Consider the following 55,515-nt stretch of genomic DNA (forward strand, 5'->3'; position numbering starts at 1 on the left):
CTGATCGGTGAAACACTGCTGTATCAGGAAGCGGTATCCAGCAACAGGTATTGGGCGGCCACCTTTTGATGCAGTTCCTGTAGCTGCTGTCCGCTGAAAACCACTGTGTACCGGTCATTGGTGAAGAGGCACTGGAATGATGCGGTCTGCTCGCTGTGCTCGGCGCAATGCGCCATCGGCATCCCGGGCGGTGATTCCACGACGCGGTACTCCGGGTCGAGCGAGGATACGAAATGGGCCTGTAGTCGTTGCGCCGCCGCGGCGTCCTCGGCCCGGTATATCCAGGGTTCGGCTCGGACGACCAGATCCACTCCGGCATCGTCGAATGCCGGGCCGGTGCGGTCCGTTCTGCCGACGAGCTGGCGTGCCATCGCCGAGGTGATGACGGCTTCGGCTGTGCCCTCGTCGGTGGGTGGCAGGGTGCGGGCCAGCATACCGTCGACATCTACCGGTAGTTCGGCCAGCTCGGACAGGGGAGTGGGCGTGTAGCCGCGCAGGTTCCCGAGTTGGGCGTCCAGCAGCCGTGTGGTCAACTCGGCCAGCGGACGCTGATCGGGGGGTATATCCACCCCCATTCCCACATAGGTGTAGATCAGGTACTCGGCGTGCGGCGTCCAAGCCATCACGCTGTCGTATTCGGTGACATGGCCTCGGGCCTCGGGATGCCCCGGTATCTCGATGGCACGGACGAGTTCGTTCCGCGGATTCGTCGACAGGACCTGTGCGGCGTGTTGCGCTCGCGCCGCATCGGTGAACCGCAGCAGGGTGATCGACGCGTTCCGGCCGAGGGAGGGTTGCTCCCGGCGCTGCCCGTTGACCGACCATCCGGCCACCAGGCCGGGAACCACCGTCGAGAAATTCGCGATACCCACACCCTCGTGGTATTCCGTAGGCGGGTGCTCCGCGGTGTAGTAGCCGCCCGCGTATGTGTGATGGACGAAAACCAGTCGAGGGTCGACCTCCGAGACCGCCGGCATGGTCCGGCCGAGCCGGACGGCCTCGAGTATCGCGATATTGAGGGGGGTGCGAACTTCCTCGGTGCTGCGGGGGACGGTCCGGTAATTACCGGGCTGTAGCGCGGAGGTGTCGACCTCCGGAGTTTCCGTATCGCCGGTGCCGCAACTCGCCGCGATGAATACCGTGGCCAGAAGGCCTGCGGTGCGCAGAAATCGTCTCGAGTACCACATTCGCATCCCCGCCGTTCAGCTCAGCACTGTCGCGATCTCCGGGACCATCCTCTCCACCAGCGCCTTCGGAGAGTGCTCGGTCCATGTCCGGAAGGCCTGTACCGCGGCGATATCGTCGATGACGACGATCGGTGCTGTGGATCTGAGGAATGTACGGGGCAGCCCGCCCAGCCCGCCGTTTCCCGCCGCGCTGTCCGAGCGCAGCACGATGAGAACGTCGAACTGGCCGTGCAGTTGGAAAGTCTCGGGTGAAAGCTCCCGCGGCGATATCTCGTCACGATTCCGGGGCACATACTGTTCGCTGTAGCGGAATCCGATATCTCGGAGGAAATCGGCCTGGGAGGAACCGTCCAGTGCCACCGTGAGCAGCGAATCCGTGTAGTCGAACGCGGCCACTGTTCTACCCCCGAATTCGGGATGCTCCGCGCGTACCCGGGCCAGATCCGGCCCGGTGGAGGGATCGGATCCGCTGTTTCTCACCGTGAAGAGCGCGGTGGCGACCGCGATGACGATCACAGCCACCGCGGCTGTGATCGCGAATGCGCGCCGGGCTCTTGCCGGACCGGCCGGATTCGTCCGGACGGTGGAGACATGGGGTTGCGTGAGGACGGACCCCGGCCAGTGTCCGTCGCCGGTGGGCCCCGTGTCCGGCGTGCCCGTGGTGGGCACCGTGCCCGTCGGGTGCTGCGGGAAGCCGGTGTTCGTGGCCGGGGCGGCGGGTGCGGGCCAAACGAGCCGTCCTTGCAGCGCTGCCTCCGCGTCGGCGACGAATTCGCGGCAGCTGCCGTATCGGTCCTGTGGATCCTTGGCCAGGACCTTGGCGAAGACGCGGTCGAGGGCCATCGGCAGGTCCGGCCGGATACTGGAGACGTTCGGTGGCGGTTCCTGCAGATGACCCATCATCACCACGGCCGGCACCGTCGACGGATAGGGATTCTGACCGGTGAGCAAACGGTACGCCGAGCAGCCCAGACTGTAGATATCGGACCGGTGGTCGAGCCGGTGGCCCAGGAGCTGTTCGGGGGACGCGTACGCCACGGTCGCCACGAATTTCCCGGTGGCCGTGAGGTCCTGTTTGTCCTCCACCGATTTGGCCACCCCGAAATCGGTGAGCAGGACTCGTTCTCCGTCGCCGTCGGGGGAGTCGGACAGCAGGAAGTTGGCGGGTTTGATATCACGATGCAGGAGCCGGCACCGGTGTGCGTAATCGAGACCCTTGCCGACTTCGGAGATGATGTGCATCACCCGTCTCGGGTTCATGGCCGCGGGATTCCGCTTCGCTTCTTCCGCGGCATCGGTTCCCGGTACGTATTGCATCGCGATCCAGAGCCGCCCGTCCTCCTCGCCCCGGTTGTGGACGGCGACGATATTCGGGTGATCCAGACTCGCGGCGAGACTGCCTTCGCGCTGGAACCGAGCACGGAACTCCGGGTCGCCCGACAGCTGTTCGTTGAGAATCTTGAGGGCGTCTCGGCGGGGGAGGCTGGGATGCCGAGCGAGATACACCGCTCCCATACCGCCGCTACCGAGCACTCGTATGATCCGGTAACCGCCGATCACGGCGCCGGTGGGTAACGCCATTCCTTCTCCTCTTCCGCGGTTACCGGTTGTTGGCCAGGATGGCGTATTGGGCCGAAGTGCGCTGGTAGAGCTCCGGATCGGCCAGTTCGCCCACCCCACTCCCGTTGACCACCGCGACATATCGGTCGTAGACGATCACGCAGTAGTGACTTCCGAACAATGCCGGCGCGGTATCGCGAACCACACAGCGGGAGTCCGTTATCCCCGGTGGGCCGGCGATCTCCTCGTCGTAGTCGCCGAGCCGGGAGAGCGCGGTCTGTAACGCGAACGACTGCTCCGGCCCGCCCGTGCGGTAGACGACGGCATCGTTTCTGGCGACGACGTCCACGGCGTAGCGGTCGTAATCCGGCAGGTTCTCGGCGTCGTATTCGAAGTGCAAATGCCCGGCGGGTGGATAGGACCCGATCGGGCCCCCGAAAGCCGTGGAGGTGGGGTACTCCCCGGGCAGCGTTATCCGCAGCATGCCTTCGGGGTCGAGGGGCAGGTCGAGAATACTGTCCGGTGGTGTCGGAGTGAGCTCGGCCAGCGCCGCGAACTGGAGATCGAGCAGTTCTCCGATCCAGTCGCCCATTCTCGGGGCCTGGTCGGCGGGAGCCGCGAGGAGACCGACGATCACGTAGGGCCCACTCACCGCGAAGACTTGTGCGCGATCCCGGCTGGCGGTGAGCGCGGCGAGCGCGCTGTCGTGGCCGGCGATCGCCAGTTTCTCGCGGCCCGGGGATATCCGGTCGGCCGCCGTGGCGAAGCCCTGCGCCGCGGCTCGCGCGTGATCCTCGGTGCCGAAACGCATCAGCGCGATGATCATATGTTTGCCCGCGCGGACATTGTTGTTGCCGCGTGCTGTGATCGCACCCGACACCAGGTAGTTCTCGGTCGAGATCTGCTCGAACTCATCGGGGAGCAGGGTGCCGAAGACCCCTCCCCCGTCCACGATGATCATCGTATTGTCGAGGTATTCGAGGTCCGGATCCACCTGGTGCGGGGAGACGAGATACTCGAACATCCGGCGCGATTCCAAGGCGTAGACATCCTGCGGTGTCTGAACCGTCAGCTCGAAATCCGCCGGTTCGGTGGGGAAGAGTCCGGTTTCGAGCTCCTCGATCGCCGCGGGGGTCGTTCCCGGGCCTGCTCGCCCGGCGATCGCGTTCCCGCATGCTGTGCTCCCGGCCGCGAGTGCCACGGCGGTGAGGAGCGCCAGCAGCGGGCGGGTGGGAAGCATATTTCCGGTGCGGGTGCTCCTGTGCGCCATGGGCTCAACTCCCGGCGAGCAGGGCGTACTGGGCGGATGTCTTCTGGTGCAGTTCTTGCACCTGTATCCCCTCGATGAGCGCGAAGTACCTCCCGGTCCGGAGCATGCAGAAATTGGACTGCATCGAGCTCGCCGCGACCTTCCTGGAGAAGCATTCCACGTCGTCGTCGATGCCGCGAGGCGCGTCGATGATGCGGCCCTCTTCGGGCCGGTCGGCGGGTGGCCGGAACCGGGCCCAGAGGGCCTTGGCGCCCGCCACCGACTCGCTCTCCATCACCACGGTATCGGCCAGTGCTATGCCGGTGACCCGGCCCACCGCCAAGAACTCCAGGTCGGCGATTCCGCTCAGCGCGTGCAGCGCGCCGCGGCCACGGAATACGCCGGACGGGCCGCTGACGGCGACCATTCGTTCGGTCTTCGGATAGGCCAGTCTCAGCAGGCCGTCCGGATCGAGCGGGATATCGCCGAGGCGATCGGCCGGTGTGGGCTCGAACTCGTCGAGCAGGGGCAGCTGTACCTCGAGAAGGGTTTCCGTGTGCCGAACCATGGCGGGTAGGTCGGCTTTGTTCGTGAAGTCGGTGTATTTGACGAAAACGACATAGCGGTCGTGACCTGTCCAGCTGACGAGAGACGCCGTGCCCGGCTGCCAATGCGCCTTCGATGAAGGGGATTTCGTCAGCCGCACCGGCCGATTGTCGGTGTTGTAGGTGAAATCGTCGTGTTCGAGATCCGCGGCCACACGCTGCGCTGTCGTCGCGTCCGGGAACAGCAGGACCGCGACGCTCATCTCCTGCCGATCCGGGAATTCGCCCGCCGTGGCCCAGGTGTGTACCCAGCCGGTGACCAATTCCGCGGCCACTTCGTCGAAAGTGTCGTTGATCACCAGGGATGCCATGGCCCGGCGATCGAGTACCACGGATCGTTGCCGCCCCACATGCTCGGTGAACGCGGGATCCACCTCGAAGGGGAGTACGACATGGTCGCCCAAGCGATGCCCCTCGCGGATGCGGGCTGTTTTCTCGCCATCCGCCGTTCCGTATTCGGTCGGCTCGGTCCGATAGTTCCCCACCTCGAGTACCGAGAGATCGGCCGGGGTACGGACGGCTTCGCCCGGAACGACTGTCGCGCATCCCGCCGTGGTGAGCAGCAGCGTCGCGGCCAGCAGCGCGATGCGCGACCCGTATGTGCCGGGGCGGCGTAAGTTCACAGGAACCTCCCCGATTGCGATCTTGCGAAATGGTACTGCACGAGCGTCTGCGGCGAGCGGTGAGCTCGGGTCGACGGCCGGCGTCGAATTGTGAACGGCGACGGGACCATCGGGTTGCGCAGCGATGCCGTGTTCCGTCCGGCGCGGCCGGAAACGAGTAGCGGACAAAATGGACGAACACGTCGATCTGGATGATGGATGGTGTGCGTTCCCGCAGGTACGGCGTTATCGCCGCTTCGATAGTCGCGTTGCTGCTCACCGGATGTGGGGTGGGCGAGGAGATGGTGCCCATCCCCGAGGGCATTCCGCCCGGGCCCGGTGCTCCGACACCGGTCATCGATATCGACGCGCCCGGCCGGAGCGCGGTGCAGCTGCACGGCTGGGCCGCCGATCATGCCGGTGCACTGGAGATACCGGTGACCGCCCTGGAGGCATACGGATACGCGGCGGCGGTGATGGCCCGCTCGCGGCCGGATTGCGGGATCGGCTGGACCACACTGGCCGGTATCGGCAGTGTGGAGAGCGACCACGGCCGCCATCGCGGCGCGCGGGTCCACGAGGACGGCCGGGTGGCGCCGTCCATCATCGGGATCCCGCTGGACGGGGCGCCGGGAGTCGCGGAGATACGGGATACCGACGCCGGCCGGCTCGACGGCGATACGGTGTTCGACCGGGCGGTGGGCCCGATGCAGTTCATCCCGGAGACCTGGGACAAGTGGGGGTCGGATGCCAACGGGGACGGGATCGCGGATCCGCACAGCATCGACGATGCCGCGCTCACCGCTGCCCTCTACCTGTGTGTCAGCGGAGGAACGCTACGGACCGCCGAGGGGTGGAGCCGGGCGCTGTACACCTACAACAGGTCGGAGACCTATATGAAGACGGTCCGCAACCGCGCCGCGGCCTACAGCGTGGGCCGCCGGGTGTAGGTCCACGGAACCACCGGCCCTGCTGCGGGGCGGCGGATGGACTGTCCGCAACCGGGCCTATTAGGCTCGCAGACGCACGGCTCTTCCCTGATCACTACCGTGCCAGCAGCCGAAGGAGTGTTGTTTTCGTGGCCATCATCGAACAGGTCGGAGCTCGCGAGATCCTGGATTCCCGCGGTAACCCCACCGTCGAGGTCGAGATCGCCCTCGACGACGGCACCGTGACCCGCGCGGCGGTGCCGTCCGGTGCTTCCACCGGCGAGCACGAGGCCGTGGAACTACGCGACGGCGGGGAGCGCTACAACGGCAAGGGGGTGCAGAAGGCGGTCGAGGGTGTGCTCGACGAGATCGCGCCGGCCGTTATCGGGCTGGACGCGGTCGAACAGCGCACCGTCGATCAGGCGCTGCTCGACCTGGACGGCACCCCGGACAAATCCCGGCTCGGCGCCAACGCGCTGCTGGGTGTCTCGCTCGCGGTGGCGCGGGCGGCGGCGGAATCGTCGGGGCTGGAACTGTTCCGCTACCTCGGTGGCCCGAACGCCCATGTACTGCCGGTGCCGATGATGAACATCCTCAACGGCGGTGCGCACGCCGACACCGGGGTGGATGTCCAGGAGTTCATGGTCGCGCCGATCGGGGCGCCGACCTTCAAGGAGTCGCTGCGCTGGGGTGCGGAGGTGTACCACGCGCTCAAATCGGTGCTGAAGGAGAAGGGTCTGGCCACCGGCCTGGGTGACGAGGGCGGGTTCGCCCCCGACGTGGCCGGAACCCGGGAGGCGCTGGACCTGATCAGCGTGGCGATCGGCAAGACCGGCCTGAAGCTGGGCCGGGATGTGGCGCTGGCGCTGGATGTGGCCGCCACCGAGTTCTATCGGGACGGGGCCTACCAGTTCGAGGGGTCCGCGCGGTCCGCCGCCGAGATGGCGAAGTTCTACACCGAACTGCGGGCGGCGTATCCGCTGGTGTCCATCGAGGATCCGCTGTCGGAGGACGATTGGGACGGCTGGGTCGCCCTCACCGACGAGATCGGTGACAAGGTGCAGCTGGTCGGCGACGATCTGTTCGTCACCAACCCGGAGCGTCTGGAGGACGGGATCGCCAAGGGCGCGGCGAACGCGCTGCTGGTGAAGGTGAACCAGATCGGCACACTCACCGAAACCCTGGACGCCGTGGAACTGGCGCACCGCAACGGGTACAAGACCATGATGTCGCACCGGTCGGGTGAAACCGAGGACACCACCATCGCCGATCTGGCGGTCGCCGTGGGCAGCGGACAGATCAAGACCGGCGCCCCGGCGCGCAGTGAGCGAGTGGCGAAGTACAACCAGCTGCTGCGGATCGAGGACGCGCTCGGCGATTCGGCCCGCTACGCCGGTGACGTCGCTTTCCCGCGGTTCACCTTCGAGGACTGAGTAGATGTCGGAGCGGCGTGCGCGCGGTACCAGCCCGGCGGGGCGAGGCGACCGCCGCACGTCGCGCGCCCCGTCGCGCCGCCCGGCCGCCGAGGTACACGGCGGGGCGGAGCGGGTGCGCCGCACCACCCGCCGGGCCCGCACCGGGCAGGCGGGGCCCCGGGACTGGTCCGAACGGACCTTCCTCGGGCTCTCGGCGGGTAAGGCGATCATTCTGGCGATGGTGATCTGCGCGCTGGCGATGACCTTGGCCGTGCCGATGCGTACCTATTTCACCCAGCGCGCCGAAGCCGACCAGCTGGCGGCCGAACGCAAGATCCTCGAGGCCGATATCGACCGTTTGAAGGACCGGCGTGCGCAACAGGAGGACCCGGCCTATATCCGGTCCGAGGCCCGCGACCGGTTACGCCTGGTGATGCCGGGCGAAACGCCCTATATCGTGCAGGTACCGGGGATGGAGGTGCCCGCCATCCCCGATCCGGAGGCACCGCGGCACGAGCCCGATCCGTGGTACACGGATCTGTGGCGGAGTATCTCCGAGCCGCCTCCGAACCCCGAACCACCCGCGCCACAGCCGGAAGGACCCAGGTGAGCACACCCGACGACCGAGATCTACAGATCGTCGCCGAACAGTTGGGCCGCGCCCCGCGCGGGGTACTCGCCATCGCCTACCGGAGTCCGGACGGTGTGCCCGGAGTGGTGAAGACCGCGCCGAAACTTCCGGACGGTACTCCCTTCCCGACCCTCTACTACCTCACGGATCCGCGGCTCACCGCCGAGGCCAGCCGATTGGAATCGGCGGGGGTCATGAAGGGGATGACCGAACGGCTCGGCCGCGATGCCGCCTTGGCCGCCGCCTACCGTGCCGCCCATGAGAGCTATCTGGCCGAACGCGACGAAATCGAGCCGCTGGGCACCGATTTCAGCGGCGGCGGGATGCCGGACCGGGTGAAATGCCTGCATGTGCTGATCGCGCACGCGCTGGCCAAGGGCCCGGGCGTGAATCCGCTCGGCGACGAGGCGGTGGCGCTGGCGGCCGAGAGCGGACTGCGTGGAACCGCGATTCCGGCGGACTGGCCGGAATACGCACCGGCTGCGGAGGAGGCTCCATGATGCGGTGCCCTCGCCTTCGCTGCGGTCCCCGTGAACCACGTCGACCTGCCCGGAGGAGGCTTCATGAGTGACAGGGTGGCCGCTGTGGACTGCGGCACCAATTCGATCCGCCTGCTGATCGCCGATATCGGTGCGGACGGGAAACTGCACGATGTGCATCGGGAGATGCGTATCGTGCGGCTCGGTAAAGGAGTGGACGCGAGCGGGCGGCTGAATCCGGAGGCCATCGAACGCACCCGGGTGGCACTCGCCGACTATGTGGACCTCATGCGCGCGCACGACGTGCGGCGCGTGCGGATGGTGGCCACTTCCGCGACACGGGACGCGGCGAACCGGGCCGATTTCTTCGCCATGACCCGTGCCGAACTGGGCCGGGCGGTGCCCGGAGCCGAAGCCGAAGTGATCACCGGAGACGAGGAAGCGCGCCTGTCGTTCGCCGGCGCGGTGGGTGAGCTGGCCGCCGCGGACGGACCGTTCGTCGTGGTCGATCTGGGCGGTGGTTCCACCGAACTGGTGGTCGGTGACGCCGCCGGGGTGCGGGCCGCGTTCTCGGCCGATATCGGATGTGTGCGGATCACCGAGCGGTGCCTGCGCGGTAACCCGCCGGACGCCGACCAGGTGGCGGCCGCCCGCGAATTCGCGACCGAACGGCTCACCGAAGCCTTCACCCATGTACCGGTGGAGGGCGTGCACACCTGGGTCGGGGTGGCGGGAACCATGACCACGCTCGCCGCGGTGGCGCTGGATCTGCCCGAATACGATTCGGCGAAAACGCATCTGGCGCGGATCGAGCTGCCGCGGCTGAACGAGGTCTGCGATCGGCTGATCGGGATGGATCATGACGAACGGGCCGCGCTCGGACCCATGCACCCCGGACGGGTCGATGTCATCGGCGGTGGTGCGGTGATCACCGAGGTACTGGCAGCCGAGCTGGCGGACCGGGCGGGTATCACCGAGCTGGTGGTCAGCGAACACGACATTCTGGACGGGATCGCCCTGTCGATCGCCTGACCCGCGGCCCGGCGCCCGTTACCGGGCGGCTGCCGCGCGTGAACGTGCGGTATCGATCTGTGCGGGATGCCACGCGCCCACCCCCGCGCGTGGGAGAGTCGGAACATGTCCGCAGCGCCCTCCACAGCCGGTACCGGCCGGACTTTCTTCGGTCACCCGATCGGGCTGGTCAACCTGTTCGGTGTCGAACTGTGGGAGCGGTTCTCGTTCTACGGGATGCTCACGATTCTGGGGTACTACCTGTACTACGAATCGACCCGTGGCGGGCTCGGGCTCGACCAGGACACCGCCCTCGGCCTGGTCGGCGCCTACGGCGGTCTCGTCTACCTGTGCACCGTGCTCGGCGGGTGGGTCTCCGATCGGTTGATCGGGATGGAACGAACCGTTTTCTACGGCGGGGTCGTGGTGATGACCGGGCATATCGCGCTGGCGGTGCTCCCGGGTCTCATCGGGGTGGGCACCGGGCTGGTTCTGGTGGCACTGGGCAGTGGGGCGCTCAAATCGAACGCCTCCGCGCTCCTGGGCACCCTGTACCCGCAGGGCGACCCGCGGGTCGACGGTGGATTCACGCTGTTCTACCTGGGGATCAATCTGGGCGCTTTCACCGGCCCGCTCCTCACCGGGTTGCTACAGCAGGAGTGGGGATTCCACGCCGGGTTCGGGGCGGCCGCGGTGGGTATGGCGCTCGGATTGATCCAGTACGTGGCGTTCCGGCGCAATCTCGGCGCCGCCGGCCGTGAGGTGCCCGATCCGCTGCCGCGCCGGATGTTCGGACCGCTGGCCGGGGTGCTGCTCGCCGCACTCCTGCTGATCGCGCTGGTACTGACGGCCGGCCTGGTCACCGTCGGCAATCTGCCCGATGTGACCACCGTGCTGATCGTGACGACGGCGGTCGCCTACTTCGCTGTCCTGCTCACCCACCGGCGCGTCACCGGGACCGAGCGCAGCCGGGTGCGGGCATTCATTCCGCTGTTCCTGGCCAATGTGGTGTTCTGGGCGCTGTTCCAGCAGATCTTCACCGTGCTCGCCGTGTACTCCGATGAACGGATGAACTGGAACATCTTCGGATGGACCGCGCCGTCGAACTGGATCGGTTCGGTGGAGCCGGTGTGGATCATCGCGTTGTCACCGCTGTTCGCGCTGCTGTGGACCCGGCTGGGCAACCGGGCACCCAGTACACCCCGCAAATTCGCGCTTGCGGTGATCGGTATGGGAGTGGCGTTCCTGCTGTTCGTGCCGCTGGCCGGGATCAGCGGCGTGCCGGCCCTGGCGGTGCTGTTCATCATGGCGGTATTCGCGGTATCGGAGTTGTTGCTCTCCCCGATCGGGCTGGCGGTCACCACCCAGCTGTCGCCCGAGCATTTCCGGGCCCAGATGATGGCGCTCTATTTCCTCTCGGTGGCCCTGGGTACCACGCTGTCCGGGGTACTGGCCCGGTTCTATTCCCACGAGGCCGAATTCGCTTATTTCTGCATCACCGGTTCGGTGGCCGTTGTGGCCGGTGTGGTGATTGCTGCTGCCTCGCCGTGGATAACCAGATATATGGCGGGAGTGCATTAGCGTTCCAGTACTCGCGCCGGAACGACAAGGAGGCCGTTATGGCGACGCCGACCAGTCGCAATTCGCTGTTCCGCACCAAATCGGTGGAGCAGTCGATCCGCGACACCGACGAACCCGGTGCGAAACTCCGCAAAGACCTCACGGCGTGGGATCTGGCCATCTTCGGCGTCGCCGTAGTGATCGGCGCCGGTATCTTCACCCTCACCGCCCGCACCGCCGGTAATGTCGCCGGACCCTCGGTTTCGCTGGCCTTCGTCTTCGCGGCCATCGCCTGTGGGCTCACCGCGCTGTGCTACGCGGAGTTCGCCTCCACCGTGCCCGTCGCCGGTAGCGCCTACACATTCTCCTACGCGACCTTCGGTGAGCTCGCCGCCTGGATCATCGGCTGGGATCTGCTGCTGGAGTTCGCGCTCGCCGCCTCCGTGGTGTCCAAGGGCTGGTCGCAGTATCTCGGCCAGGTATTCGACCGCGGCGCCGCGGTGGTGGAGATCGGCGGGGTCAGCTTCGACTGGGGTGCGGTCCTGCTCATCGCGGTGCTCACCACTCTGCTGGCGCTGGGTACGAAACTGTCCTCCCGTGTCTCGGCGGTGGCCGTGGCGATCAAAGTGGGGGTGATCCTGCTGGTGGTCGTCGTGGGGCTCACCTTCTTCGACTCCGCGAACCTGACCCCGTTCATCCCGGAATCGGTGCCCAGCGAGGGGAACCAGGGGCTGACGCAATCGCTGTTCTCCTGGGTGACCGGCGGGGGTAACAGCAACTTCGGCCTGTACGGCCTGCTCGCGGCGGCCAGCCTGGTGTTCTTCGCGTTCATCGGGTTCGATGTGGTCGCCACGGCGGCCGAGGAGACCAAGAACCCGCAGCGGGACCTGCCGCGCGGCATCCTGGGCTCGCTGATCGTGGTCACCGTCCTCTACGTCACGGTAGCCATCGTGCTCACCGGTATGGTGCCCTACACAGAGCTCGCCGGCGGTGACGCCACCCTGGCCACCGCCTTCGCGCTCAACGGCGCCACCTGGGCGAAGAACATCATTTCCATCGGTGCTCTGGCCGGCCTCACCACGGTCGTCATGGTGATGCTGCTCGGCCAGACCCGCGTACTGTTCGCGATGTCCCGCGACGGACTCACCCCGCGCCGGCTCGCCCAGACCGGTGACCGTGGCACGCCGGTGCGGATCACCGTCATCGTCGGTGTGGTCTGCGCGATCCTGGCCGGATTCGTGGAGTTCGGAACACTCGAGGAAATGGTGAACATCGGCACGCTGTTCGCGTTCCTGCTGGTCTCCATCGGTGTGGTGGTACTGCGCCGTACCCGCCCCGACCTGCCGCGTGGGTTCCGGGTACCCCTCGTGCCTCTTGTTCCGATCCTGGCGGTGCTGGCCTGCCTGTGGCTGATGGTGAATCTTTCGGTGGAAACCTGGCTGCGTTTCGTAGTGTGGATGGCGCTCGGTTTGGTGATGTACTTCGCATATGGCCGACGGCACTCGCTGCTCGGCAGGTCCGTTTCCGAACAGGAGTGATCGCGATGCGTCTACCGTGGCGGTGGTTCCCACGCCGGGAGGAACGGTTTCCCCACGAGCCGCGACCATCGGATGCCTCCGGCACCGATGTGGTGGTCCGGTGGATCGATGCGGTGACCACCGGTCTGGCCACCGCCCCACCCGGCCCGCCCGAGGCGGCGCCCGCACGGGTGTGCGACGGGATGTTCACCGCGGCCACCATCGTCGCGGTGCTCATCGACAAGATCGCCGACCGCACGGAGTACCGGGTCGCGAACAACCGCTGCATGGCCGCCGCGGTGGATTTCATGAAAGTCCTCGGTGAGGACACGCTGCGCCGCTACCGTATAGCCGGCGTGCAGCCTGTGGGGTGGGAGAACATGGACGAGGAAATGGACGAGCTGGTGATCGCCCGCCGGCTCGCCCGGCTGGGGGAAGCGCTCCAGCTGGCTCTGCTGGCGGTGACCACCGACTACGAGCTGTCCGACGAGGTACGCGAGGCGGCCGAGGAATCCGGTCTGCTGGCGGCGGACGTACTGGTGGAGGCCTGCCAAGCCATACAGACAGACCCCACGGTGTGACTCCCACTCACGGGTATTCCGGTACGGATGTACGAGTCGGTAGTGTGTGGTCCGCACGCCCCCATAGCCCAATTGGCAGAGGCAGCGGACTTAAAATCCGCCAAGTGTGGGTTCGAGTCCCACTGGGGGCACTGCTGTGCCGCAGGTAGACCGCCGTTTTGCTCGTCCTATGCAACCTCCGGCCCCTCTTCGGTCCGCAGGGAGTCCGCAGCAGCCAGCGCGCCCCGATGCATCGAGTCCGCCACGGGGTCCAAATCGTCGTCGAACAGATGCCCATACAGGTCGAGGGTCAGCGTCGCTGTCTTGTGCCCGAGCATCTTCTGAACCACCTTGATGTTCGCGCCGGAACTGATAGCCAACGACGCCGCCGTGTGCCGTAGACCGTGCGGCACCATGCCGGTCAGGCCGGTAGCCTCCACGGCGCGATCGAAGGCCCAGCGGAACTCCCCGAGGGGGAGCGTGCCACCATTGCGGCTCTCGAACACAGGTGCGTCTGCCTCGCGACCCTCGAGCACATGAGCCAGCTGCTCGGCGAGGAACTGAGGAACGGGCACCGACCGCGAACTGTGGTTCTTGGTGCCTGTCTCCACGATCCCCAGACCCGTAACCCGAGTTGCCGAACGAGAGACGGTGATCCGTCGCCGCACCAGGTCGATGCTCGCCGGTCGGAGGGCCGCAGCCTCACCGAACCTGATACCTGTGTAGGCCAGTACGAACACCAGCGTCTGAAATCGCCCGGCCGCGAGTGCCAGTTTCCGGACCTCGACATGGGTGAGATAACGCCGCTCGGCGGCCGACTTCTGCGGTAGGTCGATGTCCTCAGCAGGATTGAGCGCCAGCCGCTTCGCCTTGATAGCGAACCGGAGCACCTGGTCGAGCACCTGGTAAGCCTGAATCACCCGAGACGCCGACAGCCCTTTGCCCTTGAACCGGTATCCACCCGATTCCGACAACTCAACCACCCAGCCCTGCACGTCTTCGAACTCGATATCGCGAAGCGGTACCTCGCCCCACCGGGGGAGGACGAGAGTGTCCAGCAGCGAGCGGTAGCCGGCCACCGTCTTCGGCTTGCGCAGCTTCTTCGTCGCGTACCACTTCTCCGCGACCACCACGAACAGGACACCGCTACGGTCCGGATCAACCCACGTACCGGTGACCACCTTCGTGGTCACGTCCCCGTCGAGGAACTTCTGAGCCGCCGCCTTGGTGTCGAACGACCGCGACCGCTCCACGCCGTTCGGGTCCACATAGCGCGCACGCCACCGCTTGCCCTTGCCGCAGCGCTCGGACTTGACCTTCTTCTTGCTCTTCTCCCCGGTCACCGGATCCACGACCACTACGGTCGGGTACCAGCGATCTTCTACCCCCGAGCGTGGGTTACGCCGAGTCGCCATCAGGCAGCCTCACCGGTACCGGTCAGCTTCTCCTGCTCAGCGATCCAGGCCAGGACAACCGACTTGCGCCACACCCGCCGCCGCGGCCCGAGCTTGAAACTGGCCGGACCTTGCCCGACATGAGCCCACCACCGCCAGGTAGCCGCCGGTATCCCGGTCAGCGCCTCGCAGTCCTTCGCCCTTAGGTAAGCCTCTTCCTCAGCCATCGTGTGTTCTCCTTCCTATGCGGCTTCTGGGATTGCCGAGATTCCGAGTTGGTCCGGTGGCCCGGCTTCGAGCAGGGCGCGGTTGTATTCGGCGCGCCAGCTGATGCGTTGGGCGATGGTGGTCATGATGATGTGGTCTCGGGGTGGTGCGTTCTTGTCGCCGGGTTTGACCAGCGAGTACCGCAGGTTGGGGTTGTCCGGCTTGGCGATGCCGTATTCGGCGAGCAGCGCCCGGACGAACGCGACCCGATCGGCCTGGTGATCGGGAAGAGTTTTGCCCGACCACTGCCGCGAGTTCGGGGTGCGTTTGCCGGGGATGCCGAGCAGGTCCCGGCGATGCACCTTGCCCCGGCAGCGGCCGGGAACGGTTTTGTCGGTGGCCCCGACCGGGACGATGCCGTAACGCAGCCAGACCGGGCAGGTTTTCGAGCACGGGATGTGCTGCAACTCCGCGTGCAGGCGGTCGTAGTGGTCGGCCGCGGCCTGGGTGTCGGGCTCCAGAACCTCATTGATGGACTTGGTGAGGTACTTCGTCATGTACCCGATGTGGCGGGCGGCTTCCTGGGTGCCGCCGAGGATGCCCTTGGAATCGACCTGGGGTCCGAACCGGATCACATGCGCCGGTTCCCAGTCCTCCATGCCGCCGAGGACATCGAGTGCGTCATCGAACCCGAGCAGCGCGGCCCCGGTGTCCGGGTCGACGAACGTGCCCTGCTGTGGGTCCCACATCGGCACCGTATCGCCGGGGTAGAGCTCGTCTCGAGGGTCGAAGCGGGGCCACCACACCTGGAAGTAGGTGGCGGCGGTGACCTGCCGGATGATCTGGTGCGAGATCGCGCCCCGCAACGCCACGTGCAAATGTGGGGCGCCGCGGCGCTGGGGTTCGATGGTGCCCCAGTACTGGACGTTGTAGCCGACCACCCGCCGCAGGTTCTGTATCCAGCGGTCGACGAGCTGGGCGAAGAACACGATGTCGCGGGCCGCGCGCTGGTAGTCGTAGCTGCCGGTGTCTCGGGGGGAGCCGTCGGAGCGCACCTGCCCGTAGGACGGCAGGGTGAGGGTGACGAACATCGAGGGCCGGAACTTGCCCGCGAACTGCTGGCCGATGGTGTGCTTGGACACCTTGCGCCGCGGCAGGTCCGGGGCGTCCTGGCGCCGGGCGGTGGAGCGTTTCCGCCGCGGCTTGGCCTCCCGATCCAGATCCGGCAGCCGCCCCCGGAACCCGGATTCCTTCATTTCCGCGTCCAGGTCGGCCACGATATCCCGGATCGCGCCCATCATCTCGGTGTCCCCATCGTGCTTGGCCTGCTGGTAGGTGTCGAAGAAGTCCGACCGCGCGGCGAGCAAACCGGTTTGGGCCTCGGTGGGGTCCTGGGGTGCGAGCACGGGTTCTTTGTCCAGGTGCCAGCCCTCGCGGCACTGGGTGATACGCAGGAACTTGTTGCGCATCGCGCAGGGGGCGCACACCGATTCCAGGGTGGCCTTGCAGGGCACACCGATGTAGTTGTTGCGGCCGGCCTCGGGGTCGAACACCTTCATGATCAGGGGCCGGGTGCAGACGCCGAACTTTGCGGCGGTGGCTTCGGCGACACCCCGAAAGTCCGGCAGGCTACGACGCTCGGCGGCAGTCTGCCGGACCGGGACCCCGGCATCAGTCGAGGTAACAGGGTTCATCAGGCAGCATGTCCTTCCGGTTTGATCCAGGAATCCACCCGCGGCAACAGCACCGTCTCGGCCAGGGCGTCCCCGTGGCGGAACCGCAGCTCCACGGTGGCCGGGCCGACGATGCTGGCGTGGCACTGCTCGGCTTGGAAGGCGTGGGCGATGACCTCGACGCGATGGTCGTAGTCGGCGGGGCACTGGCCTTCCAGCATCCGCAGCCGCACCCGGTCCGTGCCCTCCCCGATGCCGACCGCCAGCAGTTTCGGTGCGGCGGTGCGGGTGCCGAGGTTCACGGTGAGGTGGCACGCCTTCATCAACCGGCCCCAGTTCCGCCGATACCGCCACCAGGTCAGGAACCGGGTCCGCGCGCGGTCGGTGATCCACCGGCGAAACATGTCCGGGTGTTCGCGGCGCCACAGCAGCAACAGCGCCGTGCACGCGATCGCGACCGCGACCCCGGACGGCCAGCCGACCAGCACCCCGACCCCGACCGCGGCGGCCAGCGGGACGGAGATAGGTGGGAACAAGATGGCCCAATGGATCGCGACCCCGGCCCCGATCACCAGATACCAGCCGGTGTGCAGGACCGCCAGGCCGAGCAGATCAAAGGGGTCGCGGCGCTGCTGGGCGCCGGTGGTGACGGTGGTCGTGGTCGAATTGCCGTGGTGGGCGGTCGACAGGGTCAGACTCATGCCGCCCACCCCGAACCGTCGCCGCCGTCGTCGTGGTAGGTGGTGAAGTCCCAACCGGGAACCTGGCCGGTTTCGGCGAGCAGGTGCACCGCCACCGATACCGGGTCGTGGCCGGCACGTTCCAGAGCACAGCGACGCCGGGCGGCCAGATCGACCACATCCGCGGTCGTGTCAGCGGGAAGGGGGTTACGGGCCATGGTTTTTGCTCCGTTCGAGATGCGGGTAGAAGTGGGCAGACGGGTCATGCCGCTACCAGTCCGGGGCCGTCGTTGTCGCCGAGGTCGTCGGGGTCGAACCCGGCATAGTCGGCCTGCGGGGCCAGGTCCGGTAGGGCCGGGGAATAGGTGTCCACGATCCGGTCGGCGTCGGTGTCGGAGACCCAGTAGGCGCGCACCCGCACGAACTCCCGGGTCCCGTCCTCCCCGACATAACCGACCCCGGGGGTGTGTTCCGATATCTCGTCGCAGCGGGCCCCGCGATCCCGGGCGCCCTGCCCGTGCACCATGGTGGTCTGGGTCGGCTCATCCAGGCGCAGCCCGATCCGGATCGGGAACAGCTGCCGATTCGGCATGGTCTCCTTGGACGGGTCCTGCAACGCCGCCACCACCGACACCCCCGCCGCTCTGCCCTGGGACAGCAGCAACCCGGTCAACCGGCGGAACTCGTTCTGTTCCTCGCGGGTGGCATAGGCCGACAGGGAGGCAGCCTCGTCGATGATGATCACGATGAGTGGTTCGTCCGCGGAGGGAACCAGCTTGCGCAGGCCAGCGGTCCGCATGCGGGAAAGCCGTTCCCGCATCACGTGTTCGGCCTCGGACAGCATGCCCAAAATGGATTCGGAGTCGACAGCGAAACGGACGAACAAGCGGTTCTCTCCGCGGCCGAACTCCGCGCCGCCCTTGGGATCGGCGAGCCACACATCAACGAGGCCGGCCTTGATGGCGGGGCCGAGACCGTTGAGCAGCGACCACAACACGCTGCCCTTCCCGGAGCCGGTGGCCCCGGCCAGCAGGATGTGTCCGTAGAGCACTCGCAGCCGCCACACGTCGTGGTCTTCGGTGACACCGACCGGCACCGCTTCCAGGTCCACCCCGTAAGCGAGCAGGTCGGTGACCGATACCGGGTCGGCGAGGGTGTCGAGGGTGCGCAGGTGCAGGTGCACGAACCCCGGCGCCGGGGAGGTGACCAGCACGTCGGGGACCGCGAAGTAGTGCGCCAGCGCATCGCGGGTGGCGTCGCTGTTCCAGTCCCGCAGTGACTGGCCGCCCAGCATCTGCACCTCCACCAGCATCCCGAACTCGGTCAGGGTGGCGGCGGTGACGTTCGGAAACCCGGTTTCCCAAGAGCCCAGGCCGAGGGCGGGCCACATCACCGCGAGTTGGGCGGAGTCGGTGACGATCGCCACGGCCGGTTGCAGTTCGGGTGGGGCGGAGGGGGACCGGTCGGCGGGATCGGGCTGCAGCACCCCGGCCGCGGAACGCCAGCGCCACAGGGTGAATGCCGTCACCGCTGCCGAGCCGCTCCAGATCAGCACATCGGGGGAGATCATCACGCCTCTCCTTCCGGCTTGGCGAGCTCGCAGAACATCCGACACCCCTGGGCATCGGCCGGGGGTGCGGGCGGCTCGGCGCAGAACATCGCGCAGTCCTGAGTGCTCGGCGGCCGGTCCTCGCAGAACATCGCGCACGGAGCCGGGGACGGGTTCGCCACGGCGTCGGCGGCGGGGACGGTGGCCAGCAGCGGCACGAGCACCGCGGTGGCCAGGACAGTGGTTTTGGAGAACATCACAGACCCCCAACAGGGACAGCGATCGGCAACATGGTTTGCGCCGGTCGCACGGAACGAACAGGAGAAGACGGCACGACAGGTGCCGGAACAGGAGGCGCCGCCACCGGATCGGTCACCGACGCCGAAACAGGAGCAGGAACAGGGGTAGGGGCGGGCGCCGGTTCGGGTACCGGTTCCGCAGCGGGATCGGCAGGCGCCACTACCGGAACGGACGCGGGTGCGGGCTCGGGCACCGGTTCGGACACAGACTCCGGTTGTGCCTGGGCGTGGGTGCGTTGGCGGGCCGCGACCCGGAACAACAACGCCAGCCCGTGGGTATCGACCAGCAGCGAGACCGGGGCCACCGCCGCCACCAACGCCGCCGCCCATCCGGGAAGCGGTTGCCCGGCCGCGACCGCATGCACCGAATTCCCGGCGACCGAGACCAGCGCGCCCACGATCAGCACGCCGAGGAAGAAGCGGCGCTCGCCCGGGTGGTGGGCACACACCAGCAGCCCGAAGGTGGCCAGCAGGATCGTGCCGTCCACGATCAGCGGGAACAGCCAGGCGTCGTCGACCGGCATCCGGGCCAGGCGGGCGAGGTCTTCCAGGGTGGAAAACGACAGCCGGAACGCCGCCGCTCCCACCCCGAGGATGATCAGGGCGGCGGACCAGCGCGCCAGACGCATCCCCGCCGACTGATCCGCCGCCCGCATCACGCCGCCTTACCGGACGAGCGGGCCGCCCCCGGATCGGCCGGACCCTGCTTCGCGCCGGAGGTGTCGCCGACGATGCCGGTGGCGCGGATGTTCCAGCCGATGGACTTGAACTCACCTTGGCCGGTGATCTTCGGCTTGACCTGCAAGCCCTCCAACACGATCGGCCGCATCCCCCGGGCCACCTCCGGCGCCGACGGGACCGGCTGCACATCGGCGACGAACACCAGATCGAAACTGGCCTGCTTCGCGTTCGGCGCCGCCGGATCGGTCACCGTCGCCTTCCACAACCGCTTCCCGGTGCCGTTGCCCTCGGCATCCAGGTCCAGACGCTGCCGCTTGGGCGCGTTGCGATCGGAGTTGAACTCCGTCATCGGCGCGACCTCACCCAGCAGGAACAGCCCCATCGGGAACGCGTCATCGAACGAGGGAGTGAACCACAGATCCTTCATAGCCATCTCTGAAACTCCTTGCTGATGTGGTGTTGACCTCTGCACTTTCTGTGTATACGCAACACCGTATACGCAGTTGCGTATACGCACAAGAGGTTTGCGCATACGCAGAAGCAAGCGGGATTGACGCGCATACGCGCAAAGGGGCGTAGCCTGGTCATTTGTGTATACGCAGTTGCGTATGGACAGGCCTACGAGCGAAGGGGCATTCGATGACCGAGCCTGCATACGTCCGGATCGCGGGAGAGATCGCACGCGACATCCGCAGCGGCGCTCTACCCGCACGGACGCAACTCCCCAGCTACGCGGAACTGGCGAAACAGCACAACGTTTCGGAAATCGTCATCCGCAAGGTCAGGGACCTACTCCTGAGCCAGGGACTCGTCTACGCCATCGAACGCCGCGGCTTGTTCGTCGCCGCCCGACCGACCCTGGTTCGGATCTCCCCCGAGCGGCAGATGGAGGACCCCGAGGTGACCTTCGCCAACGAATCAGCTGGCGGAGACGACGAAGTCCGCATCGAGCGCGAGTCGTCGATAGTGCCGGCCGACGCCGAACTGGCGGATATCTTCGGGATCAACCCCGGTGACGACATCGAGCACATCACCGTATCCGCATCCGAGTACGGAAAACCGACCTCGATCTCCGACAGCTACCAACTGCCCGGCACCAACGTTGCCGAAGCCGAGCAGCTGGAAGAGACACTGGCCGACCGGCCACCGTCACCGACACACGCCGTCTGGCTCGAAATCGCCTCCGGCGAACTGGTGAAAACCGTCCACCAGCGGTTCCTCAAGAACGATGGGCAAGTGCTGATGATCTCCGACGTGTCCTACCCGAAGGACCGCTACGACTCGTTCGTGTTCCGCATGAACCTCGAGCCGCAACCCTGACCCGACCCCAAAACAGAACATGGCCCGATCCCCACGCCGAGGACCGGGCCATGTTTCGTTTCCGGCTACGGTTGCCGAACCCACCCTTGCGCGACGTCGGCGAGGTTCCACCAAGACACGTACTTTTCGTCGACACTCTCCAGCGACCAGGCCGCCGACAGCCGATCGAAGAACGCATCGTCCCCGGTTTTGCCGCCCTTGGGCTCGCCCAGGAACACCAGCCGCCGCCCACCGCGCGACTCGAACAGCTCCAACGCTTCCGAGGCCATCGTGTTACCCCAGCCCGGCGGCCAGCACAGGAACAGCACCGCGTCCTCGTCCAGGGCGGCGGCGAACTCGTCGAGACCACCGACCGGGAACCACACGGCAGGCTGCCCGGGGGTTGCCGGGAAGGACGGGTTTGCCGAAGCGTCCGGCGGCTCGGAATCGAACGCCTTCACCGTTACACCCTGGTCTGCCAGTAGCCGCGCCCAGTACCCACGACCGGCGCCCAGCTCGACCACCGTGCGACCGCCCGTGAACGTCTTCACCCACTCCAGCGTCTCGGGAGAGGGGACCGCGTAGGCGTAAGCAGCCTGCAGGATCGTTTGTACGAACCCCAGCCGAACGCTGCCGTTCGCGCTGCCGCCGTTGACCACGCGCCGTGCACCATCGGCGCCCACGGCCGGGCCGACGATCTCCCAATACGGATTGCCGAACTCCGTGGCACCGCCGGTCATGAAGTGCACGAACCGCAGATCGAACGCCGCATCGGCCTCAGGATCACCGGTCCCTGACAGCATCGGCGCGGTATCCAGATACTCGGCGACCTTCGGATACTCCGCCGTCAACCGCGGCCCATCATCGAGCAACGCGGCCAGTTCGGTGCGACGTTCAGGCGAGAGCACGAGACCAGTCATGCCCTCGATTCTTCCGGCGCACAGCACGTTCCGCGAGTGGTTGCCGAATTTCGCCATACAGGATCAAGAGGCGCCGGCGCTGCGCGCCGCCGCCGCACTACGGCGCGCAGCGGCCTTGCTCGTACCTCGCCGCCCGGCGCGCCGGTGCGTCGGCCGCACGCTACGCCAGCACCCACCGATCCGAGATTGCCGAATTTTCGATAACCGAGAAGTGTGGGCACGACGAGAGCCGTACCCGGCCGACCTCCCGCAGTCGAGCACGAATCGGCCGCACCCTGCCCGGTCAACCGGCTGTGGTTCAGTCTCGTGCCAGGTTCTCGGGACTCCGCTTCCGTCCGTAACGCCAGCCCAGGCCGCCACGACTGCATCGAGGTGAAGACTCTCGGGGACATTCTCCAACTGTTGGGCACGATCGTGACGGCTGGTGGCCTGATCTATGCATGGGAGAAGGCCACCCGGCGCCTGTCGGCACTGATGGAAAGCGGCCAACGCCAGATGAACAGCATTCGCGCCGCTCTGACCGGTCGCCGTGACGCGGTAGTTCATGCCATCGTTGCCGAAGCGTCGGCAGAGGGCAGCGCCTCCGTGCGGATTGTGGTGCACCACGTTGTTGATCCGAGCCTGCCTGTTCAACGCCAGATCGAAGGACTCGCGGAGGAGACCCGGCACCTACGGGATGCCATCGCAAACCTGCAAGCGGACATATCCCGGGTCGAGAACGCTCCACGCCTTGAGGCATCGGACGTCGACAAGGCCGTCTCGGCAGCGCTGGACACCTTCAAGTCTGAGCTGGACACCAAAGCCGGGAAAGACTATCTGTGGGCCATCGGGGGAATTGCCTGCACATTCATTGGAATGGCACTGACTCAGACTGCAGCGCTACTCGCTAACTAGGGTCGAGAATTGAGGCGCGACCTTCGGCCGCGTGGCCCTGCTGTGTGATGGCCTGCATTGTGTTCCCGCGCCCCTCCACCGTCAAGGGCGCCTACGGCGTCACTACGTGATGGCTAACGCCACCCTTGACCGTGGAGCCTCTACGCGAGAAAGGCAGGCCCTATGGGGCAGGCGGGGAAGCCAGCCCCCGTATGCGCAGTCCATCACCCAGCAGAGCCAAACCCGTGGAAGCGGCAGGCGGAGACCTGTACGTTGCCGTGATGGATATCAGCGACATGTTCAACGACCTGCACCTGCTCGAAGTCGACGAGCGAAGCCACGGTGCGGCAGCCTTCCGCGATGTCATCGCGGATGAGGCGCAAGCAAACAGTGGCAATGTGAAGATCGGCACCGTGATCGGCGCACTGATCGCTGCGCTCAACACGATCGAAAGGCGAGTGTCCGCCCTCGAAGATGAAATGGATGCACAGTAGGCGCAGTCTGATCTCCACCGGCGCCTTGGAGTCCGCAGTCAGTCCGCAGTAGATACGCACACGACAAACCCCGCCAACGTTGCTAGCGGGGTTTTTCCCAGGTCACGACGATTCACCAACATCTACAAACGATGCCGTGACCTGCAATTATTCAGCTTGCCAACCTTAAAATCCGCCAAGTGTGGGTTCGAGTCCCACTGGGGGCACTGCTGTGCCGCAGGTAGACCGCCGTTTTCGCGGTCTGTTGCGCGACGGCCGCCACCGGATCGTCCGTACCGGCAGACCCCGCCCGGCCCGCCGGCCATGGCGGCGGGCCAGTGCGTATCGGCTGTTTCGGCCGATCGTTTCCGCCTGTCTCCGCATCCGTCCTGTCGGCCGACCCCATGCTTCCCGCAGGGCATGGGGACGCTCCGGTCAGAAATGGACGAGAACCCGGCCCTCGTTTCCCGGATCTGTCTCGATACGCCGGTAGAACTTTTTCAAGCTCGGCTGGGCGAGTTTCGCGAGCACACGGCGCTTCAGGGTTCCGGAACCTTTGCCCGGGATTATCTCCAAACAGCCGGCCTTCTGCGCAGCCGCACGGAAGATCGCGCTACGCACCGCGTTGTCGATATCGCGATCACTCCGGAAAACCGGGTGAAGATCAACTGTCAGTGTCTCGGCCACATTCGACTCCTGAATCCGAGTGAGATGCGCGATCTCATCGTTACTCCTTTCTGGTCATAGTGCCTCTCGATGGCGGATCCAGGTGTTCCCAATGTCAGGAGTGGGCTTGGCTGCTGGTGCGGGATGATGTTCCATCCGTGCGCTATTTCTCTGCCCGGAGGGTTTCGAGTGCGGCGGCCAGGCGAGTGGCGTCGTTCTCGTCGTGCGGGCCGATTGTGAGCGGCAGTTCGGCGGCGCCGCGGTAAGCGGCTCGGCCCGGCGCCGGGTTGTCGATGATGCCGATGATCGGCTGGATCGCATCCTGCGGGCGTTGCCCCAGGAGTTTCCCGAGAACGGCGGCGGCCACCTTCATTCCCATACCGACCTCACCGGCGAAGCTGGAACGGACAAGCCGAGCGGGGCCCCAGGTCATATAGCCGAGCTCGGGATTCCGGGCGGTGGCGAGGATGCCGAGCAGTTCGTTGGCGCGGCGCTGCTGCGCGTTCGATCGTGCGAAGGTGAATCCGTGGACCATCTCCGGATCCGCGAAGTCGATGGCGTCCGCGCGGGCGCCGGGGACCGCGGTGTTGACGACGACCGGTTGCGCACTTGCGCGCAGGAGGTCCGCGAGTTCTGTGACGAGCAGGAACTTTCCGAGGAAGAACAGTGCCCAGGAGGCTTCGTGTCCCTCGCTGGTGGTGTGCCGGCGTTGTCTGATGAACGAGGCCGCGAGTACCAGCGCGTCTATGCGCTCGTGATCTTTCCGTAGGCGAGCGACCACGCGGCGGTTCTCCTCGACGAGGGAGAGGTCGGCCTCGATGAAATCCGTCCGGAGTGTGGCGGGGCGGGTCCGGGGCGCGACGTCCGCGACCAGTGTGTCGAATTTGGCGCGGTTACGACCGACCGCAACCACTCGGTCTCCTTCTGCGAGGTAGTGGCGCGTCAGTGCGGCGCCCATTCCGTCGTCCCCCTGGTGATCACGATCGTCCGCACAACACACTCCTTTTCCGGAACATCTGTTCCGGAAAAGGGTAGCAATACGGAACGTATGTTCCGTATTGCTACGCTGAGCCCATGGCAGCCGGCCGGAAGCAGCGGCGTGACGCCGCGGCGAACAAGGAACGGATTCTGGCCGCGGCCGAAGAAACCTTCCGGCGCCACGGCTTATCCGTCGATATGCGTGCGGTAGCGGCCGCGGCGGGGGTCGGTATCGGCACGCTGTACCGGCATTTCCCCACGAGGGAAGACCTTCTGCGAGCCGTTACCGGAGCCGATTTCGCGGGACTCACGGTGGCGCACCTGCCGGAGGGGGCCGAGGCGATCGAGGGGTTGCGGCAGTTCTTCACCACGACCCTGACCCGGCTCACCGCCAACAAGGCGATGACCGACCTGCTCGCCGCCGGATCCCCCTCCGAAGCGGACCTCGAGCGATGCCTCGCCCACCTGCGCGGCATCGGCCGCGAGGCTGTCGAACGATCCGGTGCCGACCGCACCCTCGCCACGGACGTGACCGCGGAGGACATCGCCTTCCAGTTCCTCGGGCTCATCCGGATCGCGCAGTTGATCACCGAACCGGGTCAGGGTGTGCTCGAGCACCAGGTAGACCTCGCCCTACGGGCCCTGGCGCGATAGACCGGAACCCGAAGCGGCTGTGTAACAAGGCTTTCGGACTCTCCGATGAAGCAGCGGATCCGTACCAGCGGGTCCGGATCAGATACGGAAGGTATGTTTCGAGATGCATCGAGTTTCCCGCGTCACCGTCGCCGCCCTACTATCCGGCGCCGCCCTGTTGCCACTCGCTCCCGCGCAGGCCGCGACCATGCCGCAGCCCGCGGCGGAATCCGTTGCCGTACCTGTCGCTACGACATCGGTCGCGACTCCGATAGGTTCCTCGTCGGCGGATATCTTCTGCGTCGTCATCAAATTCTTGAAGGGTGGCTGGGCGGGCCGTCAAACCGACTGCTCGTTCTGATGAGCGGGGCCCGGGCCATCGCGGAGATGCCCACCCGGATGTGAATGCGGTCCGGCTCTTTGCTCGATTCGCCACCCCGGCCGAATACCGGCTCGTCCGGGGCCTTCGCTCGAGGCGGTGACGGCTCCGAGTCCGCTCTCCTGAGCGCCGTATCGGGGAGCCCGCCGTGGCCGCGTTTCGAGGGTTCGCGATATGCGCACCCGATTCGGGTGGGGTGTCCCGCCCATAGGGGGTACTTTCCCCCTATGACGGAACCGCCTTACAACTACGGGCGCCCTGACCCCCGCTCCCAGGGTTACCCGCCCACGCAGGCCTACTCCCGGCAGCAGGGTCACGCACAGCAACCGCCCGATTACCCGCATCAGGTGGAGTACGGGCACCAGGTCGAATACGGGTCCCGGGCGGACTACCCCGAGGAGTCGTCGAACGAGCCGAAAATCAATCTGGGACGGTTGTGGGCGGGCGGGATCGGTACGGCCGTTGTCGTCGCGCTGGTGATCGTGGTGCTGATCATGCTGGTTCGCGGCATCTTGCGTATTTCGGTCCTCTCCCCGGAGGGCGAGGGCGCCTACGGAACCGTGTCGACCACCTCGTACGCCATCGCCGGAGGTGCCGCCGCTATCGCGGCGACCGGGTTGCTGAACCTACTGCTGGCGCTGATGCCCAGCCCGATGCAGTTCTTCTACTGGATCACCGGGCTGGTGACGGCGTTGGCGACGCTGGTGCCGTTCACCTTGGTGGCCGGCGTCGATGCCAAGATCGCGACGGCCGTGATCAACCTGATCGCCGGGTTGTGCATCATATCGTTGCTCGGTGGGATCGGTTCCGGAGCGCTCATCCGGCGTCCGCAGTCGCAGTACTGATCGCGGCCGGGCGCACCTGGACGAGCTGTTTACCGAGATTGGCTCCGTCGAAAAGTCGTTGCAGGGCGGCGGGGGCATCGGCGAGTCCTTCGACGATGTCCTCCGCCCAGCGCAGCTCGCCCGCCGCCACCCAGCCGGCGAGCTGGGTGAGTGCCGCCGGGAAATCGGCGTGGTGGTCGTAGAAGATGAAACCCTCCATGCGGGCGCGGCGGAAGGCCAGCTGCATGTAGTTGGCGGGGCCCGCGCCGTAACCGGCGGCCGTATAGCCGGAGGAGATGGATCCGCACAGCGCGATCCGCGCGTGTAGGGCCAAGTGGTCGAGGGCGCTCTCCAGTAGCGCGCCGCCCACATTGTCGAAGACCGCGGTGAGACCGTCGGGCGCGAACGCGCGCAACGCGGCCGGAATATCGTCGTCCCGGTAGTTCAGGCAGCTGTCGAATCGGGCGGTATCGCGCACCCACGCGACCTTCTCCGGTGAACCCGCCGTCCCTATCACGCGTGCGCCGAGCAAGCCCGCGATCTGCCCGGCCAAGGAGCCGACGCTACCGGCCGCACCGGTGACCAGTACGGTATCGGAGCCGGTGACCTCCAGTACTCGCCTGACACCCAGATAAGCGGTCAAACCGCTCACCCCGAAAACCGTGAGCATATGGCGGGGATCGACACCCGCGGGCACCGGTTCGACACCGAACAATCCGCCCTGGCGTGCGACGGTGTATTCCTGCCAGCCGAGTTCGCCGAAGACCCATTGCCCTTCCGGTAGCGCGGGGTTGCGGGAGGCGATGACGCGACCCACGCCGCTGCCGCGCATCACCTCGCCCACACCGACCGGTGCGATGTATGTGGTCGCCGGGTTGAGCCAGGTCCGCTGGGTGGCGTCGATACCGAGCCACACCACCTCCACCAGCGCTTCCCCGTTTTCCAGTACCGGAAAGGGTGCGCTCTCCTCGGCGAAGGTGCCGGCGGTGATCCCGGCGGCCGGCCGCTCGCGGAGAACGATCCGGCGGAAACTGCGGTCGGTCACGACGGGCAGTGTCCACCATCGCTGCGGTTCGTGTCAGCTTCTTTTCCGCGTCGTACAGCCGCTGTCCGGGGAGGCCGGGGTATTGCGTTCATCATGATCGCAACCCGTGTCGTGGCGGTGGTCGCGCCGTAGCCTCGGATCTCCGGTCCAGGTTCGGGAGCACACCGTCATGATCAAATTACTCGTATTCACTCTTGTGGGACTCGGCGCGCAGATCGTCGACGGCACTCTCGGAATGGCCTTCGGTGTCACCGCGACGACACTGCTCGTGCTCAGTGGTACGGGCGCTGCCCACGCCAGCGCGGCGGTGCACTTCGCCGAGGTGGCCACCACCCTGGCCTCGGGGGCCTCGCACTGGCGCTTCGGCAATATCGACTGGCGGACGGTGCTACGGCTCGGGGTGCCGGGCGGTGTGGGCGCCTTCCTCGGCGCGACGGTGCTCTCCCGGATCTCCACTGAATCCGCCGCACCGGTCACCGCGGGCATCCTGCTGGCGATCGGTGTCTTCCTGGTCATCCGTTTCTCGTCGCGGCCGCCGAGCTTCGCCCCTTCGGAGGAGACCGCGCATTCGGCGAAGTTCCTGTCCCCGCTCGGCCTGTTCGGCGGCTTCATCGACGCCAGCGGCGGCGGTGGCTGGGGACCGGTCACCACCAGCACCCTGCTGACCACCGGTAGGACGGCGCCCCGCACCGTCATCGGTTCGGTGAGCGCGTCGGAATTCATCGTATCGGCGGCCGCGAGCGTCGGCTTCCTACTGGGGCTGGGCTCGGAATTCTTCGACAACCTGCTGATCATCGCGGGTCTGGCACTCGGTGGTGTGCTGGCGGCGCCGCTGGCGGCATGGCTGGTGAGCCGGGTGGCACCGGCCGTCCTCGGTACCGGGGTCGGCGGTCTGCTGGTGCTCACCAACTCGCGCACCTTGTTCGAATTCTTCGATATCGAAGGTGCTTTGCGCACCCTCACCTATGTGTTGATCGTGGTGGCGACCATCGTGCTCACCGGTTACGCGTGGCGTAAGAGCCGTCGCGCCGCGGCCGTGGAAACCCCGGACGCCGTGGAAGCCCCGCCGACGCCGAGGGGTGCGGCGGGTACGTCCGTCGTGGGCGACGCCGACGGCGCAGCGAGCGCACCGGAAACCGCGCAGGTGCCGGCCGGGTAGGTTCGACAGGCCGGTTCCGTCTGCGGTGCGGGTAACCGGTGCGGAAGGAGACCACGCCCGGTACCCGGAGGAAAGTCCGGGAGCCGGGCGCGATGGTGTGGAGCGGCATCCTCGTCCGTCGCCGCCCGCGCTGCGGGGTGCGGAACGCGGCGGCGCGTCGCGGTCAACGGTTCGTCGCAGCGGCCTCGTTCGGTATCGGAGCCCGGCCGCCGGCCCGGCCCGGGGCCCACGCGCCCAGCGCGAAAGCCATCACCACGGTCAGGATTCCCAGCGCCAGCGAGGCCTGCTGGGCGCCGTGCGCGAAGGCTTCCTTGGCGAAATCGGCGAGCGGGGCGGCCACCGGCCCCGCCCGTTCGGTGACCTCCAGCGCGGCGGCCAGCGAATCACCGACCGGTCCCCGGGCCGCTTCGGGCAGGCTGGGCAGCGCCGGGGCGATCTTGTCCGCGTAGCCCACGGCCAGGATGCTGCCGGAGATCGCGATACCGATGGCCGCGCCGACTTCCCGGGAGGCATCGTTCACCGCGGAGGCCACCCCGTGCTTCTCCGGGGGCGTGCCGTTGATGATGGCGGCCGTGGCCGGGGCGGTGCACAGGCCGAGACCGGTACTGAGGATCAGCAACGGCCAGAGCACGTCGAGGTAATCGCTGTCCACCGTGGTGCGGGAGACCAGGATGAGCGCGCTGCCCACACACAGCAGGCCGAAGAAGGTGGGCAGCCGCAGTCCGAAGCGTTCGGCCAGCCGGGGCGCGAAGATCGAGATACCGATGAGTGGCGCGATCATCGGCGCCATCGCCACCGCCGACATGAGCGGGGAGTACCCGAAGATCAACTGCATGTACTGGACGAACAGCAGGAAGTAACCGAACGCCACCAGGAACTGCACGCCGACACTCACCGCCCCGCTGCCGAAGCCGCGGTCGGCGAACAGGCGAACGTCCAGCAGCGGATGCGATACCCGCAGTTCCACCGTCGCGAAGCCGATTCCCGCGAGGATTCCGGCGCCGAAAAGTGCGAGTACCAGCGGATCGCCCCAGCCGCGCACCGGCGCCTCGATAGCGCCCACCACGATGGCGCCGACGGCGACCGCGGCGGTGATCCCGCCCCAGAAGTCCAGTGGCGGGCGGGTGTCGTCGACCGATTCCGGGACGGTGCATCCGGCCACGGCCAGTACCGTCCCGGCCGCCGTCATCGCGATGAAGATCGCTTGCCAGGACCAGATCTGCAGCAGCAGGCCCGAGCCGAGAATTCCCAGTACCGCGCCGCCGCTGACCACCCCGGCCCACAGCCCGACGGCCACCCCGCGGCGTTCCGGAGGGAAACCGCCGGTCAGCAGGGAAAGGGTGGACGGCATGACCAGCGCCGCGCCGACGCCCGCGAGCGCCCGTGAGGCGATGAGCCACTGCGGTGCGTCCAGGAGAAGCGGGACGGTGGAGGCCAGGGCGAAGACCACCAGACCGGCCACCATCATGATCCGGCGGCCGTACCGGTCACCCAGTGCGCCGGAGAAGAGGACCAGGCAGGCGAGCGCGAGGGTGTAGCCGTCCACGACCCAGGTGAGTTGCTGCTGGGTGGCGCCGGTATCCGCGGCGATCTCGGGGAGTGCGGTGTAGAGGGCGGCCATGGCGGCGATAACCAGTGCGACCGCCATCGAGGAGAGGGCCAGTAGCCAGATATGGGCCCGGGACAGGGTCGCAGACGTCATGGTCACCTCTCGGCAGGAGGAAACAAGCAGTTGCTCCCACGATCAGAGCATAATTCCCCAGGCCCGCGACCAGTGATCTCCATCACTCCTGTGGGATCGTAGGAGCGCTTCGCCGCGCACGCCGGAAGAGGTGGCGGCCGTCCGGCAGCTCATGCACTGGTCTTCACCTGCGGTGTCGGAGCAATCGGCCGCATCGCCGCGGCCCGCGCGTGGCTACCCTGGGGCGAGTGAAGGCAGATACCGCGCTCCTGGTCCCGGTCACCGCCGATCTCGACGACATCACCGCCGTCGGCCCGGAAGACGATACGCCGGATACCGCGCCGATCTGGGAATCGGTACGCGAGTGGTACCGGCTGGGCAGCACCCCCGCGATCCAGATCTGCCTGCGCCGTAACGGTCGGGTGGTGCTGAACCGTGCGATCGGCCACGGGTGGGGCAACGCACCGGGCGACGGGCCGGAGGTCGAGCGAATTCCGGTTACCACGCAGACGCCGTTCTGCGGGTTCTCCACCGCGAAAGGCGTTTCCGCCGCGGTGATGTTCATGCTGATCGAAGAGGGCGCCTTCGGGTTCGACGATCCGGTCGGCGACTACATTCCCGAGTTCGCGGCGAACGGTAAGGGAGCCATCACCATCGGCCAAGTACTCACCCATACGGCCGGGGTCCCGTTCGTGACCCCGCCCTACCGCGGCCACGAACTCGTCTTCGACGAAGAGCTGTGCCTGCGTTTCCTGGCCGATGCGAAACCCAGCTATCCGGCCGGCCGGTTCCGTGTCTATCACGCGCTGACCAGTGGGCTCATCCAGCGGCTGCTGGTGCAGCGGGCCACCGGCAAACGGATCCGCGATCATCTGGCCGAGCGGGTGCTGGAACCATTGGGGTTCCGCTGGACGAATCTGGGCGTGCGGCCGGAAGACGTCGACGCGGTGGTGCCGAGTGTGAAAACCGGGCCGCCGCCCTCGTGGGCCGCCGCGTTCATCGCGGGTAAGGCACTCGGCGGAGGATTCGCCAAGGACGCGGTGAACCGGGAATCGAATCGGGCCTTCCTGACCGCCGAACTCCCCTCGGGGAATCTGGTGACGACCGCCGCGGAACTTTCCCGTTTCTACGAAATCCTCGCGCGGGGCGGGGAACTCGACGGAGTTCGTTTCCTGCGGCCGGAGACCGTCCGCGAGGCGGTGCGGCCCGCGCCCCGCGTGCCCGGGATCGCCGGGCGGGTGAGCCGGGCCGGCTACGAACTGGGCGGTCACCGTTCGAAATTCGGCCGCGATACCGCCGCGCATTTCGGGCGCAGTGGTTTCACCACCCAGTACGGCTGGGCCGATCCGGCGCGCGGGCTCAGCGGGGCGATCCTCACCAACGGTAAATCCTCGCTCGACGGTAAGCGCCCCTGGCAACTCGTCGCGCAGATCTCGGCCGCGTTCCCGCCGCTGGATCCGGCGGAGCGGGTTTTCGATCTCTGAGTTCCGGTGGGGTCAGCGCACGATCGAGGCGATATGGTGCCGCAGCACCCGCGTGGCCGAATCGTCCGGGGCCCCGTGCGGATAAACGGTTTCGAAGGCCAGCCCACCGAGTAGGGTGGCCAGTCGTTCCGTTTCCAGTTCGATCTCCTCGACCCCCACTCGGGCCAGCGCCTCCGCGAGTGTCGTCCGGTCGCGCTTGCCCATCCAGGCCGTTTCCGTGGCCATTCCGTCGACCCGGTGTGCGCCTGTGACGAGCTCGGTGCGCACGAGCAGGTCACGGCGATCACCGGTATCGAGGAGCAGGGCGCGGGCAATCGCTTCGAGATGGTCGCGCCGCTCCGCCACGGAGGTGGGGCGGGTAGTGCCGATCGCGGCCAGCAGACGATCCCGGCGGAGTTGGAGCTCTTTGGCCGCTGTCATCAGCAGGCCGTAACGGCTACCGTATTTCGCGCGCAGAACGCTCGAGCCGACCCCGGAACGGTCGGCCACGCGGCGCGGGGTCGTTTCGGCCACCCCGCGGCTCGCCACCAGATCGAATACGGCCTCCAGAGCGGCATTTCGTTCGTCGTCCACGGTGGACCATCTTCGCGCTCGCGGTATACGGGTCGCTACGGGGTGACCGATATGTGGGGGATGGGCCGGTCACCGACAGCTGGGTCACCAATAGGTGCCGGGAACCAACCGGGCGGCGCGTCGCAGAGTGGCCCGGGTGCCACGGACCACACGGACACCGGCCCGCGGAAGTGGCCCGGCGGCCCGGTCACGGCGGCTCCGCAATGGGGTATCGGTGGCCGGGAGGTCATGGGCAACGGTGGGAGACGGTGTGCGCGAGCCGGCCGGGGCCGGTTCGCTCCGGGTGCCGCGGGCGGCCGGGGAATCGGGCAGCATCCGGTAGTAGCGGTGCAGGACGGCATCGCGCAGGCGGGGGGCGAACAGGGCGCCGAATTCGCCGAGGGTGCCGACCGGGACATCGATGCGCCGGGGCCGTTCGGTGAGTGCGCGCACGATGGTGGCGGCCGCCCATTCCGGGGATTCGGCGCGGCCCTGATCGCCGGAGGGAGCGATCATGGGCGTGCGGACCAGCGGCATATGGATGGTGGTGAAGGTGACCCCGTCGGCCATCGTCTCCACCGCGGCCACCTCGGCGAACTTGTCCAGGGCCGCTTTGCTCGCCAGATAGGCGGAATAGCGCGGCGTGGCCACCTGGACCCCCGCGCTGCTGATATTGACGATATGACCGAATTTGCGCTCCCGCATCTGCGGTAGCAGGGCCAGGGTGAGCCGGAGAGCGCCGAAGTAGTTGACCGCCATGGTGCGTTCGTAATCGTGCAGCCGGTCGGTGGACCGGTGGATGGCGCGGCGGATGGAACGACCGGCGTTGTTCACCAGCATATCCACTCGGCCGTGTTCGCCCAGGAGCTTGCTCAGGACCACCTCTACCGAGGTGGAGTCGGTGATATCGCAGGGGTAACCGTAGGCCTCGCCGCCGGCGCCCCGGATCTCGTCGACGACCGCGGCGAGTTCGTCCTCGCGCCGGGCGAGCAGGAAGACGACCGCACCCTTGCGCGCGACAGCGTGGGCCGCGGCCCGGCCGATCCCGGAGGACGCGCCGGTGATGAGGATATGCCGTCCGGTGAGATCGCGTTTCGCTTCGCTCATGAACCGCCCCTTTGTACAGGTCTTTCCGCTGAACTTACTCCAAAGTAAGAAAGCCTGCCAGGTAAGCGGGCCATTCGAAAACGGGTTCGATTCCAACCGTCGAAATTCGAACATATGTGCGATAATGCTTGCTATGACGGACGATCGGATGGCGGATATCTATGCCGCGGTGCGGCTCGGCGGTGAAGATCGGGAGGCGGCGCGCCAGGCGCTGCAACTGCTGTGGGATCAACTCGGCACGGACGGGGAACCGTTGTACCGGAGCGTGGTCGCCCATCATCTGGCGGATGTCCAGGACACACCCGAAGGGGCGCTGCTCTGGGACATCCGGGCCCTCGATTCGGCCTTCGTGCCCGGCGTCCCCCTGGGTGAGGACCTGCTTGGGTTCCTGCCGTCGCTGTATCTCAGCCTCGCCGACAGTCACCGGCTGGTGGGCGATTTCGATATGGCGCGGATGCAACTGGCGCTGGCCCGGGGGCATGCGTCCGTCCTCGCCGACGACGCCTACGGACGGGTGATCCGAGCCGGTGTGGATCATGTGGCGACCCTGCTCGACGCCGAATCCACCGAACGAGTGGCCTGCTGACGCGCGGCAGCGGACGGCGCACCGGCCCGGTCGTCCCGTACGCCGAACTGCACGCGCATTCGGCGTTCGGTTTCCTCGACCCGACCGGCCGGTGGAGACGGCTGTTCCGCAAGCCGAAGCCCTGGCCGGCGCGGGTGCCCTCGGCGGACCGGGTGCTTCCGGCGAGAAGCGCTGTGGGCGGCCGCGGGGGGAGCGCTCCGATCGGCTACCCGGAACCGGCGCATCGACGAGCGCGCCCCCTCTCTCCGGAATGAGCGAACTGGAGCATGCCGCCGCGGACATCTGGGCGCCCGGGGGCTCGCCGGCCACCGGCGCGAGGCGGAATGTACGGGGACGTCCGGTGGATCGTCGATCCCTTCGCCGGCAACGACATACGAACCCGTCGAATCCGGCCCGCGCGCTGTTGTTTCCCGGCGAACCACCGGAATCGCGCATTACGCTGCCAGCATGCGAACGCTCGGCGTGTTGTCTCTGGTGGTGTGCGGGTCGGTACTGCTGGCCGGATGCGGGGGAACCGAGTCCGCCTCCACGAGTGCGGATCAGACGGTTTCCTTCGAAGGCGGCGCGCCCGCGCCCGCCGCGACTCCGGGTATCCGGGTGCAGAAGGCGCCGAGCCAGGAGCGGGCTCCCTCGCCCGCACCGGATGTCCCGGAGGACACGGTGCGCAAAGAAGTGGTCACCGGCACCGTGGACCTCACCGCCGAAGACCCGGTAGCGGTCGCGCAGACCCTGGCCGGCCGGGTGCTCGCGCTGGACGGCCGGATCGATCAGCGCACCGAGAATCCCGGGACCGACGATGCCGAGCCGCATGCCAATTTGATCATCCGGATCCCCGCCACCGAAACCGACGCGTTCATCGACGGGCTCGGCGATCTCGCCGAGGTCACCGAAATCAGCACCAGTCGTGAGGATGTCACCCTGCAGTGGCAGGACCTCGACGCCCGGATCACCGCGCTTCGCGCCTCCGTGGACCGGCTGCGCGATCTCATGGCACGCGCCGCGAACACCGCCGATCTGATCGCCGCGGAAGAGGCTCTCGCCGACCGGCAGGCCGAGCTGGACAGTCTCACCGGGCAGCGTCGTTACCTCGACGATCAGATCGCCCTGTCCACACTCGTCATCGATATCGGCACCGTCGCCGAGAAATCCGGTGATCCGGGCCCGAGCAACTTCTGGGACGGCGTGCTCGACGGCTGGAATTCACTGCTCGACTGGCTGAAAGGCGCGGTGGTATTCGCCGGGCAGGCGGTGCCGTGGCTCGTATTCGTCGCGGTGATCGGCGGTATCGCCAAAGTCTTCGCCGGACTGATCCGCCGCCGGTCCCGTCAGGATGATACCGCCGGTCGCCCGGCCGAGCCGCGATCCGAGACGGCGTCCGGGAAACCCCCCGTCTCCGCCGCGGCGACGGAGCAGGCCGACAAAACCGCCGGCGTATCGGACGCCTCCTCCGCGGGCACACCGGATTCTCCTGGTAAAGGCAAACCGGAAGCCGGCCGGACGAACACCGGACCCGGCGATCTGCCGGGCGAATAACCGCGGCCCCGGGACCGGTCGCGCCCACCTGTGGGCCGCCCCTCGACCACACGGGTCACTTCAGGCAGTACACCGAGGTGACCACCGCGTACATCGACAGCTCGTCCGGATCGTCGGCGGAAGCGATGACCATGGTCATCGCCCGGCCTTCGTCCGACCGCAACGCATAGGAGACATAACCGAGTAGTTCGCCACCGTGACCCCATACGGAGTCGCCGCACGGCGGGTCGAAGCGTTGCAGGCCCAGGCCGTAGTGGAAACCCATCCCGCCCATCGAAACGGTCCGCCGCATCTCCGTCAGCGCGTGCGGGCTGGTCAACCCGCCCGACAGCAGCGCGGTGAAGAACGTCTCGAGATCAGCGGTCGTGGAGATCATCTCCCCGGCCGCCCAGTCCAGTGACGGGTTCATCCTGGTGACCTCGGTCCGTTCCCCGTCGATGGTGCGGTAGGCGGCGAGCGCGGGCCGTGGGATACCGGGGTCGTCGCCGGGAACGGTGGTGGCGGTCAACCCCAGCGGAACGAGAATACGGTCGCGGATCTCGGTGCCGTAGGAGCGGCCGGTGACATGTTCGATCAACAGGCCGAGCACGATGTAGTTGGTGTTCGAGTAGCGGAACCGGGTACCGGGAGCGAAGTAGGGGTCGTGGCGCAGTGCCGTGGCCAGCAACTCCCGAGGTCGGTAGGAGGCGAACCGGTCCTTCCCGCGCCACCGGTTGGTCGACATACCTTGTTCTTTCATGTAGTCGTACAAACCGCTGGTGTGGTTGAGCAGCTGACGTACGGTGATCTGCTCGCCACCGGGAATCGGGTCGGGCAGCTGTCCGGCGATCGGCGCATCCAGCTCGATCCGGCCCTCGTCGACCAGTTGCAGTACGACGGTCGCGACGAAGGTCTTGGTGATACTGCCGATCCGGAACCGGGTCGCGGGGCCCGGTTCGGCGTCCTGATCGACGCCACTGCCCGCCGCGACGATATCCCGACGGCCGTCGTGGTCGGAGACTCGTAGCACGATATCGCTGTCCGCCAGCCGCGCCGCAGCTGCGGTGATACCCGTTGTCACCTGATCCCGGGCGGTGACCAGCGCCAGCGCCGCCACTGTCAGCGTCGTGACGACGATGGCGCTCGAGACGATCCCGAAACGGAAGAACTTCTGCCTCATGGGTTTCGACGCTAGAAATCGCACCCGGCCGCGGCGAGGGTGTACACCTGCCGCCCGAGGTGCGGAAAACCCCACCGGGAAGCTGCGGTTGTGCCCGCCGAGCCGGGTGGACGGCACTACTGTGTGTGGCCGTCACGCTCCATAGCTTCGAAATATGCCTCTTGCAATGGAATCGGCCGACGAGTTGACAGGTGTCGCTGCCTGGGCGGTCGGCCTGATGGAACGACTCGGCGGACTGGGTGCGGGCGCAGCCATCGCCCTGGAGAACCTCTTCCCGCCACTGCCCAGCGAGATCATTTTGCCGCTGGCCGGTTTCACGGCGAGCAAAGGACAGTTCTCGCTGGTGGAGGCGCTCGGCTGGACCACTCTCGGTTCCGTGGTCGGTGCGCTGGCACTATACGGCCTGGGCGTGCTGCTCGGCCGTGATCGGCTACGGGCGATCATCGATCGGATGCCGCTGGTGCAGTTGTCCGATTTCGATCGCACCGAGGAATGGTTCGCCCGGCACGGTGGTAAAGCCGTTTTCTTCGGTCGTATGATCCCGATCTTCCGTAGCCTGATCTCCATCCCGGCCGGAGTAGAGCGTATGCCGATCGGACGATTCACCGTGCTCACCACCGCCGGCAGCTCGATCTGGAACTCGGTCTTCGTACTGTCCGGGTACTTCCTCGGGGAGAACTGGCCGGTGGTGGAGACCTACGCGGGTTTCGTGCAGAAACTCGTGATTCTCGTGGTACTGGTGGCTGTCGCGGTGTATTGCGTGCGGGGGTGGACCCGGTACCGGCGGACCCGGCAAGTGAGAATATGACGATGAGTACCTGGTCGCGGCCCGGCGGTGCCCGCCGCTGCGCCGCTGTGCTCAGCGGCACTCTGTTCGGTGTGGGCACGGTTGTGCTCGACCTGGCCGCCGTGGTGGCCGGGTTGTTCGATCCGCGCCATGTGCGGAGAGTGGTCGGTCTGGAACGGCGCAGATTGGGTCTGCTCCTCGGGGAACCGCCGGCCGGAGAACCCAGCGGCCGGCGCGCGGCCGGGTATCTGAGCCTGCGGATCGGGCTCGGGTCGCTGGGGGGTGTGGTACTCACGCTGCTCGGCGCGGGGATCGTGGTCGGGACGGCGCTCGTCTACGGCGCGTCGACAGGGGCGGCGGTGCCGGTGCTCGACGCCCCTGAACCCGGGCAGATCAGCTGGAAAACAGTGGCTGTCGTCGTGCCGCCGGGTATGGTTTTCGCTTTCCTCGCGGTGCAGGGGTTGCTGGGTGTCACCCGGGCCGAGGCGTGGGCGTGGCGGGTTCTCGCGCGCCCGGCGCCGGATGAACTGGCCGAGCGGGTCGCCCAGCTGACCACCACTCGTGCCGAGGTGGCCGAGGTGATCGACGAGGAACGGCGCCGTATCGAACGTGATCTGCACGACGGCGTTCAGCAGCGGGTGGTCGCGCTGTCGATCCTGCTGGGTCGGGTGAACCGCGAAACCGATCTCGGCGTACGAGCCGAGCTGCACCGACGCGCGCTCACCGAGACCGGGCACCTGCTCGGCGAGCTCCGCGACGTTTCGTGGCGGATCTATCCGGCGATGCTGGCTCGCGACGGATTGCCCGCCACTCTGGAGGCGCTGGCCGACCGCACACCGCTGCCGACACGTCTCGATATCGACTTACCGGTACGCCCACCTCGACCGGTCGAATCGGCCTGCTACTTCACCGCCAGCGAAGCAGTCACCAACTCTATCAAGCACTCCGGCGCCGGTACGCTCGAGATCTCGGCCCGGTACACCGGCGATACGCTGTGGCTGCGCGTAGGCGACGACGGTTGCGGTGGTGCCGATCCGGCCGGGCACGGCCTGTCCGGTATCGCGGCCAGGATCAAAGCGTTGGACGGTACGTTCACCGTCGTTTCCCCGGCCGGTGGGCCGACGACCATCACTGTGGAGGTGCCGTGCGGATAACTCTCGCGGAGGACTCGGCGCTCCTGCGGGAAAGCCTGGTGCAGCTGCTCACGGCCGAAGGTCATGAGATCGTCGACTCGGTCGGCACCGCGGTCGAACTGCTCCACGCCGTCCGGCTGCGTCCACCGGACCTGGTGGTCGCCGATGTGCGGATGCCGCCGGACCACAGCGACGAGGGAATCCGGGCCGCCCTGGAGATCCGCCGCGCCCGGCCCGAGATCCCGGTCCTGGTTCTCTCCCAGTACGTCGAACGCCGATACGCGGCCGAATTCCTGACCGGCGCGGGCGGCGTGGGTTATCTGCTCAAGGACCGTATCGCCGCGATCGACTCCTTTCTCGATGCCGTAGCTCGCGTCGGTGCGGGTGGTACCGCCTTCGACCCCGAGGTGGTACGGCAACTGCTGCAGCACAGCCGCGCCGGTTCCCCGATCGAACGGCTCACCACCCGCGAACGCGAAGTACTCGAACTCATAGCTCAGGGCCTGAGCAATGCGGCGGTCGGCGAACGCCTCCACATCACCCGCAGCGCGGTCGAAAAACATATCAACGCGATATTCACCAAACTCGACCTGCCCGGCGGCGAAGCGCACAACCGGAGAGTGCTGGCCATCCTGGAGTACCTACGTGCCCAATCGGAGGGGTGAACGACCATGGCCCGGACCGTCCGCGCGATGATCAAACCGAACAGCCGCAAGGGCCCGCTGGTCGAATCCCTGCCGGACGGCACACTGCAACTCTGGGTGCGGGCGCCGGCCGTGGAGGGCAAAGCGAACAAGGCCGCCGCCGAACTGCTGGCCGCGCACTTCGGGGTTCCCAAGAGTGCGGTCCGGCTCACGGCCGGGTCGACCTCCCGGCACAAACGGTTCGAGATCGACGAGTGACCCGCCGACCCTAGACCGCCCCGGCGAACCCGTGCTGGCGCCACGCCTCGTACACCGCCACCGCCGCCGCGTTGGCCAGATTCATCGACCGCCGGCCCGGCAGCATCGGAATACGAACCTCCCCGGTGATGTGCTCGTCGGCGAGTACCTCCGGCGGCAACCCGGAGGGCTCGGCGCCGAACAGCAGTACATCGCCGGGCCGGTAGGCGATAGCGGTATGCGGGGTCGTGGCGCGGGTGGTGAACGCGAACACCCGTTCGGGGTGCAGGTGCGCCCATGCCGCCGGCAGGTCGGGATGGACGGTCACCGAGGCCAGATCGTGGTAGTCCAGCCCCGCCCGGCGCAGCTTCGCCTCCGACATATCGAACCCGAGAGGTTCGACGAGGTGCAGCTCACTTCCCGTTCCGGCGGCGAGCCGGATGGCATTGCCGGTGTTACCCGGGATGCGCGGCTCGTGGAACATCAGCTTGAACACAGCAGGCCAGCTTGTCATGGGAAACCGCCCGCCACAGCGGCGGGTGCGGTCATCCGCGCCGCCCCCGGACAGGTGCCCGGGACTACGGGAATCGCCCCGCGATCGATACCTCCCACGTGGGCACCGCCTAGGCTGCACGAGCGTGCGGCGAGCCCGCCCACTCTGCACTCGACCACCGTTGATGGTCGAATGGGCTGTCCGATTATTTCCGGAGGGAGAATCATGGCCGTGTTACAGGGCCACGGGGGTGCGGGGGACGAGGCGTCCGGGGTGGGTGAACCGGGTGGTGCGCCGGAACAGCTGAGCCGGCAGCTGGCGAACCGCCATATCCAGCTCATCGCCATCGGCGGGGCCATCGGGACCGGGCTGTTCATGGGATCGGGAAAGACGATCTCGCTGGCCGGCCCCTCGGTGATCCTCGTCTACATGATCATCGGATTCTTCCTGTTCTTCGTCATGCGGGCCATGGGAGAACTGCTGCTGTCGAACTCGGGGTACAAATCGTTCGCCGATTTCGCCGGTGACCTGCTGGGACCGTGGGCCGGCTTCTTCACCGGCTGGACATACTGGTTCTGCTGGGTCGTCACCGGTATCGCGGACGTGGTGGCGATCGCCGGGTACGTGGCGTTCTGGTGGCCGGACCTGCCACTGTGGCTTCCCGCCCTGGTCTGCATCGTCGTGCTGCTGGTGCTGAACCTGCCCACCGTCCGCGCGTTCGGGGAGACCGAGTTCTGGTTCGCGCTGATCAAGGTGATCGCCATCGGCGCGCTGATCGTCACCGGTCTGGTCATGGTCATCACCGGATTCACCGGTGACAGCGGCAGCACCGCCTCGCTGGCCAATCTGTGGAACGACGGCGGTTTCTTCCCGACCGGCCCGATGGGCTTCGTCGCCGGCTTCCAGATCGCCGTCTTCGCCTTCGTCGGTATCGAGCTGGTGGGTACCACCGCCGCCGAGACCAAGGATCCGGAACGCACCCTGCCGCGCGCGGTGAATTCCATTCCGCTGCGAGTGCTGCTGTTCTACGTCGGCGCGCTGATCGTGATCTGCGCGGTGACCCCGTGGCGCCAGGTCTCCGCCGACGCCAGCCCGTTCGTGGCCATGTTCTCCCTGGCCGGCCTCGGTATCGCGGCGAGCGTGGTGAACTTCGTGGTGCTCACCAGCGCCACCTCCAGCGCCAACTCGGGTATCTACTCGACATCGCGCATGGTGTACGGCCTGGCCGGCGACGGTAACGCGCCGTCGTTGTTCGGGAAGCTGTCCCGGCGCCGGGTGCCGGCCAACGCGCTGCGCTTCTCGTGCGCGTTCCTGCTGATCGGGGTGGTGCTGCTGTACGCCGGGCAGTCGATCGTCGAGGCGTTCACCGTGGTCACCACGATCTCGTCGCTGTGCTTCATGTTCGTCTGGACGATGATCCTGGCCAGCTACCTGGTGTACCGGAAGCGCCGCCCGCATCTGCACACCACCTCCACGTTCAAGGTGCCCGGTGGTATCCCGATGGTCTGGGCGGTGCTGGCGTTCTTCGCCTTCCTGGTCTGGGCGCTCACCCAGGAGAGCGACACTCTGCAGGCCCTGCTGGTGACCCCGGTGTGGTTCGCGGTACTGGGCGTGGCCTACCTGGTGGTCCGGCGCAGCCCGCACCACCAGGCCTTGCGTGAGCAGCACCGGGAGAAGGTGCGCGCCGAAACCGCCGCATTGCGCTGAGCCGGGTCGTATCACCGGCCGGATCGGGCGGTGGCGTCAGCCGGTCGGCCGGGCTGCGCGGCGCCGCCCGTAGGCCCACCGGCCGCACCGGCCGGTGGTGCGTGCCGCCCGCACCCGGGCCGCTCGCGAAGGCCTCGCCTGGGAATTCGGTCCACGGGCCCGGGAGTACGGGCCGCTCGTGCAGACCCGACCCACCGGATCTGGAACAATCGCCCCCGTGACCGACGCCGTGACCCCGACCGACGACGATCCCGGCACCGGCAACAGCTCGGCCGGTTTCCTCCGCTGCCATCTGCCGATGGTCGTGGTGGTAGCGGTGATCCTCGTGGCGGTCGTCTTCGTCGCACAGGACCGCTGGCGCCGTGGCGCGTTGTTCTTCGGTGGTGCCACGCTGATCGCCGCCGCGTTCCGGCTGTGCCTGCCGACCGTGCGGGTGGGGCTGCTCGCGGTACGCAGCAAACCGTTCGATGTAGGGGCGCTGACCCTGCTGGGCGGCTCAATCGTCTTCCTCGCGGCCACCATCAACACGCTCGGGGTGAGCTAGGCGTACCTCCGCTCCGGCCGTGCGCGGCTGGGGATGGGCTCCGCCCAGCTGTGTTGCTCGGGCGTACCTCCGCCTCCGCTCCGGCCGTGCGCGGGCTGGGCCTCGGTCGGCGCGTTGCGGGGTCAGCGGCTGGTGCGGGCCAGGTTCATCGTCTGGACCAGCAGTTTTCCGATGGCCGCTGCCTCGGTGAGGAAGGCGTCGTGGCCGTCCCGGGAAGAGATGATCTCGAAATGCCGGCAGCCGGCCAGGCCCTCGGCCAGCTCTCGCTGGGTGTGCAGCGGGTACAGCCGGTCCGAATCGATACCGCCCACGATGCACGGCACCGTATTCGCGGCCATCGCGGCCGTCGTCCCGCCGCGACCGCGGCCGATATCGTGCCGGTTCATCGCCTCGCTGAGCAGTACGTAGGTGGCCGGATCGAACCGTTTACACAGTTTCTCGGCCTGGTACTCGAGATAGCTCTGCACCGCGTAGCGGCCGCCGTCCCACGGATTCTCGCCGGGCTGCGGGTTGTTGGCGAACCTGCTGTCCAGTTCGGCCTCGGTGCGATAGGTCAGATGGGCGATCCGCCGGGCGATTCCCATTCCGGTCATCGGCGCGCGACCGGTGCCGTGGTAGTCGCCGCCCTGCCAGTCCGGGTCGCCGGTGATCGCGGCGATCTGGGTGGTCTGGGTACCGATCTGGTCGGCGGTGGCGCGGGCGCCCACGGCCAGGACGAGGGCGGCGGCCAAGCGATCGGGCGCCCCGAGCATCCATTCCAGCACGCGCATCCCACCCATGGAACCGCCCACCGCTGCGGCCAGACGGTCGATCCCGAGTAGATCGAACAGTCGTACCTCGGCGCTCACCTGGTCACGAATGGAGATCTCCGGGAATCGCGACCCCCAGGGGGCGCCATCGGGCGCCGCCGAGGCGGGACCGGTGCTGCCCTGGCATCCGCCGAGCACATTGGTCGCCACCACGCACCATTCGTCGGTATCGATCGGCGCGCCCGGGCCCACCATCCCGTTCCACCATCCCGGCTGGGGATGGTCCGGGTCCGGATCGCCCGCCACGTGGGAGTCGCCGGTCAGCGCGTGCTCGACCAGCACCACGTTGTCCTTGGCCGGCGCGAGCTCGCCCCAGCGCTGTACGGCCAGCCGCACCTCCGGCAGCCGGGCCCCGTTCTCCAGGGTGAGCGGACCGATATCGACGAAACCGAGCCGGCCGTCGGGTGGCGGTAACTGGGCCACGGACCGGTCCGTGGTCGGTTCGGTGCCCACCTTCACGCGATGGCTTCCACTGGAGCGGCGGTACGGCGCGGTGATGTGCGAAGCGTATGAATCACCGTTGTGCGCCCGCTCGTGCGACGACACGCTCTCCGCGAACCGGCCGGCGTTCTCCGGCCGGTCGCTCGGGTAGCGGTCGTCCCGGGGATACTGCCATCGGTCATATCGTGCTCCAGAAAATAGGGGCTTGCTCGCCGAAACGCGGGGGCGCCACGATCAACGTGGCCGACACCGGCGCATATCGACGACCTCCTGACGTGCGCTTGCTCCCGGCTCTCGGGAGCCCGGTCATCACCCGGAGCACCCCACCGCAGCAGGAGGGTTGCCGGCCAGCGAGCCGGGGCTTGATGCTGGCGCTCATGACCTGCTGAATATGGTAGCCGGGCGCCGTTAGGGATCGAAATCGGATACGTGCCCACCGGGTAATCTTGTGGCGCGACTCACTGCTGTGAGAACTCACAGCGGGGGCTGGCTACAGCGTGAGGCCACCACAAGCAGTACGCTCGTCTTGGTTACATCAGACGTCTCGTGGACAACGCGGGATGTATACGTTGTCTGTTGAACAGCTGGGGTCCGCTCACAAGCGTGTTCGCCTGGCCGTGCAATGAGGGCACCAGTCTTAGGAGGACACGAAGATCCATGTCCAAGATCAAGGTTGAAGGCACCGTCGTCGAACTCGACGGCGACGAGATGACCCGGATCATCTGGCAGTTCATCAAGGACAAGCTGATCCACCCGTACCTCGACCTGAACCTCGAGTACTACGACCTCGGCATCGAATACCGCGACAAGACCGACGACCAGGTCACCATCGACGCCGCCAACGCCATCAAACAACACGGCGTGGGTGTCAAATGCGCGACGATCACCCCCGACGAGGCGCGGGTCAAGGAATTCGGCCTCAAGAAGATGTGGCGTTCACCCAACGGCACGATCCGCAACATTCTCGGCGGCACCATCTTCCGTGCCCCGATCATCATCTCCAATATTCCGCGTCTGGTTCCCGGCTGGACCAAGCCGATCATCATCGGCCGCCACGCCTTCGGCGATCAGTACCGCGCCACCGATTTCAAGGTCTTCCAGGCCGGCACCGTCACCCTCACCTTCACCCCCGAGGACGGCAGTGAGCCGATCGTGCACGAGGTCGTGCAGATGCCGGAGGACGGCGGCGTCGTGATGGGTATGTACAACTTCAAGAAGTCGATCGAAGACTTCGCGCGCGCCTCGTTCAACTACGGGTTGCAGCAGAACTACCCCGTCTACATGTCGACGAAGAACACCATCCTGAAGGCCTACGACGGCATGTTCAAGGACACCTTCCAGGAGGTCTTCGACGCGGAGTTCAAGACCCAGTTCGAGGCGGCCGGCCTCACCTACGAGCACCGGCTGATCGACGATATGGTCGCCTCCTCCATGAAGTGGGAGGGCGGCTACGTCTGGGCCTGCAAGAACTACGACGGCGATGTGCAGTCCGATACGGTCGCTCAGGGCTTCGGATCTCTCGGCCTGATGACCTCGGTACTGCTGACCCCGGACGGTAAGACCTGTGAGGCGGAGGCCGCCCACGGCACCGTCACCCGGCACTACCGCCAGCACCAGCAGGGCAAGCCGACCTCGACCAACCCGATCGCCTCGATCTTCGCCTGGACCCGTGGTCTCGAGCATCGCGGCAAGCTGGACAACACCCCCGAGGTCATCGGTTTCGCGCAGACCCTCGAGGACGTCGTCATCAAGACCGTCGAAGGTGGGCAGATGACCAAGGACTTGGCGCTGCTGGTCGGCGGGGACCAGGGTTACCTCACCACCGAGGAGTTCCTCGCGGCGCTGGACGCCAACCTGGCGCGTGCGCTGAAGTAGGAGCGTTCGGAAACGACCTCGCCTCCGTGGTGTCCGCACGCGCACCCGCGTGCCGGCTCCCGGGGAGGCGAGGTCGCGGTGTCCCGGTGGTACGCCTCGGCTGGGAAGCCGCCCGCGGTTGTCCGGGCACGAACCCGCGGGCCAGAATTGCCCATGCCGAAATCGCCGTACAAGCGAACACCAGGGCCGGCTCCGCGCCGTCGTATCCGCTCGCCGAGGCATCGGTGATCGACGGCCTGCGCCGGATAGCCGAGGAGATGGCGAAGCGGTTGGGCCCGGCGGTCTCCGCCACCGGTGAGCAGATCGTACGCCGCTACCGGGAGATCTGCCGCGGAGTCGAGACCGACGTATCGGTGAAGGAGGGGACGGTCGCCGATCGCGGTGCCGATATCGAGGAGCGGGGCCGCGAGATGCGGACCGGCGACGACGGGGCCCGGGCGACGGATGCGCCCATGCGTCCGATGTCGATGGACGAATTCGTCGCTCGTATCCGCGCTGCCGAGAGTTCCGGGGAGCCGGAGATCCGAACACCGAGGTCTATGCTTCTCGTCTACCCCGATGGGTTCGAGGTGGTGTACAAAACCGATCTCTCTCCGCGGGAATGGTCCGCTGAAATCCTCGCCTCCGCGGTCGGCCGTGCGATCGGAGCCCCGGTCGCGCCGGTGGTCGGGACAACGGAAGGCGACCTGTTCATACAGCGGCTACCTGGGCTTACCGTACGCGAGACCGATTCGGATCCGGGTGCTCATGCCGCTATGAAGGCTGTCGAGGACACGCCCGGTGCCCGGAAACTCGGCCTGTTGGACGTCCTCGTCCGTAACTGGGATCGCCCCAACAATTGGCTGCTCGACGGTGACCAGGTGTACGGGTACGACCATGCGGAGTCGTTCCAGGCCGATATGGATTTCGACCCCGAGTCGAACCCGTTCACGAGCCACTACGCGGTCCCGAGTTCCCCCGGCGCGAGCCAGTGGCACGAGTGGAAGCCGAATGATCTCAGCCGCGCGGAGTTGGATCGATACAGAGACGAGATCGTCGCCCTGCGGCCGCTGTTCGAAGAACACGCCCGGATGGACTGGGCCACCGCGGGCCAGCCCCGGGAATGGCACGACGATATCCTCGCGCGACTCGCGCAGTTGCGTGAGCACGCGACCTACCCGTGACCCTTCCCTGCGGGGCCACCGGTGACGCCTCCGTGGGTCGCGGGTGGATTTCGCCGGATCGCAGCGCGCCGGGCGGGGAACTGGCAGGCTGTCGACAAGGTGGATGCGAGCTGAACGTCCGCCCGGCGATTTACGCCGTAATGCTGCTGGTGATACCGGAGGACGACGATGTTCGAATGGTCCGATACCGATCTGATGGTCCGCGACGCGGTGCGGACGTTCATCGATAAGGAAGTACGTCCCAATCTGGATGCGCTGGACAGCGGGGAAATGCTGCCCTACCCGATCCTGCGCAAGCTCTACGCGGATTTCGGTATCGGCGCCATGGCCGAGGAAGCCCTGAACAAGCAGTTGGCCGCGAAACGGGCCGCGGCCGAGGGTGCGGAAAAACCGGCCGCCGAAGGTAAGGACCGCTCCGGTGGGTTCGATCAGCAGTCGATGATGGCCGTGCTGACCAGCGAACTCTCCGGGGTGTGTATGGGCCTGTGCAGTTCGCTCGGTGTGAGCACCGGTCTCGGCGGTACCACCATCCTCTCCCGGGGCACACTCGCCCAGCAGGAGCGATGGGTGCCCGATATCGTCAGCCTGCGCAAGATCGCGTGCTGGGCGATCACCGAACCGGACTCCGGTTCCGACGCTTTCGGCGGGATGAAAACCGCCGTCCGGCGCGACGGTGACGACTACATCCTGAACGGGCAGAAGACGTTCATCACCAACGGTCCCTTCGCCGATACCCTGGTGGTCTACGCGAAACTCGACGAGGGTGACGGTACCCCGCCCCGGGACCGCACAGTGCTCACCTTCGTGCTCGACAAGGGTATGGAGGGCCTCACCCAGGGCCGCCCGTTCAAGAAGATGGGCCTGCACGCCTCACCGACCGGGGAACTCTTCTTCGACAACGTCCGTCTCGGACGCGACCGGTTGCTCGGAGAGACCGAAGAGCATCGCGGCGGCGACGGCCGGGAAAGCGCTCGGTCCAGTTTCGTGGCCGAACGCGTCGGGATCGGGTTCATGGCCCTCGGCGTGATCAACGAATGCCTGCGGCTGTGCACCGACTACGCCCGCAACCGGAAACTCTGGGGCCAGGAGATCGGCCGGTTCCAGCTAATCCAGCTGAAACTGGCGAAGATGGAGGTCGCCCGGATCAATGTGCAGAACATGGTCTTCAACATCATCGAACGTGGGAAAGCCGGTAAGCCGCTGAGCCTTTCGGAGGCCTCGGCGGTGAAGCTGTACTCGTCGGAGGTCGCGACCGAGGTGGCGATGGAGGCAGTGCAGCTGTTCGGCGGCAACGGCTACATGTCGGAGTACCGGGTGGAGCAGCTGGCCCGGGACGCGAAATCCCTGATGATCTATGCGGGTAGCAATGAAATCCAAGTGACGCATGTGGCCAAGGGGATCCTGGGCCACTGAGCCGGTGGGCAGCCGCGACCTCGGTGGCGGCTGCTGCTCCGCTCATACCGCGCGCAGGTGATCCCGGCTGGCGTAGATATGTTCGGCGATCAGGCTGGCGACCCGGTCGGGGGCTTCGAGCATGGGTACGTGCCCGGCTCGGCGCATCATGATCCGGTCCGCCGATTCCGGTAGTTCGCGCAGGAAGCGGCGGCCGTAGACCGGCGCCGGGAGGATACGGTCGGAATCCACCAGAATGAGCCGTACGGGGGTGGTCAGGTCCGATACATCCGCCAGGCCCGGCCCGCGCAGGGTGGCGGCGATGATCGGCAGCAGCGCCGGGCAGTGCAGGGCGGCCAGGATCTGTGCCTCGATATCCGTACGCGGGACGGCCTTGACCTCCTTGGCCAGCAGGTGCGCGACGGCCCACCGCACGATCGTGCTCCGTACCGGGAAATCGCCGGTACGCCTGCCTGTTCCGACGAGCTGATGCAGGGCCAGGAACTTACCGGCCGCGTAGACCTGCGCCGCGGAGGGCGTGCGCCAGCCACCGGCCGGGGCGATGGCGGTGAGGGTGCGGGCCCGTCCGCGGCGCGCGAGTTCGAAACCCACCCACCCGCCGAGCGAGTTACCGGCGATATGGCAGGTGCGCCAGCCGAGTTCGTCGAGCTGGGCTTCCACCCCGTCCGCGATCGTGCGCGCGGTATAGCGGCCGTCCGCGAGGACCGGGCCGCCCCAGTGGCCGGCGAGAGCGGGAGCGAAGACCTCACAGCGTGCGGCGAGCCTGTTCGCCGTGCTCTCCCAGCAGTGCGGGGACAACATGACACCGTGCAGCAGCAGAAGGGGAGTGCCCGACCCCAGGTGCAAGGCCGTAACCGGCCCGGGTGATTCGGTCGCGGAGGTGCCTGACATCGGTGTCGTCACCCCTTCCTGGCAAGTAGCGGTGACCTGTCATTGTACGGTCGATCGGTGCCATACATCCTCTCCACCGTCAACGTCAACGGGGTCCGGGCGGCCGCGGGCAAAGGCCTGCTCACCTGGTTGTCCCGGACCGAAGCCGATATCGTCTGCCTCCAGGAAACGCGGGCCGACGATGCCCAGATCGCCACCGCCCTCGCCCCGGCGCTGGCCGAGGGGTGGCAGCTGGCGCACGCCGAGCCGGGGACCAAGGGGCGCGCCGGGGTGGGGGTGCTGTCGCGGCGGCCGATGCGCTCGGTGCGGGTCGGTATCGAGCCGGACAGCGAGTTCGCCGGGGCCGGGCGCTACCTCGAGGTCGATTTCGACGAGGTGACCGTCGCCAGTGTGTATGTCCATACCGGTGAGGCGGATACGCCCCGTCAGGACGAGAAATACCGCTTCCTCGACGAACTGGCCGCCCGGATGCGCACCCGGACCGGCGCTTTCGTCATCGCCGGCGATTGGAATATCGCGCACACCGAGCGGGATCTGAAGAACTGGAAGGGAAACCTGAAGAAATCCGGTTTCCTGCCCGCCGAACGGGCCTGGCTGGATCGGCAGCTGGCCGCCGGTTACGTGGATGTGGTGCGCGAACTTCACCCGGAGGGGGATGGTCCGTTCAGCTGGTGGTCGTATCGTGGGCGTGCGTTCGACACCGACACCGGCTGGCGGATCGATTACCAGCTCGCGACACCGGAGGTGGCCGAGCGGGCGAAGCAGGCGGTGGTCGAACGCGCCGCGACCTATGCCGAGCGCTGGTCCGATCATGCGCCGGTGACGGTCCAGTACCGATGAAGGGAAGCTCGTGCGTGCGAAAATCGTGAAGATCGTATCGGCGCTGGGGGCCGCGGCGGTGGCCGTGGTGGTCGCCCTGCTGAGCGTCCAGGGTGGTGGCGGTGACCCGGGTGTTTCCTCGGCCGCGCCGGTCTCGGGCGGCTCCCTCGCGCCGGCCCCGGTGAGTGGGCGGGCGGCGCCGGTGACGGCGGCTCCCGAGGTCTCGAAGGTGGCCGGAGTGCCCGACCGTGCCTACCGGACGCTGGTGGAGATCGATGCGGGTCGCTGGCCGGATTCGGCGAACGCACCCGGAACGAAGGGCGGGATCGTCTTCCGGAACCGGGAGGGGCGGCTGCCCGCCACCGACGCCGCCGGTAAGGCGATCGAGTACCGGGAATGGGATGTGAACCCGAAGCGGCCGGGGCGCTCGCGCGATGCCGAGCGGATCGTGACCGGTAGCGACGGCTCCGCCTGGTATACCGGTGACCACTACGACACCTTCACGAGGATGCGCTGATGTCCGAACCCGTCTCGCTGGCCGAGTTCCTGGCGTTGCCGCCGGAATCCGCCGCGGCCACCCGGACCCCGGTCACCGGACTGGCGGATGTGGACGCCTCCGAGTTCAGCGGGGTGCGTTATCAGGCGCCGGCCGGGTACCAGGTGCGGGAACTGCGGGGTAGCCGGATGCGTACCGTGGCGGGCCTGTTCGACGAGTTCGCGGCCGCGCTGCAGTTCCCCTACTACTTCCGGCCGAACAAGGACGCGTTCGACGACTGCATGTTCGATCTGGAGAGTTCGCTCGGTGACGCGCCCGGATATGTGCTCGCCGTCCGTGAGGCCGGGCAGTTGCTCGCGGAGGTGCCGGAGGAACGCGAATGGTTCGGCTCGGTGCTCGACGACTGCGCCGAGTTCTACGCCGGCCGGGGGATCGCGTTCCGGGCGCTCCTGCAGGGCGAGGCGGACGGTCTTTCCGGGGTGACCGTCCGGCTGTGAGCGGTCAGCCGGGCGGGGGCGAGGCCTCACCCCGGCGGGCGAAGTCCTCCCCGAGCAGGACGAAGACGTCGGTGGTGTAGTCGATCAGTTCCTCGCGGCTGATGGGCAGGTCGCCGCGTACCCAGCCGCCCAGTGTCTGCACCAGCCCGCCCACCAGGTAGGTGGCGCGGAAGTCGATCACGGGATCCGGCGCGGGATCGGTGACCCCGTAGAACTCGATCCCCTCGCTGGCCACCAGCCGGGCGAAAACCCGGATCGTCTCGGTGGTGCGTGCCCGGAGTTCGGGGGTGGCCATGGCGGCCACCATGGTGACCTCGGTTTTGCGGGGGTCGTCGGTGAGCAGGTGGATACCGGCGGTGATGGCGGCGTGCGCTTTGGCGCGGGAGTCGCCGTCCGTGGTGTGCACCGCGGCGGCGATCGCCATGACCAGTTCCTCGGCGATGCCGTCGATCAGTGCGGTCAGTACATCGTCGCGGCTGGTGAAGCTCTCGTAGTAGTAGCGCTCGTTGAGGCCGGCCCGAGTGCACATACCGGATACGGTGAGCCGGTCCAGGCCCTGGGTGCCGATGATTTCCAGCGCCGCCTCCAGTAGCGCGGAGCGCCGCTGTGCTCGCCGTTCCTCCGCGGACAAACCACCGTAGGTGCGCTGCGCTGCCATCCCTCGATGATGCAGGGTCGCGGGCGCCGGGACGAGTGTGGGGTTGGTGGCCCCCTCGTCCTGAGGTTCCGCCCCCATATTTGGAGGAGGGTCTTGCCAGAATGCGGTCAACTGGAGGATGCTATTGCCAGATGTGCGGGTGTGCCGTGCTCGACGCAGAGCTGACCAGGAGACTGCCATGGCCGTGGATACCGGATACTTTTCCGACGATTCGATGATCCGGCGGGTGATGCGCAAACGTGCGGTGGGCCTGACCTACGGTCTGCGTGCGCTGGTCATCGGCGCGGTCAATCCGCTGCTGTACGTGGGAACGGCCGAATCGACCGAACACCGCGACACCCCCTACACCCGCCTGGCGCTCACCGGCAAACTGTTCGAAGCGGTGTTCTTCGGTACCCGCGCGGAGGCCGACCGGGCCCTGGAGTTCACCCGGCGCAAGCACGCGAAGGTCGTGGGTACGCTCCCCGAGGACGCCGGTACCCACCATCCGGCGGGTACGCCGTATTCCGCCTACGATCCGCAGCTGAGCTTCCTGACCATGGCGTTCACCTTCGATTCCGCCGAAGTGATGTACGACCTGGTGGTGCGGCGGCTCGACGACGACGAGCGCGCCGGCCTCTACCTGGACTATGTGCGCTGGGGCGAGCTGTTCGGTATGCCCCGGGAGGCGGCTCCCCCGGACTACCCGGCGTTTCGCGAGTACTTCGACCGCTATCTCGCCTCGGACGAGCTGTACCTCACCGACGAGGCACGTAAGGTCGGAAACTATCTGAACGGGCATGTGGTGCCCTATCCGCAGCGCCCCCCGCTGCAGCAGCTGAGTTCGGCGTACTACCTGCTGGTGCAGGGCAGCCTACCGCCACGGATCCGTGAGATGTACGGCATCGACTGGACGCGTACCGACGAGCTCGCCTATCGCGGGCTGGCCCGGTCGCTGCGCGATACGCACCGTATGCCCTCGCTTCTGGTCCCACGTCAGGTGAAAACGGCCCTCAACGGGCCCAGCGCGCCGGTCTATCGGATGATCACCGAACGGGAGCAGCAGCTGGCCCGGGCCGGTAAGCGCAGTATGCCGGATATCGATCCACGGAAGTGGGCGGAGCGCAATTCGGCTTGATCCGCATGCGAAGATCGGGGCATGTCCAGTCCTGCGCAGACCCCGGCCGCCGGGGAACGTAAACAGCGGGTGCTCTCCGGTATCCAGCCGACCAGTGCCTCGTTCCACCTCGGGAACTACCTCGGTGCCCTGCAGTACTGGGTGAACCTGCAGGACGACTACGACGCGCTGTACTTCATCCCGGATATGCACGCCATCACCGTGGCGCACGACCCGAAGGAACTGCGTCGCCGCACCCGTGTCGCGGTGGCGCAGTTGCTCGCCCTGGGTATCGACCCGCAGCGCTCCACCCTGTTCGTGCAGTCGCAGGTGCCCCAGCACGCGGAACTGACGTGGGTGCTCAGCTGCATCACCGGCTTCGGTGAAGCGAGCCGGATGACGCAGTTCAAGGACAAATCGGTGAAACAGGGCGCGGAGAACGCCACCGTCGGCCTGTTCACCTATCCGGTGCTGATGGCGGCCGATATCCTGCTGTACCGGGCGCATCAGGTGCCGGTCGGTGAGGATCAGCGCCAGCATCTGGAACTGACCCGTAACCTCGCCCAGCGGTTCAACACCCGGTTCAAGAAGACCTTCGTGGTACCCGAAGCCCATATCGTCAAGGGCACGGCCAAGATCTACGATCTGCAGGATCCCACCGCCAAGATGAGCAAATCGGCGAGTTCGGACGCCGGTCTGATCAACCTCCTCGACCCCCCCGAGGTGACGGCGAAGAAGGTGCGGTCCGCGGTGACCGATACCGAACGCGAGATCCGCTACGACGTGGAGGCGAAACCCGGGGTCAGCAATCTGCTGGTGATCCTGTCCGCCCTCACCGAAACCCCGATCGTGACCTTGGAGAAGGGCTACGCGGGCCGCGGCTACGGTGAGCTGAAAGCCGATGTAGCCGACGCACTGGTCGAATTTGTCACGCCTTTCCGTGCGAAAGTGGAAGAGTACATGGCGGATCAGGGCGAACTCGATCGCATTCTCACCGCGGGAGCCGAGCGTGCGCGCGAGATCGCCGGCAACACTCTCGCACAGGTCTACGACCGGGTCGGGTTCCTGGCTCGCTGAACCGTCGGCCCGTGCGCGTGGCGACGAGGGGCGAAGACAGTGCAGGTGATCGACAACATCAAGGCCGCCGTTCAGCGCACGATCGGTCAGCGGCCGTGGCTCGACCACCTGGTGCGTGCGGTCGGTAGATATCAGAGCCGGCGCGGGGACCACTATGCCGCGGGCATCACCTATTTCACGGTGCTGTCCTTGTTCCCGCTGCTGATGATCGCCTTCGCCGTCGCCGGTTTCGTTCTCGCGGGCAATGCCGAACTGCTGGACGAGCTGCAGGCCAAGGTCGTCGAGAACATTCCGGGTGAAATGGGCGATCAGCTCAACGACCTGATCGATCAGGCCGTGCGATCCCGCGGGACGGTGGGTGTGCTGGGTCTGTTCACCGGTCTGTACTCGGGACTGGGCTGGATGGCGAATCTGCGCGCGGCGTTGACCGAGCAGTGGGAACAGAAATCCGACGAGGACAATTGGTTCCGCACCAAGTTCTCGGACCTGGGTGCGCTGCTCGGCCTGTTCCTGGCCCTGGTGGTTTCGCTGGGTCTGTCGGCGCTGGCGTCCAGCCGTCTCGGGGTGGAATTGCTCGAACTGCTGGGACTCACGGATATGCCCGGCGTGCGGTGGCTGCTGTGGCTGTTGTCCACCGTGCTCGCCATGGCGGCGTCGTGGGCGCTGTTCGCCTGGATCATCGCGCGGCTACCGCGGGAACCGGTCACCCTGCGCAGTGCCCTGAAGGCTGCCGCGCTGGCGGCCGTGGGTTTCGAGGTGTTCAAGAATATCGCGGGGATCTATCTGCGGTCGGTGCTGAACAGCCCGGCGGGAGCGGCTTTCGGGTCGATCATCGGCATCATGGTGTTCAGTTATGTGGTCTACCGGATCATCCTCTTCGCCACGGCGTGGGCGGCAACCGCGCGGGAGAACGAGCAGCTCGTCTCGGTGCCGGTACCCGGGCCGGCGGTGATCCGGCCGCGAATGCAGGCCGATGGACGACCGGCTTTCGGTGGGGCGGCCGCGTTACTCGGCGTGGGTGTGCTCGCCGCCCTGGGAGTTACCCGGCTGCGCCGGCGCCGGTCCGAGCACGCGGAGCCGTGACGGATACACCTAAGTAAGTTGTTCGCGCCTATGCGGATATTTCGCGGCGAAATTACGGATGTTCGCCGTAGGCGCATGCCATACGGTCGGGCTTCGGCAGCCCGATACTCGGAAATGGACCGGGTATCAAGCGTTCGAATTGCTGCCGAGCAGAGGAGGACTCGGTGGAGTCCGTCGTATCGACGCGGCGCCCGGAACCCAGGAGCGGTAAACGGAAAACCCTCTCGTTTCCGCCGGAAGTGTGGATCGTCTCGATCACTACCTTTCTCAGCCGGTCGGTGGGGTTCCTGGCGTTGTTCTCCACGGTTTTCTACAAATCGATGGGCCTGAGCGCCTCGGCCCTGTCCCTGGCATTGTTCGCCGCCGGTTTCGCGGGTGTGCTCGGGTCACTCGCCGGAGGATGGTTCGCCGCCCGATTCGGATCGACCGATGTGCTCGTCACCGGATCGCTGCTCAATATTCCGCTGTTGTTCGTGCTCGGCCAGACGACCACGGCACCGCTGCCCGCCATCG

58 protein-coding genes, 1 tRNA gene and 1 riboswitch (1 of these 60 running past the window's edge) are annotated in these 55,515 nt (G+C 67.0%); of the genes, 34 read left to right on the forward strand and 25 right to left on the reverse strand.

The window, feature by feature from the left end; translation table 11 throughout:
- Positions 1–23 precede the first annotated feature (23 nt).
- Genes ACYR7D_RS10150 through ACYR7D_RS10165 form a run of 4 tightly spaced genes read right to left on the reverse strand, consistent with a single transcriptional unit; the run spans position 24 to position 5,224 of the window.
- Positions 24–1,187: a DUF7373 family lipoprotein gene (locus ACYR7D_RS10150; RefSeq protein ID WP_459549349.1), complete on the reverse strand. Its 1,164-nt coding sequence runs from the start codon at positions 1,185–1,187 to the stop codon at positions 24–26.
- A 15-nt stretch (positions 1,188–1,202) separates the two neighbouring features.
- Positions 1,203–2,768, reverse strand: coding sequence for a serine/threonine-protein kinase (locus tag ACYR7D_RS10155; protein WP_459549350.1), 1,566 nt, complete (start codon positions 2,766–2,768; stop codon positions 1,203–1,205).
- 19 nt (positions 2,769–2,787) lie between these two features.
- Positions 2,788–4,017: a DUF7373 family lipoprotein gene (locus ACYR7D_RS10160; RefSeq protein WP_459549351.1), complete on the reverse strand. Its 1,230-nt coding sequence runs from the start codon at positions 4,015–4,017 to the stop codon at positions 2,788–2,790.
- A gap of 4 nt (positions 4,018–4,021) precedes the next feature.
- Positions 4,022–5,224, reverse strand: coding sequence for a DUF7373 family lipoprotein (locus ACYR7D_RS10165; protein WP_459549352.1), 1,203 nt, complete (start codon positions 5,222–5,224; stop codon positions 4,022–4,024).
- 194 nt (positions 5,225–5,418) lie between these two features.
- Here ACYR7D_RS10165 and ACYR7D_RS10170 point away from each other — a divergent pair, with 194 nt between their 5' ends.
- The 9 genes from ACYR7D_RS10170 (at position 5,419) to ACYR7D_RS10210 (ending at position 13,457) form a co-directional block, all read left to right on the forward strand.
- Entirely contained in the window at positions 5,419–6,153 is a 735-nt protein-coding gene (locus ACYR7D_RS10170; protein ID WP_459550109.1) for a lytic transglycosylase domain-containing protein, read from the forward strand.
- Between the two features lie 128 nt (positions 6,154–6,281).
- Positions 6,282–7,565, forward strand: a complete 1,284-nt coding sequence (gene eno, locus ACYR7D_RS10175; protein ID WP_459549353.1) for a phosphopyruvate hydratase — start codon at positions 6,282–6,284, stop codon at positions 7,563–7,565.
- A gap of 4 nt (positions 7,566–7,569) precedes the next feature.
- Positions 7,570–8,157 carry an FtsB family cell division protein gene (locus ACYR7D_RS10180; RefSeq protein ID WP_459549354.1) on the forward strand — a complete coding sequence of 196 codons (588 nt, stop codon included), beginning with the start codon at positions 7,570–7,572 and terminating at the stop codon, positions 8,155–8,157.
- Positions 8,154–8,678 (forward strand): DUF501 domain-containing protein, encoded by a 525-nt coding sequence (locus tag ACYR7D_RS10185; RefSeq protein ID WP_459549355.1) that lies wholly within the window; start codon positions 8,154–8,156, stop codon positions 8,676–8,678. The genes ACYR7D_RS10180 and ACYR7D_RS10185 overlap by 4 nt, the downstream gene beginning before the upstream one ends.
- A gap of 63 nt (positions 8,679–8,741) precedes the next feature.
- The gene (locus tag ACYR7D_RS10190; RefSeq protein WP_459549356.1) at positions 8,742–9,689 is read left to right on the forward strand and encodes a Ppx/GppA phosphatase family protein; all 948 of its coding nucleotides are present in this window, start codon (positions 8,742–8,744) and stop codon (positions 9,687–9,689) included.
- Between the two features lie 105 nt (positions 9,690–9,794).
- Complete coding sequence (locus ACYR7D_RS10195; protein WP_459549357.1) at positions 9,795–11,249, forward strand: peptide MFS transporter; 1,455 nt, start codon at positions 9,795–9,797, stop codon at positions 11,247–11,249.
- Positions 11,250–11,287: 38 nt separating this feature from the next.
- Positions 11,288–12,766, forward strand: a complete 1,479-nt coding sequence (locus ACYR7D_RS10200) for an amino acid permease (RefSeq protein WP_459549358.1) — start codon at positions 11,288–11,290, stop codon at positions 12,764–12,766.
- A gap of 5 nt (positions 12,767–12,771) precedes the next feature.
- Positions 12,772–13,326, forward strand: a complete 555-nt coding sequence (locus tag ACYR7D_RS10205; protein ID WP_459549359.1) for a hypothetical protein — start codon at positions 12,772–12,774, stop codon at positions 13,324–13,326.
- A gap of 57 nt (positions 13,327–13,383) precedes the next feature.
- Positions 13,384–13,457: transfer RNA gene (locus ACYR7D_RS10210), tRNA-Leu, on the forward strand.
- A gap of 36 nt (positions 13,458–13,493) precedes the next feature.
- On the opposite strand, the gene ACYR7D_RS10215 is transcribed toward ACYR7D_RS10210, so the two are convergent.
- The 9 genes from ACYR7D_RS10215 to ACYR7D_RS10255 are packed head-to-tail and all read right to left on the reverse strand — an operon-like array spanning position 13,494 to position 20,221.
- Positions 13,494–14,720 carry a tyrosine-type recombinase/integrase gene (locus tag ACYR7D_RS10215; protein ID WP_459549360.1) on the reverse strand — a complete coding sequence of 409 codons (1,227 nt, stop codon included), beginning with the start codon at positions 14,718–14,720 and terminating at the stop codon, positions 13,494–13,496.
- Positions 14,720–14,926 carry a helix-turn-helix transcriptional regulator gene (locus tag ACYR7D_RS10220; protein WP_459549361.1) on the reverse strand — a complete coding sequence of 69 codons (207 nt, stop codon included), beginning with the start codon at positions 14,924–14,926 and terminating at the stop codon, positions 14,720–14,722. The genes ACYR7D_RS10215 and ACYR7D_RS10220 overlap by 1 nt, the downstream gene beginning before the upstream one ends.
- Positions 14,927–14,941: 15 nt before the next feature.
- A complete protein-coding gene (locus tag ACYR7D_RS10225) occupies positions 14,942–16,600 on the reverse strand; it encodes a replication initiator (protein ID WP_459549362.1) in 1,659 nt (552 codons plus the stop codon).
- Entirely contained in the window at positions 16,600–17,280 is a 681-nt protein-coding gene (locus tag ACYR7D_RS10230) for a hypothetical protein (protein WP_459549363.1), read from the reverse strand. The genes ACYR7D_RS10225 and ACYR7D_RS10230 overlap by 1 nt, the downstream gene beginning before the upstream one ends.
- Positions 17,277–17,477 (reverse strand): hypothetical protein, encoded by a 201-nt coding sequence (locus tag ACYR7D_RS10235; RefSeq protein WP_459549364.1) that lies wholly within the window; start codon positions 17,475–17,477, stop codon positions 17,277–17,279. Before ACYR7D_RS10235 ends, ACYR7D_RS10230 begins: the two co-directional genes overlap by 4 nt.
- 44 nt (positions 17,478–17,521) lie before the next feature.
- Positions 17,522–18,829 (reverse strand): FtsK/SpoIIIE domain-containing protein, encoded by a 1,308-nt coding sequence (locus ACYR7D_RS10240; protein WP_459549365.1) that lies wholly within the window; start codon positions 18,827–18,829, stop codon positions 17,522–17,524.
- On the reverse strand, positions 18,829–19,065 hold the full coding sequence (locus ACYR7D_RS10245) for a hypothetical protein (protein WP_459549366.1): 237 nt from the start codon (positions 19,063–19,065) through the stop codon (positions 18,829–18,831). The genes ACYR7D_RS10240 and ACYR7D_RS10245 overlap by 1 nt, the downstream gene beginning before the upstream one ends.
- A complete protein-coding gene (locus ACYR7D_RS10250; protein ID WP_459549367.1) occupies positions 19,065–19,763 on the reverse strand; it encodes a DUF2637 domain-containing protein in 699 nt (232 codons plus the stop codon). Before ACYR7D_RS10250 ends, ACYR7D_RS10245 begins: the two co-directional genes overlap by 1 nt.
- Positions 19,763–20,221 (reverse strand): hypothetical protein, encoded by a 459-nt coding sequence (locus ACYR7D_RS10255; RefSeq protein ID WP_459549368.1) that lies wholly within the window; start codon positions 20,219–20,221, stop codon positions 19,763–19,765. Before ACYR7D_RS10255 ends, ACYR7D_RS10250 begins: the two co-directional genes overlap by 1 nt.
- Positions 20,222–20,427: 206 nt before the next feature.
- Between ACYR7D_RS10255 and ACYR7D_RS10260 the strand changes: the two genes are divergently transcribed.
- A complete protein-coding gene (locus tag ACYR7D_RS10260) occupies positions 20,428–21,108 on the forward strand; it encodes a GntR family transcriptional regulator (protein ID WP_459549369.1) in 681 nt (226 codons plus the stop codon).
- Positions 21,109–21,173: 65 nt separating this feature from the next.
- Here ACYR7D_RS10260 and ACYR7D_RS10265 read toward each other — a convergent pair whose 3' ends face one another.
- On the reverse strand, positions 21,174–22,064 hold the full coding sequence (locus tag ACYR7D_RS10265; RefSeq protein ID WP_459549370.1) for a class I SAM-dependent methyltransferase: 891 nt from the start codon (positions 22,062–22,064) through the stop codon (positions 21,174–21,176).
- A 345-nt stretch (positions 22,065–22,409) separates the two neighbouring features.
- On the opposite strand from ACYR7D_RS10265, the gene ACYR7D_RS10270 reads away from it, so the two are divergent.
- Positions 22,410–22,901 carry a hypothetical protein gene (locus ACYR7D_RS10270; RefSeq protein ID WP_459549371.1) on the forward strand — a complete coding sequence of 164 codons (492 nt, stop codon included), beginning with the start codon at positions 22,410–22,412 and terminating at the stop codon, positions 22,899–22,901.
- A gap of 260 nt (positions 22,902–23,161) precedes the next feature.
- Positions 23,162–23,374: a hypothetical protein gene (locus ACYR7D_RS10275; RefSeq protein WP_459549372.1), complete on the forward strand. Its 213-nt coding sequence runs from the start codon at positions 23,162–23,164 to the stop codon at positions 23,372–23,374.
- A 414-nt stretch (positions 23,375–23,788) separates the two neighbouring features.
- Here ACYR7D_RS10275 and ACYR7D_RS10280 read toward each other — a convergent pair whose 3' ends face one another.
- Both ACYR7D_RS10280 and ACYR7D_RS10285 read right to left on the reverse strand, forming a co-directional pair.
- The gene (locus ACYR7D_RS10280) at positions 23,789–24,040 is read right to left on the reverse strand and encodes a Smr/MutS family protein (RefSeq protein ID WP_459549373.1); all 252 of its coding nucleotides are present in this window, start codon (positions 24,038–24,040) and stop codon (positions 23,789–23,791) included.
- 142 nt (positions 24,041–24,182) lie between these two features.
- Positions 24,183–24,977: an SDR family NAD(P)-dependent oxidoreductase gene (locus ACYR7D_RS10285; RefSeq protein WP_459549374.1), complete on the reverse strand. Its 795-nt coding sequence runs from the start codon at positions 24,975–24,977 to the stop codon at positions 24,183–24,185.
- A gap of 116 nt (positions 24,978–25,093) precedes the next feature.
- Between ACYR7D_RS10285 and ACYR7D_RS10290 the strand changes: the two genes are divergently transcribed.
- Together ACYR7D_RS10290 and ACYR7D_RS10295 are read left to right on the forward strand one after the other, a co-directional pair.
- On the forward strand, positions 25,094–25,651 hold the full coding sequence (locus ACYR7D_RS10290; protein ID WP_459549375.1) for a TetR/AcrR family transcriptional regulator: 558 nt from the start codon (positions 25,094–25,096) through the stop codon (positions 25,649–25,651).
- 585 nt (positions 25,652–26,236) lie between these two features.
- A complete protein-coding gene (locus ACYR7D_RS10295; RefSeq protein ID WP_459549376.1) occupies positions 26,237–26,854 on the forward strand; it encodes a DUF6069 family protein in 618 nt (205 codons plus the stop codon).
- Here ACYR7D_RS10295 and ACYR7D_RS10300 read toward each other — a convergent pair.
- Entirely contained in the window at positions 26,826–27,878 is a 1,053-nt protein-coding gene (locus ACYR7D_RS10300) for an NADP-dependent oxidoreductase (RefSeq protein ID WP_459549377.1), read from the reverse strand. The two genes, ACYR7D_RS10295 and ACYR7D_RS10300, sit on opposite strands and share 29 nt — an antisense overlap.
- A gap of 169 nt (positions 27,879–28,047) precedes the next feature.
- Here ACYR7D_RS10300 and ACYR7D_RS10305 point away from each other — a divergent pair, with 169 nt between their 5' ends.
- Positions 28,048–29,037, forward strand: a complete 990-nt coding sequence (locus ACYR7D_RS10305; protein ID WP_459549378.1) for a sulfite exporter TauE/SafE family protein — start codon at positions 28,048–28,050, stop codon at positions 29,035–29,037.
- A gap of 163 nt (positions 29,038–29,200) precedes the next feature.
- On the opposite strand, the gene ACYR7D_RS10310 is transcribed toward ACYR7D_RS10305, so the two are convergent.
- The gene (locus ACYR7D_RS10310; protein WP_459549379.1) at positions 29,201–30,739 is read right to left on the reverse strand and encodes an MFS transporter; all 1,539 of its coding nucleotides are present in this window, start codon (positions 30,737–30,739) and stop codon (positions 29,201–29,203) included.
- 227 nt (positions 30,740–30,966) lie between these two features.
- On the opposite strand from ACYR7D_RS10310, the gene ACYR7D_RS10315 reads away from it, so the two are divergent.
- Entirely contained in the window at positions 30,967–32,202 is a 1,236-nt protein-coding gene (locus ACYR7D_RS10315) for a serine hydrolase (protein ID WP_459549380.1), read from the forward strand.
- Between the two features lie 12 nt (positions 32,203–32,214).
- Here the strand turns inward: ACYR7D_RS10315 and ACYR7D_RS10320 are convergent, their stop codons facing one another.
- Both ACYR7D_RS10320 and ACYR7D_RS10325 read right to left on the reverse strand, forming a co-directional pair.
- Positions 32,215–32,775: a TetR family transcriptional regulator C-terminal domain-containing protein gene (locus ACYR7D_RS10320; protein ID WP_459549381.1), complete on the reverse strand. Its 561-nt coding sequence runs from the start codon at positions 32,773–32,775 to the stop codon at positions 32,215–32,217.
- A gap of 84 nt (positions 32,776–32,859) precedes the next feature.
- Complete coding sequence (locus ACYR7D_RS10325) at positions 32,860–33,861, reverse strand: SDR family NAD(P)-dependent oxidoreductase (protein ID WP_459549382.1); 1,002 nt, start codon at positions 33,859–33,861, stop codon at positions 32,860–32,862.
- 133 nt (positions 33,862–33,994) lie between these two features.
- Between ACYR7D_RS10325 and ACYR7D_RS10330 the strand changes: the two genes are divergently transcribed.
- Entirely contained in the window at positions 33,995–34,447 is a 453-nt protein-coding gene (locus tag ACYR7D_RS10330; protein WP_459549383.1) for a hypothetical protein, read from the forward strand.
- A gap of 447 nt (positions 34,448–34,894) precedes the next feature.
- Entirely contained in the window at positions 34,895–35,980 is a 1,086-nt protein-coding gene (locus tag ACYR7D_RS10335) for a DUF4349 domain-containing protein (RefSeq protein WP_459549384.1), read from the forward strand.
- Positions 35,981–36,035: 55 nt separating this feature from the next.
- Here ACYR7D_RS10335 and ACYR7D_RS10340 read toward each other — a convergent pair whose 3' ends face one another.
- Positions 36,036–37,139: a serine hydrolase domain-containing protein gene (locus ACYR7D_RS10340; protein WP_459549385.1), complete on the reverse strand. Its 1,104-nt coding sequence runs from the start codon at positions 37,137–37,139 to the stop codon at positions 36,036–36,038.
- A 154-nt stretch (positions 37,140–37,293) separates the two neighbouring features.
- Between ACYR7D_RS10340 and ACYR7D_RS10345 the strand changes: the two genes are divergently transcribed.
- Genes ACYR7D_RS10345 through ACYR7D_RS10360 form a run of 4 tightly spaced genes read left to right on the forward strand, consistent with a single transcriptional unit; the run spans position 37,294 to position 39,961 of the window.
- Complete coding sequence (locus tag ACYR7D_RS10345; protein ID WP_459549386.1) at positions 37,294–37,947, forward strand: DedA family protein; 654 nt, start codon at positions 37,294–37,296, stop codon at positions 37,945–37,947.
- 2 nt (positions 37,948–37,949) lie between these two features.
- Positions 37,950–39,080, forward strand: a complete 1,131-nt coding sequence (locus tag ACYR7D_RS10350; protein WP_459549387.1) for a sensor histidine kinase — start codon at positions 37,950–37,952, stop codon at positions 39,078–39,080.
- Positions 39,071–39,724, forward strand: coding sequence for a response regulator transcription factor (locus ACYR7D_RS10355; protein WP_459549388.1), 654 nt, complete (start codon positions 39,071–39,073; stop codon positions 39,722–39,724). Before ACYR7D_RS10350 ends, ACYR7D_RS10355 begins: the two co-directional genes overlap by 10 nt.
- A 6-nt stretch (positions 39,725–39,730) precedes the next feature.
- Positions 39,731–39,961 (forward strand): DUF167 domain-containing protein, encoded by a 231-nt coding sequence (locus ACYR7D_RS10360; RefSeq protein WP_459549389.1) that lies wholly within the window; start codon positions 39,731–39,733, stop codon positions 39,959–39,961.
- A 10-nt stretch (positions 39,962–39,971) separates the two neighbouring features.
- Here ACYR7D_RS10360 and ACYR7D_RS10365 read toward each other — a convergent pair whose 3' ends face one another.
- A complete protein-coding gene (locus ACYR7D_RS10365) occupies positions 39,972–40,436 on the reverse strand; it encodes a tRNA (cytidine(34)-2'-O)-methyltransferase (RefSeq protein ID WP_459549390.1) in 465 nt (154 codons plus the stop codon).
- Between the two features lie 222 nt (positions 40,437–40,658).
- Here ACYR7D_RS10365 and cycA point away from each other — a divergent pair, with 222 nt between their 5' ends.
- Positions 40,659–42,140 (forward strand): D-serine/D-alanine/glycine transporter, encoded by a 1,482-nt coding sequence (cycA, locus tag ACYR7D_RS10370; protein WP_459549391.1) that lies wholly within the window; start codon positions 40,659–40,661, stop codon positions 42,138–42,140.
- A gap of 298 nt (positions 42,141–42,438) precedes the next feature.
- Positions 42,439–42,684, forward strand: coding sequence for a DUF3017 domain-containing protein (locus ACYR7D_RS10375; protein WP_459550110.1), 246 nt, complete (start codon positions 42,439–42,441; stop codon positions 42,682–42,684).
- A gap of 122 nt (positions 42,685–42,806) precedes the next feature.
- Here the strand turns inward: ACYR7D_RS10375 and metX are convergent, their stop codons facing one another.
- Positions 42,807–43,952 carry a homoserine O-acetyltransferase MetX gene (gene metX / locus ACYR7D_RS10380; RefSeq protein ID WP_459549392.1) on the reverse strand — a complete coding sequence of 382 codons (1,146 nt, stop codon included), beginning with the start codon at positions 43,950–43,952 and terminating at the stop codon, positions 42,807–42,809.
- Between the two features lie 254 nt (positions 43,953–44,206).
- Positions 44,207–44,317: riboswitch (SAM riboswitch) on the reverse strand.
- A gap of 274 nt (positions 44,318–44,591) precedes the next feature.
- Here metX and ACYR7D_RS10385 point away from each other — a divergent pair.
- The 3 genes from ACYR7D_RS10385 (at position 44,592) to ACYR7D_RS10395 (ending at position 48,385) form a co-directional block, all read left to right on the forward strand.
- Positions 44,592–45,809 (forward strand): NADP-dependent isocitrate dehydrogenase, encoded by a 1,218-nt coding sequence (locus ACYR7D_RS10385; RefSeq protein WP_459549393.1) that lies wholly within the window; start codon positions 44,592–44,594, stop codon positions 45,807–45,809.
- Positions 45,810–45,895: 86 nt separating this feature from the next.
- Positions 45,896–46,972 carry a hypothetical protein gene (locus ACYR7D_RS10390; RefSeq protein WP_459549394.1) on the forward strand — a complete coding sequence of 359 codons (1,077 nt, stop codon included), beginning with the start codon at positions 45,896–45,898 and terminating at the stop codon, positions 46,970–46,972.
- 168 nt (positions 46,973–47,140) lie between these two features.
- Complete coding sequence (locus ACYR7D_RS10395) at positions 47,141–48,385, forward strand: acyl-CoA dehydrogenase family protein (protein WP_459549395.1); 1,245 nt, start codon at positions 47,141–47,143, stop codon at positions 48,383–48,385.
- 42 nt (positions 48,386–48,427) lie between these two features.
- On the opposite strand, the gene ACYR7D_RS10400 is transcribed toward ACYR7D_RS10395, so the two are convergent.
- Positions 48,428–49,276, reverse strand: coding sequence for an alpha/beta fold hydrolase (locus ACYR7D_RS10400; protein WP_459549396.1), 849 nt, complete (start codon positions 49,274–49,276; stop codon positions 48,428–48,430).
- A 57-nt stretch (positions 49,277–49,333) separates the two neighbouring features.
- Here ACYR7D_RS10400 and ACYR7D_RS10405 point away from each other — a divergent pair, with 57 nt between their 5' ends.
- The 3 genes from ACYR7D_RS10405 to ACYR7D_RS10415 are packed head-to-tail and all read left to right on the forward strand — an operon-like array spanning position 49,334 to position 51,088.
- Complete coding sequence (locus ACYR7D_RS10405; protein ID WP_459549397.1) at positions 49,334–50,116, forward strand: exodeoxyribonuclease III; 783 nt, start codon at positions 49,334–49,336, stop codon at positions 50,114–50,116.
- 10 nt (positions 50,117–50,126) lie between these two features.
- Complete coding sequence (locus ACYR7D_RS10410; RefSeq protein WP_459549398.1) at positions 50,127–50,612, forward strand: guanyl-specific ribonuclease; 486 nt, start codon at positions 50,127–50,129, stop codon at positions 50,610–50,612.
- Entirely contained in the window at positions 50,612–51,088 is a 477-nt protein-coding gene (locus ACYR7D_RS10415) for a barstar family protein (RefSeq protein WP_459549399.1), read from the forward strand. Before ACYR7D_RS10410 ends, ACYR7D_RS10415 begins: the two co-directional genes overlap by 1 nt.
- A gap of 4 nt (positions 51,089–51,092) precedes the next feature.
- On the opposite strand, the gene ACYR7D_RS10420 is transcribed toward ACYR7D_RS10415, so the two are convergent.
- Entirely contained in the window at positions 51,093–51,824 is a 732-nt protein-coding gene (locus tag ACYR7D_RS10420) for a TetR/AcrR family transcriptional regulator (RefSeq protein WP_459549400.1), read from the reverse strand.
- A 100-nt stretch (positions 51,825–51,924) separates the two neighbouring features.
- Here ACYR7D_RS10420 and ACYR7D_RS10425 point away from each other — a divergent pair, with 100 nt between their 5' ends.
- From ACYR7D_RS10425 to ACYR7D_RS10440, 4 genes are all read left to right on the forward strand, one after another.
- Positions 51,925–52,863: an oxygenase MpaB family protein gene (locus ACYR7D_RS10425; protein WP_459549401.1), complete on the forward strand. Its 939-nt coding sequence runs from the start codon at positions 51,925–51,927 to the stop codon at positions 52,861–52,863.
- A 21-nt stretch (positions 52,864–52,884) separates the two neighbouring features.
- Positions 52,885–53,919, forward strand: a complete 1,035-nt coding sequence (gene trpS, locus ACYR7D_RS10430; RefSeq protein WP_459549402.1) for a tryptophan--tRNA ligase — start codon at positions 52,885–52,887, stop codon at positions 53,917–53,919.
- A 39-nt stretch (positions 53,920–53,958) separates the two neighbouring features.
- Positions 53,959–55,002 carry an inner membrane protein YhjD gene (yhjD, locus tag ACYR7D_RS10435; protein WP_459549403.1) on the forward strand — a complete coding sequence of 348 codons (1,044 nt, stop codon included), beginning with the start codon at positions 53,959–53,961 and terminating at the stop codon, positions 55,000–55,002.
- A gap of 164 nt (positions 55,003–55,166) precedes the next feature.
- A protein-coding gene (locus ACYR7D_RS10440; RefSeq protein ID WP_459549404.1) for an MFS transporter crosses the window boundary here: on the forward strand, positions 55,167–55,515 show its 5' end (the start). It continues 914 nt past the right edge of the window; 349 of the gene's 1,263 nt are visible here — the first part of the coding sequence; it begins with the start codon at positions 55,167–55,169; its stop codon lies off the right edge, out of view.

This window comes from Nocardia sp. X0981 (assembly GCF_977089955.1).

Bases quoted from the DNA above. Each gene is read 5' to 3' on its own strand.
- ACYR7D_RS10220 (WP_459549361.1), bottom strand. From the start codon at position 14,926: ATGGCTGAGGAAGAGGCTTACCTAAGGGCGAAGGACTGCGAGGCGCTG.
- ACYR7D_RS10170 (WP_459550109.1), top strand. From the start codon at position 5,419: ATGGATGGTGTGCGTTCCCGCAGGTACGGCGTTATCGCCGCTTCGATA.
- ACYR7D_RS10255 (WP_459549368.1), bottom strand. From the start codon at position 20,221: ATGGCTATGAAGGATCTGTGGTTCACTCCCTCGTTCGATGACGCGTTC.
- ACYR7D_RS10240 (WP_459549365.1), bottom strand. From the start codon at position 18,829: ATGATCTCCCCCGATGTGCTGATCTGGAGCGGCTCGGCAGCGGTGACG.
- ACYR7D_RS10200 (WP_459549358.1), top strand. From the start codon at position 11,288: ATGGCGACGCCGACCAGTCGCAATTCGCTGTTCCGCACCAAATCGGTG.
- ACYR7D_RS10345 (WP_459549386.1), top strand. From the start codon at position 37,294: ATGCCTCTTGCAATGGAATCGGCCGACGAGTTGACAGGTGTCGCTGCC.
- ACYR7D_RS10225 (WP_459549362.1), bottom strand. From the start codon at position 16,600: ATGAACCCTGTTACCTCGACTGATGCCGGGGTCCCGGTCCGGCAGACT.
- ACYR7D_RS10250 (WP_459549367.1), bottom strand. From the start codon at position 19,763: ATGCGGGCGGCGGATCAGTCGGCGGGGATGCGTCTGGCGCGCTGGTCC.
- ACYR7D_RS10265 (WP_459549370.1), bottom strand. From the start codon at position 22,064: ATGGCGAAATTCGGCAACCACTCGCGGAACGTGCTGTGCGCCGGAAGA.
- cycA (WP_459549391.1), top strand. From the start codon at position 40,659: ATGGCCGTGTTACAGGGCCACGGGGGTGCGGGGGACGAGGCGTCCGGG.
- ACYR7D_RS10190 (WP_459549356.1), top strand. From the start codon at position 8,742: ATGAGTGACAGGGTGGCCGCTGTGGACTGCGGCACCAATTCGATCCGC.
- ACYR7D_RS10275 (WP_459549372.1), top strand. From the start codon at position 23,162: ATGGATATCAGCGACATGTTCAACGACCTGCACCTGCTCGAAGTCGAC.
- ACYR7D_RS10395 (WP_459549395.1), top strand. From the start codon at position 47,141: ATGTTCGAATGGTCCGATACCGATCTGATGGTCCGCGACGCGGTGCGG.
- ACYR7D_RS10420 (WP_459549400.1), bottom strand. From the start codon at position 51,824: ATGGGGGCGGAACCTCAGGACGAGGGGGCCACCAACCCCACACTCGTC.
- ACYR7D_RS10385 (WP_459549393.1), top strand. From the start codon at position 44,592: ATGTCCAAGATCAAGGTTGAAGGCACCGTCGTCGAACTCGACGGCGAC.
- ACYR7D_RS10180 (WP_459549354.1), top strand. From the start codon at position 7,570: ATGTCGGAGCGGCGTGCGCGCGGTACCAGCCCGGCGGGGCGAGGCGAC.
- ACYR7D_RS10290 (WP_459549375.1), top strand. From the start codon at position 25,094: ATGGCAGCCGGCCGGAAGCAGCGGCGTGACGCCGCGGCGAACAAGGAA.
- ACYR7D_RS10425 (WP_459549401.1), top strand. From the start codon at position 51,925: ATGGCCGTGGATACCGGATACTTTTCCGACGATTCGATGATCCGGCGG.
- ACYR7D_RS10400 (WP_459549396.1), bottom strand. From the start codon at position 49,276: ATGTCAGGCACCTCCGCGACCGAATCACCCGGGCCGGTTACGGCCTTG.
- ACYR7D_RS10415 (WP_459549399.1), top strand. From the start codon at position 50,612: ATGTCCGAACCCGTCTCGCTGGCCGAGTTCCTGGCGTTGCCGCCGGAA.
- ACYR7D_RS10285 (WP_459549374.1), bottom strand. From the start codon at position 24,977: ATGGGCGCCGCACTGACGCGCCACTACCTCGCAGAAGGAGACCGAGTG.
- ACYR7D_RS10260 (WP_459549369.1), top strand. From the start codon at position 20,428: ATGACCGAGCCTGCATACGTCCGGATCGCGGGAGAGATCGCACGCGAC.
- ACYR7D_RS10230 (WP_459549363.1), bottom strand. From the start codon at position 17,280: ATGAGTCTGACCCTGTCGACCGCCCACCACGGCAATTCGACCACGACC.
- ACYR7D_RS10295 (WP_459549376.1), top strand. From the start codon at position 26,237: ATGACGGAACCGCCTTACAACTACGGGCGCCCTGACCCCCGCTCCCAG.
- ACYR7D_RS10235 (WP_459549364.1), bottom strand. From the start codon at position 17,477: ATGGCCCGTAACCCCCTTCCCGCTGACACGACCGCGGATGTGGTCGAT.
- ACYR7D_RS10340 (WP_459549385.1), bottom strand. From the start codon at position 37,139: ATGAGGCAGAAGTTCTTCCGTTTCGGGATCGTCTCGAGCGCCATCGTC.
- ACYR7D_RS10245 (WP_459549366.1), bottom strand. From the start codon at position 19,065: ATGTTCTCCAAAACCACTGTCCTGGCCACCGCGGTGCTCGTGCCGCTG.
- ACYR7D_RS10215 (WP_459549360.1), bottom strand. From the start codon at position 14,720: ATGGCGACTCGGCGTAACCCACGCTCGGGGGTAGAAGATCGCTGGTAC.
- ACYR7D_RS10325 (WP_459549382.1), bottom strand. From the start codon at position 33,861: ATGAGCGAAGCGAAACGCGATCTCACCGGACGGCATATCCTCATCACC.
- ACYR7D_RS10305 (WP_459549378.1), top strand. From the start codon at position 28,048: ATGATCAAATTACTCGTATTCACTCTTGTGGGACTCGGCGCGCAGATC.
- ACYR7D_RS10150 (WP_459549349.1), bottom strand. From the start codon at position 1,187: ATGTGGTACTCGAGACGATTTCTGCGCACCGCAGGCCTTCTGGCCACG.
- ACYR7D_RS10160 (WP_459549351.1), bottom strand. From the start codon at position 4,017: ATGGCGCACAGGAGCACCCGCACCGGAAATATGCTTCCCACCCGCCCG.
- ACYR7D_RS10205 (WP_459549359.1), top strand. From the start codon at position 12,772: ATGCGTCTACCGTGGCGGTGGTTCCCACGCCGGGAGGAACGGTTTCCC.
- ACYR7D_RS10350 (WP_459549387.1), top strand. From the start codon at position 37,950: ATGAGTACCTGGTCGCGGCCCGGCGGTGCCCGCCGCTGCGCCGCTGTG.
- ACYR7D_RS10375 (WP_459550110.1), top strand. From the start codon at position 42,439: ATGGTCGTGGTGGTAGCGGTGATCCTCGTGGCGGTCGTCTTCGTCGCA.
- ACYR7D_RS10360 (WP_459549389.1), top strand. From the start codon at position 39,731: ATGGCCCGGACCGTCCGCGCGATGATCAAACCGAACAGCCGCAAGGGC.
- ACYR7D_RS10195 (WP_459549357.1), top strand. From the start codon at position 9,795: ATGTCCGCAGCGCCCTCCACAGCCGGTACCGGCCGGACTTTCTTCGGT.
- ACYR7D_RS10330 (WP_459549383.1), top strand. From the start codon at position 33,995: ATGACGGACGATCGGATGGCGGATATCTATGCCGCGGTGCGGCTCGGC.
- ACYR7D_RS10335 (WP_459549384.1), top strand. From the start codon at position 34,895: ATGCGAACGCTCGGCGTGTTGTCTCTGGTGGTGTGCGGGTCGGTACTG.
- ACYR7D_RS10310 (WP_459549379.1), bottom strand. From the start codon at position 30,739: ATGACGTCTGCGACCCTGTCCCGGGCCCATATCTGGCTACTGGCCCTC.
- ACYR7D_RS10155 (WP_459549350.1), bottom strand. From the start codon at position 2,768: ATGGCGTTACCCACCGGCGCCGTGATCGGCGGTTACCGGATCATACGA.
- trpS (WP_459549402.1), top strand. From the start codon at position 52,885: ATGTCCAGTCCTGCGCAGACCCCGGCCGCCGGGGAACGTAAACAGCGG.